The organism is Caballeronia sp. NCF2, from assembly GCF_023631205.1.
Classification (GTDB): Bacteria; Pseudomonadota; Gammaproteobacteria; order Burkholderiales; family Burkholderiaceae; genus Caballeronia; species Caballeronia zhejiangensis.
In genome coordinates this window covers 458,926-516,002 of the sequence record NZ_JALQDN010000064.1, presented here as the reverse complement: position 1 = coordinate 516,002, position 57,077 = coordinate 458,926, and the positions used below count along the sequence as shown (strand labels likewise).

The 57,077-nt window shown below is 61.9% G+C and carries 55 protein-coding genes (2 of these 55 only partly in view); 21 read left to right on the top strand and 34 right to left on the bottom strand.

From position 1 onward, the window contains the following. Positions 1 to 772, bottom strand: partial view of a helix-turn-helix domain-containing protein gene (locus tag NCS02_RS25435; protein ID WP_250503633.1) — the 5' portion only. It extends 122 nt beyond the left edge of the window; 772 of the gene's 894 nt are visible here — the first part of the coding sequence; the start codon lies at positions 770 to 772; the stop codon falls past the left edge of the window. Between the two features lie 136 nt (positions 773 to 908). Here NCS02_RS25435 and NCS02_RS25430 point away from each other — a divergent pair, with 136 nt between their 5' ends. The 4 genes from NCS02_RS25430 (at position 909) to NCS02_RS25415 (ending at position 5,322) form a co-directional block, all read left to right on the top strand. Then, entirely contained in the window at positions 909 to 1,748 is an 840-nt protein-coding gene (locus NCS02_RS25430) for an SDR family NAD(P)-dependent oxidoreductase (RefSeq protein ID WP_175980766.1), read from the top strand. A gap of 60 nt (positions 1,749 to 1,808) precedes the next feature. Next, complete coding sequence (locus NCS02_RS25425; protein ID WP_250503632.1) at positions 1,809 to 3,554, top strand: FAD-dependent oxidoreductase; 1,746 nt, start codon at positions 1,809 to 1,811, stop codon at positions 3,552 to 3,554. Continuing rightward, positions 3,551 to 3,886, top strand: coding sequence for an NIPSNAP family protein (locus NCS02_RS25420; RefSeq protein ID WP_250457266.1), 336 nt, complete (start codon positions 3,551 to 3,553; stop codon positions 3,884 to 3,886). Before NCS02_RS25425 ends, NCS02_RS25420 begins: the two co-directional genes overlap by 4 nt. Before the next feature lie 71 nt (positions 3,887 to 3,957). After that, entirely contained in the window at positions 3,958 to 5,322 is a 1,365-nt protein-coding gene (locus NCS02_RS25415; protein WP_250523327.1) for an MFS transporter, read from the top strand. On the opposite strand, the gene NCS02_RS25410 is transcribed toward NCS02_RS25415, so the two are convergent. The 6 genes from NCS02_RS25410 to NCS02_RS25385 all read right to left on the bottom strand — a co-directional run bounded on the left by NCS02_RS25410 (position 5,304) and on the right by NCS02_RS25385 (position 9,183). Continuing rightward, complete coding sequence (locus tag NCS02_RS25410) at positions 5,304 to 5,837, bottom strand: Ohr family peroxiredoxin (protein ID WP_250503630.1); 534 nt, start codon at positions 5,835 to 5,837, stop codon at positions 5,304 to 5,306. The two genes, NCS02_RS25415 and NCS02_RS25410, sit on opposite strands and share 19 nt — an antisense overlap. A 39-nt stretch (positions 5,838 to 5,876) precedes the next feature. Further along, a complete protein-coding gene (locus tag NCS02_RS25405; protein ID WP_250436482.1) occupies positions 5,877 to 6,050 on the bottom strand; it encodes an NAD-dependent epimerase/dehydratase family protein in 174 nt (57 codons plus the stop codon). Between the two features lie 118 nt (positions 6,051 to 6,168). After that, the gene (locus NCS02_RS25400; RefSeq protein WP_250482013.1) at positions 6,169 to 7,182 is read right to left on the bottom strand and encodes a LysR family transcriptional regulator; all 1,014 of its coding nucleotides are present in this window, start codon (positions 7,180 to 7,182) and stop codon (positions 6,169 to 6,171) included. A gap of 76 nt (positions 7,183 to 7,258) precedes the next feature. Further along, entirely contained in the window at positions 7,259 to 7,666 is a 408-nt protein-coding gene (locus NCS02_RS25395; RefSeq protein WP_250503629.1) for a cupin domain-containing protein, read from the bottom strand. A 38-nt stretch (positions 7,667 to 7,704) separates the two neighbouring features. Then, complete coding sequence (locus NCS02_RS25390) at positions 7,705 to 8,184, bottom strand: carboxymuconolactone decarboxylase family protein (RefSeq protein WP_175980753.1); 480 nt, start codon at positions 8,182 to 8,184, stop codon at positions 7,705 to 7,707. Positions 8,185 to 8,301: 117 nt separating this feature from the next. After that, a complete protein-coding gene (locus NCS02_RS25385) occupies positions 8,302 to 9,183 on the bottom strand; it encodes an RNA polymerase sigma-70 factor (protein WP_250503628.1) in 882 nt (293 codons plus the stop codon). A gap of 145 nt (positions 9,184 to 9,328) precedes the next feature. Here NCS02_RS25385 and NCS02_RS25380 point away from each other — a divergent pair, with 145 nt between their 5' ends. Then, positions 9,329 to 10,618 (top strand): MFS transporter, encoded by a 1,290-nt coding sequence (locus NCS02_RS25380; RefSeq protein ID WP_250503627.1) that lies wholly within the window; start codon positions 9,329 to 9,331, stop codon positions 10,616 to 10,618. Here the strand turns inward: NCS02_RS25380 and NCS02_RS25375 are convergent. Then, positions 10,569 to 11,621, bottom strand: a complete 1,053-nt coding sequence (locus NCS02_RS25375) for a helix-turn-helix transcriptional regulator (RefSeq protein WP_250503626.1) — start codon at positions 11,619 to 11,621, stop codon at positions 10,569 to 10,571. The two genes, NCS02_RS25380 and NCS02_RS25375, sit on opposite strands and share 50 nt — an antisense overlap. A 272-nt stretch (positions 11,622 to 11,893) precedes the next feature. Here NCS02_RS25375 and NCS02_RS25370 point away from each other — a divergent pair, with 272 nt between their 5' ends. Next, entirely contained in the window at positions 11,894 to 12,190 is a 297-nt protein-coding gene (locus tag NCS02_RS25370; RefSeq protein WP_008347927.1) for a hypothetical protein, read from the top strand. Positions 12,191 to 12,395: 205 nt separating this feature from the next. Here the strand turns inward: NCS02_RS25370 and NCS02_RS25365 are convergent, their stop codons facing one another. Continuing rightward, positions 12,396 to 13,502: an aldose epimerase family protein gene (locus NCS02_RS25365; RefSeq protein WP_250503625.1), complete on the bottom strand. Its 1,107-nt coding sequence runs from the start codon at positions 13,500 to 13,502 to the stop codon at positions 12,396 to 12,398. Positions 13,503 to 13,530: 28 nt separating this feature from the next. Between NCS02_RS25365 and NCS02_RS25360 the strand changes: the two genes are divergently transcribed. From NCS02_RS25360 to NCS02_RS25325, 8 genes are all read left to right on the top strand, one after another. Continuing rightward, on the top strand, positions 13,531 to 13,866 hold the full coding sequence (locus tag NCS02_RS25360) for a hypothetical protein (RefSeq protein WP_250523326.1): 336 nt from the start codon (positions 13,531 to 13,533) through the stop codon (positions 13,864 to 13,866). A 230-nt stretch (positions 13,867 to 14,096) separates the two neighbouring features. Then, positions 14,097 to 16,706, top strand: a complete 2,610-nt coding sequence (locus tag NCS02_RS25355) for a PAS domain-containing hybrid sensor histidine kinase/response regulator (protein ID WP_250523325.1) — start codon at positions 14,097 to 14,099, stop codon at positions 16,704 to 16,706. A gap of 48 nt (positions 16,707 to 16,754) precedes the next feature. Beyond that, on the top strand, positions 16,755 to 17,342 hold the full coding sequence (locus tag NCS02_RS25350; RefSeq protein ID WP_250503623.1) for a peroxidase-related enzyme: 588 nt from the start codon (positions 16,755 to 16,757) through the stop codon (positions 17,340 to 17,342). 6 nt (positions 17,343 to 17,348) lie between these two features. Continuing rightward, on the top strand, positions 17,349 to 18,242 hold the full coding sequence (locus tag NCS02_RS25345; RefSeq protein WP_175980739.1) for a LysR substrate-binding domain-containing protein: 894 nt from the start codon (positions 17,349 to 17,351) through the stop codon (positions 18,240 to 18,242). Positions 18,243 to 18,335: 93 nt separating this feature from the next. Continuing rightward, the gene (locus tag NCS02_RS25340; protein ID WP_008347913.1) at positions 18,336 to 19,085 is read left to right on the top strand and encodes an SDR family NAD(P)-dependent oxidoreductase; all 750 of its coding nucleotides are present in this window, start codon (positions 18,336 to 18,338) and stop codon (positions 19,083 to 19,085) included. Positions 19,086 to 19,140: 55 nt separating this feature from the next. Further along, positions 19,141 to 20,469, top strand: a complete 1,329-nt coding sequence (locus NCS02_RS25335) for an MFS transporter (protein ID WP_250436473.1) — start codon at positions 19,141 to 19,143, stop codon at positions 20,467 to 20,469. Positions 20,470 to 20,493: 24 nt separating this feature from the next. Next, the gene (locus tag NCS02_RS25330) at positions 20,494 to 21,336 is read left to right on the top strand and encodes a transketolase (RefSeq protein WP_008347910.1); all 843 of its coding nucleotides are present in this window, start codon (positions 20,494 to 20,496) and stop codon (positions 21,334 to 21,336) included. Further along, positions 21,333 to 22,316: a transketolase family protein gene (locus tag NCS02_RS25325; RefSeq protein WP_250503622.1), complete on the top strand. Its 984-nt coding sequence runs from the start codon at positions 21,333 to 21,335 to the stop codon at positions 22,314 to 22,316. The genes NCS02_RS25330 and NCS02_RS25325 overlap by 4 nt, the downstream gene beginning before the upstream one ends. Before the next feature lie 42 nt (positions 22,317 to 22,358). Here the strand turns inward: NCS02_RS25325 and NCS02_RS25320 are convergent, their stop codons facing one another. The 5 genes from NCS02_RS25320 to NCS02_RS25300 all read right to left on the bottom strand — a co-directional run bounded on the left by NCS02_RS25320 (position 22,359) and on the right by NCS02_RS25300 (position 27,713). After that, positions 22,359 to 22,940, bottom strand: a complete 582-nt coding sequence (locus NCS02_RS25320; protein WP_250436471.1) for a DUF2894 domain-containing protein — start codon at positions 22,938 to 22,940, stop codon at positions 22,359 to 22,361. Beyond that, positions 22,933 to 23,580 carry an OmpA family protein gene (locus tag NCS02_RS25315; RefSeq protein WP_008347904.1) on the bottom strand — a complete coding sequence of 216 codons (648 nt, stop codon included), beginning with the start codon at positions 23,578 to 23,580 and terminating at the stop codon, positions 22,933 to 22,935. Before NCS02_RS25315 ends, NCS02_RS25320 begins: the two co-directional genes overlap by 8 nt. Further along, positions 23,577 to 25,823, bottom strand: a complete 2,247-nt coding sequence (locus tag NCS02_RS25310) for a DUF802 domain-containing protein (RefSeq protein WP_250503620.1) — start codon at positions 25,821 to 25,823, stop codon at positions 23,577 to 23,579. Before NCS02_RS25310 ends, NCS02_RS25315 begins: the two co-directional genes overlap by 4 nt. Before the next feature lie 10 nt (positions 25,824 to 25,833). Continuing rightward, positions 25,834 to 26,520, bottom strand: coding sequence for a DUF3348 domain-containing protein (locus NCS02_RS25305; RefSeq protein ID WP_250436469.1), 687 nt, complete (start codon positions 26,518 to 26,520; stop codon positions 25,834 to 25,836). 107 nt (positions 26,521 to 26,627) lie between these two features. Beyond that, positions 26,628 to 27,713, bottom strand: a complete 1,086-nt coding sequence (locus NCS02_RS25300; protein ID WP_008347896.1) for a linear amide C-N hydrolase — start codon at positions 27,711 to 27,713, stop codon at positions 26,628 to 26,630. 245 nt (positions 27,714 to 27,958) lie between these two features. On the opposite strand from NCS02_RS25300, the gene NCS02_RS25295 reads away from it, so the two are divergent. Next, on the top strand, positions 27,959 to 28,477 hold the full coding sequence (locus NCS02_RS25295) for a GNAT family N-acetyltransferase (RefSeq protein ID WP_250503619.1): 519 nt from the start codon (positions 27,959 to 27,961) through the stop codon (positions 28,475 to 28,477). Positions 28,478 to 28,493: 16 nt separating this feature from the next. On the opposite strand, the gene NCS02_RS25290 is transcribed toward NCS02_RS25295, so the two are convergent. The 12 genes from NCS02_RS25290 to manD all read right to left on the bottom strand — a co-directional run bounded on the left by NCS02_RS25290 (position 28,494) and on the right by manD (position 41,302). After that, positions 28,494 to 29,963, bottom strand: coding sequence for an alkaline phosphatase family protein (locus NCS02_RS25290; protein ID WP_008347891.1), 1,470 nt, complete (start codon positions 29,961 to 29,963; stop codon positions 28,494 to 28,496). Positions 29,964 to 30,105: 142 nt separating this feature from the next. Next, positions 30,106 to 30,477 (bottom strand): GFA family protein, encoded by a 372-nt coding sequence (locus NCS02_RS25285; RefSeq protein WP_008347889.1) that lies wholly within the window; start codon positions 30,475 to 30,477, stop codon positions 30,106 to 30,108. A gap of 29 nt (positions 30,478 to 30,506) precedes the next feature. Further along, positions 30,507 to 30,899, bottom strand: coding sequence for a tautomerase family protein (locus NCS02_RS25280; RefSeq protein WP_008347888.1), 393 nt, complete (start codon positions 30,897 to 30,899; stop codon positions 30,507 to 30,509). Between the two features lie 103 nt (positions 30,900 to 31,002). After that, a complete protein-coding gene (locus NCS02_RS25275) occupies positions 31,003 to 32,169 on the bottom strand; it encodes an ABC transporter permease (RefSeq protein ID WP_250436463.1) in 1,167 nt (388 codons plus the stop codon). Between the two features lie 9 nt (positions 32,170 to 32,178). Then, on the bottom strand, positions 32,179 to 33,333 hold the full coding sequence (locus NCS02_RS25270; RefSeq protein ID WP_250520040.1) for an ABC transporter permease: 1,155 nt from the start codon (positions 33,331 to 33,333) through the stop codon (positions 32,179 to 32,181). Positions 33,334 to 33,339: 6 nt separating this feature from the next. Beyond that, positions 33,340 to 34,032, bottom strand: a complete 693-nt coding sequence (locus NCS02_RS25265; RefSeq protein WP_008347883.1) for an ABC transporter ATP-binding protein — start codon at positions 34,030 to 34,032, stop codon at positions 33,340 to 33,342. 1 nt (position 34,033) lies between these two features. Beyond that, on the bottom strand, positions 34,034 to 35,188 hold the full coding sequence (locus NCS02_RS25260; protein ID WP_239294906.1) for an efflux RND transporter periplasmic adaptor subunit: 1,155 nt from the start codon (positions 35,186 to 35,188) through the stop codon (positions 34,034 to 34,036). 132 nt (positions 35,189 to 35,320) lie between these two features. After that, entirely contained in the window at positions 35,321 to 36,127 is an 807-nt protein-coding gene (locus NCS02_RS25255; RefSeq protein ID WP_008347879.1) for a GntR family transcriptional regulator, read from the bottom strand. 65 nt (positions 36,128 to 36,192) lie between these two features. Beyond that, on the bottom strand, positions 36,193 to 37,491 hold the full coding sequence (locus NCS02_RS25250; protein ID WP_250503618.1) for an MFS transporter: 1,299 nt from the start codon (positions 37,489 to 37,491) through the stop codon (positions 36,193 to 36,195). 91 nt (positions 37,492 to 37,582) lie between these two features. Beyond that, entirely contained in the window at positions 37,583 to 38,620 is a 1,038-nt protein-coding gene (locus NCS02_RS25245) for an L-idonate 5-dehydrogenase (protein ID WP_250523324.1), read from the bottom strand. Between the two features lie 55 nt (positions 38,621 to 38,675). Next, a complete protein-coding gene (locus tag NCS02_RS25240) occupies positions 38,676 to 40,046 on the bottom strand; it encodes an MFS transporter (protein WP_033536187.1) in 1,371 nt (456 codons plus the stop codon). Positions 40,047 to 40,093: 47 nt separating this feature from the next. Continuing rightward, a complete protein-coding gene (gene manD, locus NCS02_RS25235; protein ID WP_008347871.1) occupies positions 40,094 to 41,302 on the bottom strand; it encodes a D-mannonate dehydratase ManD in 1,209 nt (402 codons plus the stop codon). 121 nt (positions 41,303 to 41,423) lie between these two features. Here manD and NCS02_RS25230 point away from each other — a divergent pair, with 121 nt between their 5' ends. Together NCS02_RS25230 and NCS02_RS25225 are read left to right on the top strand one after the other, a co-directional pair. After that, positions 41,424 to 42,890: a mannitol dehydrogenase family protein gene (locus tag NCS02_RS25230; RefSeq protein WP_250503617.1), complete on the top strand. Its 1,467-nt coding sequence runs from the start codon at positions 41,424 to 41,426 to the stop codon at positions 42,888 to 42,890. 94 nt (positions 42,891 to 42,984) lie between these two features. Continuing rightward, complete coding sequence (locus tag NCS02_RS25225; RefSeq protein ID WP_250503616.1) at positions 42,985 to 43,806, top strand: hypothetical protein; 822 nt, start codon at positions 42,985 to 42,987, stop codon at positions 43,804 to 43,806. A 24-nt stretch (positions 43,807 to 43,830) separates the two neighbouring features. On the opposite strand, the gene NCS02_RS25220 is transcribed toward NCS02_RS25225, so the two are convergent. The 7 genes from NCS02_RS25220 to NCS02_RS25190 form a co-directional block, all read right to left on the bottom strand. Then, positions 43,831 to 45,312, bottom strand: coding sequence for a M81 family metallopeptidase (locus tag NCS02_RS25220; protein WP_250503615.1), 1,482 nt, complete (start codon positions 45,310 to 45,312; stop codon positions 43,831 to 43,833). After that, positions 45,309 to 46,568: a Zn-dependent hydrolase gene (locus NCS02_RS25215; protein WP_008347863.1), complete on the bottom strand. Its 1,260-nt coding sequence runs from the start codon at positions 46,566 to 46,568 to the stop codon at positions 45,309 to 45,311. Before NCS02_RS25215 ends, NCS02_RS25220 begins: the two co-directional genes overlap by 4 nt. Positions 46,569 to 46,604: 36 nt before the next feature. Next, a complete protein-coding gene (locus NCS02_RS25210) occupies positions 46,605 to 47,306 on the bottom strand; it encodes an ABC transporter ATP-binding protein (protein ID WP_175980699.1) in 702 nt (233 codons plus the stop codon). After that, positions 47,303 to 48,070 (bottom strand): ABC transporter ATP-binding protein, encoded by a 768-nt coding sequence (locus NCS02_RS25205; protein ID WP_008347861.1) that lies wholly within the window; start codon positions 48,068 to 48,070, stop codon positions 47,303 to 47,305. Before NCS02_RS25205 ends, NCS02_RS25210 begins: the two co-directional genes overlap by 4 nt. Continuing rightward, a complete protein-coding gene (locus NCS02_RS25200; protein WP_250523336.1) occupies positions 48,067 to 49,056 on the bottom strand; it encodes a branched-chain amino acid ABC transporter permease in 990 nt (329 codons plus the stop codon). Before NCS02_RS25200 ends, NCS02_RS25205 begins: the two co-directional genes overlap by 4 nt. A 29-nt stretch (positions 49,057 to 49,085) precedes the next feature. Next, the gene (locus NCS02_RS25195) at positions 49,086 to 49,946 is read right to left on the bottom strand and encodes a branched-chain amino acid ABC transporter permease (protein ID WP_250436444.1); all 861 of its coding nucleotides are present in this window, start codon (positions 49,944 to 49,946) and stop codon (positions 49,086 to 49,088) included. 84 nt (positions 49,947 to 50,030) lie between these two features. After that, complete coding sequence (locus NCS02_RS25190) at positions 50,031 to 51,239, bottom strand: ABC transporter substrate-binding protein (protein WP_008347858.1); 1,209 nt, start codon at positions 51,237 to 51,239, stop codon at positions 50,031 to 50,033. A 213-nt stretch (positions 51,240 to 51,452) separates the two neighbouring features. Between NCS02_RS25190 and NCS02_RS25185 the strand changes: the two genes are divergently transcribed. From NCS02_RS25185 to NCS02_RS25175, 3 genes are all read left to right on the top strand, one after another. Next, the gene (locus NCS02_RS25185) at positions 51,453 to 52,289 is read left to right on the top strand and encodes a FadR/GntR family transcriptional regulator (RefSeq protein WP_008347857.1); all 837 of its coding nucleotides are present in this window, start codon (positions 51,453 to 51,455) and stop codon (positions 52,287 to 52,289) included. Positions 52,290 to 52,487: 198 nt separating this feature from the next. Next, positions 52,488 to 54,068, top strand: a complete 1,581-nt coding sequence (locus tag NCS02_RS25180; protein WP_250520039.1) for a sensor domain-containing diguanylate cyclase — start codon at positions 52,488 to 52,490, stop codon at positions 54,066 to 54,068. A 96-nt stretch (positions 54,069 to 54,164) separates the two neighbouring features. After that, positions 54,165 to 54,809 carry a LysE family translocator gene (locus NCS02_RS25175; RefSeq protein WP_250436438.1) on the top strand — a complete coding sequence of 215 codons (645 nt, stop codon included), beginning with the start codon at positions 54,165 to 54,167 and terminating at the stop codon, positions 54,807 to 54,809. Positions 54,810 to 54,950: 141 nt separating this feature from the next. Here the strand turns inward: NCS02_RS25175 and NCS02_RS25170 are convergent, their stop codons facing one another. Then, positions 54,951 to 55,145 carry a hypothetical protein gene (locus NCS02_RS25170; RefSeq protein ID WP_008347853.1) on the bottom strand — a complete coding sequence of 65 codons (195 nt, stop codon included), beginning with the start codon at positions 55,143 to 55,145 and terminating at the stop codon, positions 54,951 to 54,953. A gap of 352 nt (positions 55,146 to 55,497) precedes the next feature. On the opposite strand from NCS02_RS25170, the gene NCS02_RS25165 reads away from it, so the two are divergent. Further along, a protein-coding gene (locus NCS02_RS25165) for a sigma-54-dependent Fis family transcriptional regulator (protein ID WP_250503613.1) crosses the window boundary here: on the top strand, positions 55,498 to 57,077 show its 5' portion. 364 nt of this gene lie beyond the right edge of the window; the window shows 1,580 of its 1,944 coding nt (coding positions 1-1,580); the start codon lies at positions 55,498 to 55,500; the stop codon falls past the right edge of the window.

The following is a 57,077-nucleotide window of genomic DNA, read 5'->3' as shown; positions in this document are numbered from 1 at the left end:
GCTTGACCGACATGCTGGAATAAACGAGATCGCGCTGCGCCTCGCGCACAAGATGCTCGTTGATCATTGCGAGCGGCGAACTCGAGATCTCTTCGCGGCATATCCGCCCGAGTTGTGTGACCGTCATGCCGAGCTTCTGCGCATAGAACTCGACAGGTCGATGCTCGCGAAAATGCGCGGCCACCAGTTCCCTGAAGCGCTTGATCTGCTGCGCCCGCCTTTCGGTCGATGCGACACTCGGCGCAGATGCGCTTTCGCATAGGCGCACGACATGCACAAAGAGTGCAATCAATAGCGACATGCCCGCCGCCATGTGACCGCGATTCGTCGCGCGGAATTCCTTCTCGAGCAATTCGACGATCGGCAAGAATGCGCTTTCCTTCATGGAGTGGGCACTCATGCGCGAGACGCCTGCGCGTTGCAACACCGGAACGAGTCCCGGCGCCGCGATCGATGCCAGCGCCTCGATCGATCTTTGCGCGACGGTCACGACGAGACCATCCACGTTCGGCGCGAAGTTGAATCCATGAACCGTTTGCGCGGGCAGCATGATGACGCACGGCGGCACGAGATCGATCATGCTGTTCTCGATCAGCACTTGCCCGCCGCCGCCGCGAATGTACAGAAATTGCAAGAGCGCGTCGTGGCGATGCGCGTCGATATGCCAGTCGTTGGGCGCGCTGCGCTCGACGATCCATTCGAAGTTGAACGCGTCATACCACGGTGGACGCGCCGATTCCCCGTACAAGTTGTAGTTAGGGATTTTCCTCATATCCTGCGTCTCCTGATGCACAAATTGTCCTGTCGTCTGCGTCCTTTGTCCAATCTTTCGTGCATGGCCGTGAATATACTTTTTTCACAGGCAAGGCTATCGGCGCCTTTGCATCGAACGAACTCAGGAGACAAGGATGACTAATCAGGTCGCGCGGGATCACACCGCGCAGCATTGGCTCGGCCTCGAATCGAGCGTATGCGTAGTGACGGGTTCGGCCGGCGGAATCGGGCGCGCCATTGCATCGACATTCGCCGATGCGGGCGCAAGGCTCGCGCTACTCGATCGCGATGAAGCGGGCTGCAACGATGCGGCGCAAGCATTGCGCGCGACTGGCGTCGATGCTATCGCCATAACTTGCGATATCGGCGATGCAACGAGCGTGAACCGCGCACGCGATCAGGTTGCACGCAAGTTCGGTCAGGTCGATGTGCTCGTCAATAACGCAGGTCTGTTGCGCGCGGGCGGCATCGAAGATATCGGCCTCGATGCATGGAATGCGATGCTCGCCGTCAATCTCACCGGCTACATGTTATGTGCGCAGGCATTCGGGCGCGACATGCTCGCGCGCGGCGCCGGAAGCATCGTGCATATCGCATCGGTGGCGGCGCATCATCCGCAGACGTGGAGCGGCGCATATAGCCCGAGCAAGGCGGGCATCGCAATGTTATCCCGTCAGATCGCCGCCGAATGGGGCGGGCGCGGCGTGCGCAGCAATACGGTCTGCCCCGGCATGATCCGCACGCCGCTTTCGATGGCGTTCTATGAGCAAGGCGATGTCGAAGCGCGCCGCAGCGCAATGATCGCAAGCCGGCGCATCGGCGAACCGCGCGATATCGCCGAGGTGGTTGCATTCCTCGCAAGCCAGCGCGCGGCCTATGTGAACGGCGCGGAGCTTGCCGTCGACGGCGGCTTCGAATGCATGTTGATGGATCTCGTTCCACGTCCCGGCTTCGAAGCGCCGCGCAACGCCTGACACGCTGCTTCTCATCTCACGGGCGTGCGAAGCGCCCGGCTTCAATCAAAGGACTTCATCATGACTACCGTAACGCGGTCGTCCGATCTCGCTTGCGATGTGCTCGTGATCGGCTCGGGCGCCGGCGGCCTTTCCACGGCCATTACAGCGAAGAAGCAAGGGCTCGACGTGATCGTCGTCGAGAAGGAGGAATACTTCGGCGGCACGACCGCGTTCTCGGGCGGCGTCTTGTGGATACCGGGAAATCGCCACGCGAAAGAAGCGGGCGTGCAGGATACGCGCGAAGCCGCAGTTCGATACATGCGCAGCGAAACGGGCGCGATGTATGACGAAGCAGCCGTCGAAGCGTTCCTTGAAAGCGGCCCACGCATGATCGAATTCTTCGAGCGCGAGACCTCGGTCGAATTTCTGCCGACGCTCTACCCCGACTATCATCCCGATGCGCCGGGCGGTGTCGACGTGGGACGTTCCGTCGTTGCAAAACCGTTCGACGCACGCGCGCTTGGCAAGGACATCGTGCGCCTGCGCCCGCCGCTCAAGACGATAACTTTCATCGGCATGATGTTCAATTCGTCGAGCGCGGATCTCAAGCATTTCTTTAACGCGACGAAATCGATCGAATCCGCGTGGTATGTCGCGAAGCGACTCGCGAGCCATATCCGGGAACTCGCACAATACAAGCGCGGCGTGCAGATCACGAGCGGCAACGCACTCGCCGCGCGCCTCGCGAAATCCACGCTCGATCTCGGCATTCCGATTCACACGCGAACGGGCGCGAAAGAACTGATTACGGTGAAGGGCCGCGTGACCGGGGCGATCGTGATTGCGAACGGACATGAAACGCGCATCGTTGCGCGACGCGGTGTCGTGCTGGCGTGTGGCGGCTTCTCTCACGATGTCGCGCGCATCGCAAAGGCCTATCCGCATGTGCGGCGCGGCGGCGAACATGTATCGCCTGTGCCGGCAGGCAATACCGGCGATGGCGCGCGCATGGCCGAGCGCGTGGGCGGACGTGTCGATATTCGCTATCCGCAGCCCGCTGCGTGGATGCCGGTCTCGCGCGTGCCGCTAAAAGGCGGCAAATACGGCGTGTTCCCGCATCTGCTCGATCGCTACAAGCCGGGCTTGATCGGCGTGACACGCAGCGGCGTGCGCTTCACCAACGAATCGAATTCCTACCACGATGTCGGCGCAGCGATGATCGAAGCCTGTCGCGATGAAAGCGAAACAGCCATGTGGCTCATCTGCGATCACGCGACGATTCGCAAATACGGCCTCGGCTTTGTAAAGCCCGCGCCGCTACCGGTCGGTCCTCATCTGAAGAACGGTTATCTCGTCAAAGGCCGCACGCTCGCGGAACTGGCACGGCGGACAGGCATCGACGCCACAGCGCTCGAAGCGACGGTCCGCGACTATAACCGCGATGCCACGCAGGGCAAGGACACTGCTTTCGGCCGTGGCACGACATCTTTCAACCGCTATCTCGGCGATGCCGCTCACAAGCCGAATCCTTGCATCGCACCGATTGGCGACGGTCCGTACTACGCGCTCAAGGTCGTTATGGGCGATCTCGGCACCTTCGACGGAATCGCGACGAATCCGCATGGCCAGGTACTCAAGGGCAGCGAGCCGATACCAGGGCTCTATGCCGTCGGCAACGACCGCGCGAGCGTCATGGGCGGCAACTACCCCGGCGCGGGCATCACGCTCGGTCCAATCATGACGTTCGGTTATCTCACCGGATTGCATCTCGCGGGCAGCGTCGACGCGCACGCGAAGTCCAGCGAATTGAGGAGCGCAGCATGAGCAAGCCTTTCATCGATCACCGCATCTATACGATCAAGCCGCGCGGCATGTCGGAATTCATCGACGTATTCGAGCGTCTAGCGATGCCTATTCAGACCAGATATCTCGGCGCGCCCGTAGGTTTCTATATGAGCGATATCGGCGCGTTGAATCAGGTCGTGCATCTGTGGGGCTACGAGAGCATCGCGGATTACGACCAGCGGCGCACCGCGCGCGACAACGACCCCGAATGGCCCGCTTATCTGCATGCGTCGGCGCATCTCATCGTCGCCCAGGAAAGCCGCATCATCAGGCGCGTCGAGTTCAAGAGTCTATCGCCAGCGGTTCGATAAACGCGCGGCATAGCGGCACGACGAAGGCCGCGTTCTTCCGCTTGCACATGAATGAATGGAGACATAACGGCATGGAAAAGAACGTCGGGACCATCGAGGTCCAGAGCTTTATCGACGGCGAGCGCTTCTCGCCCTATCAATGGGTCATTCTGATCCTGTGCTTTCTCGTCGTCGCGGCCGACGGTTTCGATACCGCGGCAATCGGCTTTATCGCGCCGTCGTTGATCGGCGACTGGGGCATCACGCGCGCCGCGTTAGGCCCGGTGATGAGTGCGGCGCTCGTCGGTCTCGGCATCGGCGCGCTCGTGGCCGGGCCGGCCGCCGACCGTATCGGACGCAAGGCGGTGCTTGCCCTTTCCGTGTTCTTCTTTGGCGTATGGAGCCTCGCATCGGCACAAGCAAGCTCAGTCGAAACACTAACCGCGTGGCGCTTTCTCACCGGCCTGGGTCTCGGCGCGGCAATGCCCAACGCGGTCACGCTGATGTCCGAATACGCACCGGCGCGCGTTCGTGCTATCGCCGTCAATGCGATGTTCTGCGGCTTCTCCGTAGGACTATCGCTTGGCGGGCTCTGCGCCGCATGGCTCATACCGCATTTCGGCTGGCAAAGCGTGCTCGTCGCCGGCGGACTCGGTCCTATCGTGCTCACCGTGCTGTTGCTCGTTCTGTTGCCCGAGTCCGCACAGTTCATGGTCGTGAGACAACGCCCTACGCGAAAGATCGCGCGCATCCTGCGCCGCATCTCGAACGATCCGCGTCTCGCGGAAGGCGCGCGCGTCACGTTCACTTCTGCCGATACGCGCACGGCTGGCGCCGACAAATCTTCGCTCGGCATCATCGTCTCGCGTCCCTATCGCTTTGGCACGTCCATGTTATGGCTCGCCTATTTCATGGGGCTGATGATCTTCTATCTGCTGACGAACTGGCTTCCTACGCTTTTCAAGGATGCAGGCTTCTCCGCCGAGCGCGCTGCGCTCACGACATCGCTCTTTCCGCTCGGCGGCATTCTCGGCAACCTGTGCCTTGGCTGGGTGATGGGCAAGGCCAATCCGCGACGCGTGAACGCGTGCGCTCATGTGCTCGCAGCGGCGATGGTGCTGACAATCGGACGCGGCATCGCGGATCAGTTCTGGCTTGCTCTGCTGATCTTCCTGACCGGAACAGCGGTGACGAGCGCGGTTACATCGATGTCGGCGCTCGCCGCGTCGTTCTATCCGACGCGAAGCCGCGCGACCGGCGTCGCATGGATGCTTGGCATCGGCCGCATGGGCGCGGTCGCGGGCGCAATGACCGGCGGCGTGCTCATGAGCATGGGGCTGCAATTTGGCGCGGTCTTCACGCTGCTCGCGATTCCCGCAATCATCGCCGCGTTCGCGTTGGGCGCGTTGAGCCGGCGCGATAGAGCGAGTGAAGCCACTCAACGTTTGATGACTTGATGTGCTTTCGAGGCATCGTCGGTATTTGCAAGCGCAACTATGTTGACGATGCCTTGACGCGCCATCTTCGTATAAGGGCAAAAGCGTTCCGTGCTGCGCACGAGTTCCTCAGCTACGCTGCGTTCGATGCCGGGCATCTGCACGCGTGTGTGGGCGGTCAACACGAAGAGCCCGTCCATCGGATCGCGGCTGAATTCGACCGTGACGTACACGCTTGCAGCCTCGACAACGATGCCGGCGCGCGCCGCAAGCAGGACCATCGCGCCATGAAAACATGCAGCGTAGGCCGCGGCGAACAGTTGCTCGGGGTTCGTGCCGCCGCCGGGACCGCCGAGCGCCTCGGGCATACGCAGGTCAAGAGCGAGATTGCCGTCGTCGGATCGTGCCTCGCCCGTCGCGCGGCCATGTCCCGCATCGCCACCCGTCACCGCGACGGTCGTCGAATACAGGGGTTGCACGTCGCGTCCTTGATACCTGTCGAGCAGGCTGACGCGCGGCGGATCGATATGCTCCATGGCGGTCATCCATTCTTCGCGCGAACGTTGCACGATCGCTCAAGGCGCCGCGACCTCGCGCGCGTCCTGCAACCCTTCTTGCAGGCCCTTTCCTGTCATCGTGTCGACGCCTGATGCCGGCGATGCCGCGATTACTTCGTGCCCGCGCGCACGCAGACGCTCCACGACCTTGCTGCCGATGAGTCCGCTTCCGCCGATGACTACGGTGTTCATGATTTCCTCCTCGAAACGATGCGCGAATGCGCGAATGCGCGATGCGTGACGCATCGTAGGCGTGCAGGCGTGCATCCGGTAGCGCCTCGCACGGATGCGCAGTGTTGCCTTCGATGCATCAATCAGTTGAGACGAGCTGCTGCACGCCCGCACGTGGGTTCGTGATGAACGTCGTCAGGCAATGCAGATCAAGCGCCCGCGTCTGCTCGGTCATGTAATCGACGAATACACGCACGCGCGCGGGCAAATGCTTGCGGCTGAGATAGCAAAGATAGTGGCCGCCATCGTCGGGCGCGTATTGCGCGAGACAGGTGACGAGGCGCCCCGCCTTGAGCGAATCGCAGACGAGATACGCAGGCAGTTGTGCGATGCCCTGCCCGTCGAGCACTGCTTGCAGCATCAGGTCGATATCGTTGAAGGTTTGCCGGGCCGCAGGCGAGCGCTTTCGCGCAAGGCCGTCGACCTTGAATTCCCATTCAGCGATGCGCCCCGCCGGCGCGCGGAAATTGATGCAGCGATGGTCGTCGAGATCGTCGACATGACGCGGCAGGCCGTGCTCGCGCGCATACGCCGGCGATGCGCAGACGATCATCTGCATCGGAATCAATTGCTTTGCAACGACTTCGCTATCTTCCATGTGACCATCGCGAAACGCGACATCCACCCGATCTGCCGTGAAATCGCACGGACGATCGTTCAGCAGCAGTTCGAGTGCGATGTCCGGATAGCGTGCATTAAAGCCGGCTAGAAGCGGCGCGACGACCTTGCGGCCGAAGCCCGGCGCCGACGCGATGCGTAAGTGACCGCGTGGCGGCCCGTTGCGCAACTCGCGCATGTCCTCCAGCGCCTGCACGATGCGCTCCACGCCTGGCTGACAATTCTTGTAGAAGAGCTCGCCTTCGCGTGTGAGCGACGTGCTGCGCGTCGTGCGCAGGAAGAGACGCGCATCGAGCTGTGCTTCCAGCTTCTGTACGTTGCGGCTGACGGCGGAACGGCCGATGCCCAGGCGGTCGCTCGCTTTCGCGAAGCTGCCTTCGTTGGCGACGGCAAGAAAAGAAACGACGCCCGCATAACTCGCTACGAAGCTATACGCGAGAGAATCGTCGGAATGACACACAAGGTCTGATGGCATGGCGGCACGAAACGTAGTGGCTCTGTCCAACAAGACGTTTGCGCCACACGGTTTGTGACGCGCCATGCCGAATTTCTTATTTAACGGGCGTCAGAACGGGCTTGTCCTTGTCCTTGAGAAGCAGCACGATGAATTTCGCGCGCTTCGTGTTGCTCGCGTTGCGTCCCACAGTGTGAATGTCGTCAGGGCCTTCATAAAAGGTATCGCCGGCTTTGAGCGTCACGGCCTTGCCGCCGCGAACCTGCATGACGATCGTACCTTCCAGGACATATACGTAGGCATGAGCGTCGTGACGATGCACGGGATCGACCGCGCCCGGAGGATACTCCACGCTGATCATCAGCGCCTCCTTGCCGGGATATTCCGGAAGCGGCTTCGTCATGAGTTCCTTGACGCCGGCCTCCGGCGCCGCGTGCGCCGTGCTCGCCGCGAGCGCCGCGCATCCGAAGACGAGTGCAAGTCCCACGCGTTTGATGCTGTGCATGATCCGTTCTCCCATGATCGAACGACGGCGCGAACGCACTACGACAGGTTTGCCTTGTCTAGGCCGAAAGCTTTATCCGACGAACCCGGAACCGTCTGAAACGCGACATTCGCACGGTTCCACCCATTGATCTCGATGATGATATACGTCAGATCCGACAACTCCTTCTCCGAAAACTGCTCACGCACGCGTGCAAAGAGATCGTCGGACACGCCATGCTCGGGAATGCGCGTCAGCACTTCGGTCCACGCGAGCGCGGCACGTTCGCGCGGCGAAAACAGCGGCGATTCACGCCAGATCGCAACGTGATGCGTGCGCAGTTCGCGCTCGCCATGAATCTTCGCTTCCTTCACATGCATATCGACGCAAAACGCACAGCCATTCATTTGCGATGCGCGAAGCGTCACGAGATCGCGGGTCGTCTGCTCGATCGAGCATTCACGCACCGCCTGACTGAACTCATAGAACTTCCGGAAAAGCTCGGGAGATTGTTGAATGTAGTTGATTCGCTGCGTCATGATTACTCCATGTCTGGTTGAAGATGGATGTCATCCTAGGTTTGCGCGGCTTGTCGCGGTAGACATGCGAACGTGCCCACGCTGTTGCCTCGCATGCATCAATCGAATCGCGAGCGTTCATGCATTGCCATGGCGAGCCGCAATGCGTTCGAGCTTATCCGGATTGCGCTGCACCTGTATGCGTACGATGCGTTCATCTTCGATATCGAAAGTCTGCGCGGATTCGAGCTTGCCGTCGATGAAACGCAGCAGCGCCCATTGCTCATTCAGCATGACGAGTTCGAGACACACGCCGTTTCCATACCGCAGAAAGGCCGCATAAAAAAGCTGCGCGATGCGTTTGCCGCCCAAAAGCGGTTTGGGGAAACTCTGCACGCGCCCGCCGCCATCGCCGATCAGCATGGCGTCCTCCGCGAGCATCGCGTGAATCGCTGCGAAATCGCCGAGCTCCATCGCGTGCGCGAATGCATGCAGCAAGCGCCTTTGAATCTCTCGCGACACCGAACGTCGCGGACGCTCTTCGCGTAGTTGTGCCTTGGCTCGGCTCACGAGCTGGCGGCATGCGGCCTCCGTCTTGCCGATGATGTTCGCGACCTCCGCATAGTCGGCGTCGAAGACCTCGCGCAACAGAAACGCCGCGCGCGCTTCGGGTGTGAGGCGTTCGAGCAGCATGAGGAACGCGACGGATACGTCGTCCGCGCGCTCGGTGACTTCCTCCGGCGTTGCCGGCGGCTCGGTGATCTGCGGCTCGGGCAGCCAGATGCCGGTGTAGTGTTCGCGCTGCAACTTCGCGGCGCGCAACCGGTCGATCGAATGGCGCGTCGTCACTGCGACGAGCCACGCCTCGGCATTCCCGATCGCTTCGTGAGCCGCCGCATGCCAGCGCAGCCATACGTCCTGCACGATATCCTCGGCTTCGGCGACCGACCCGAGCATGCGATACGCAATGCCCTGCAGACGAGGGCGCAAGCGGTCGAATTCGCGCGTGGCGTCATCCATGAAGGCGATTCCTCGTTACTGAACGTCTGTGAAGTCATCGGCTTGAAAGGAGATCGTATATTACGCGTGCGCGATATTCCTTTAAAGATATGAATAACACGGCCGTTAATATCGATGGCCAGAATCGAACGCGCCAATCTCATTCATGACTGAAATCGAACGTCCACAAGCGCCCGCGAATCTGACCCGCATCATCGTAGCGACGGTGATCAGCAACGGCTTCGTCGCATACGACTTCACTGTGTACGGCTTCTCCGCGGCGATCATCGGGCGGCTGTTCTTTCCCGCGCATGATCCCGCCTCGTCTCTGCTGCTATCGCTCGCGACATTCGGCGCCGGCTTCGTGATGCGTCCGCTCGGCGCAGTGCTCATCGGACGATACGCGGATCGATGCGGACGCGAAGCCGGCATGCGGCTGTCGATCGCCGTGATGGCGCTGGGTACGTGGCTGATCGCATGCTTGCCGACGCACGCGGCGATCGGCGCGAGCGCGACCGTGCTGATCGTGGTCGCGCGGCTTTTGCAAGGACTCGCGGCGGGCGGCGAGATCGGACCGGCATCGGCGCTGCTGATGGAATCCGTGCCTTATGAACGGCGCTGCTTCATCGTCAGCTGGCGTGGTGCGAGTCAGGGCGCGGCCGCGTGCGTGGCGGCGCTCGTCGGCGCGTGCACATCGGCGCTTCTGTCGCCGGAGCAACTCTTGCAATGGGGATGGCGCGCGCCCTTCTTCATCGGCGGACTGATCGCGCCGCTCGGATGGTTTCTGCGCCGCATGCCGGGCGACGCATCCACGTCGAAGCCCCGACCCGCGCGCACGCCGCTCGCAACTGTACTGCGCGAGCACGCGCGCCCGCTCGCATGCGGCATCCTGATGATGGCCGCGCCATCGTCGAGCATCTACATCGCCGTGCTGTACATGCCGAGCTATCTGACGCATACGCTGCAGCGGCCGCCTGTCATCAGCTTTCTGATCGCGTCGCTCTCCGGCCTCGTTATTCTGATCGTCACGCCGCTCGTCGCGCTTGCGGCCGATCGGCTGATGAGCCGCAAGACGCTGCAATATGCCTCGCTCTTCGCCGCGCTCGCGACGGCTTATCCCGCGTTTTATGCGCTCACGCGAGGCGCACCGGATGGGCTCGCGCTCGTCATCATCCTGCTCTATGTCGCAGTCGCGCTGAACAACGCGGGCGCCGCTTCGGTGCTCATGCTCGAAGCCTTCCCGAAGCATCGGCGCGCGGCGAGCCTCGCCGTGATCTATACCTTCGGCGTCGTCATCTTCGGGGGATTCTCGCCGTTGACGGTCGCATGGCTCGTCGGCGCGACGGGCAACGTAATGACGCCCGCGTGGTATCTGCTCGCCGCGAACTGCCTGACGCTTCTTGCGCTCAGCCGCTTTCCGGAAGGCCGCGCGAGTGCGCGGCGCGCATCCGCATGACGGGATCGCCACTCGTCGCGCGCAACAGTTCGAGCGCGCGCAGGCGCATCTCGAGCGGACTGACGTCGAACGCGCGGCGAAACGCGCGCGTGAAATCCGATGCGCTCTTGAAGCCGAGACCGAATGCGATATCCGCTATCTGCAGATTGGGAAACAGCGCGAGTTCGTCGGCCGCTTCGCGCAAGCGGCGAAGTCGAATATATGCGGCGAGCCCGCCCTCCTGCTCGAACCACCGATAGACTGTCGCGCGCTTGAGCCCGAGTGCCTCGACGATCGCGGTCGGCGTGAGATCGGCCTCATGCAGGCGCGTTTCGATGTAACGCTTCACCTGGCTCTTCACGGCCGTTTGCAGTGCGGCGCGTGAATCGCTCGCGGCATTCGGCTTGTCGGCGAATGCCGCGAGCAGGAGCCGCGCGCCGGCATCGAGCGCGTCAGCGGCGTCGGGCCGGTCGAGCACGGGCAATTCTCGCGCGGTGGCCTCGAAATGTTCGAACACGAAATGCACGAGCGGCGCTTGGTCGGGCAGCACGCGACCGTGCAACGCGTCGCAGTCGCCGATATGCGCGGCGACGATTGCACGCGGTACGAACATCGTCAGCACGCGGCACGCCGGACGTTCGACGCGAAAGCGCTGATTCAGATCGAGTGCGATGATGCCGCGCACAGAGCCAGGCGCGCTGCGCTTGACGCTCAGCCCGCTGACGTGACCGGTCTCGCCTTCCACATAGACGTGAAATGCGAAATCGCGACGCGTGTCAGTGGAGACGCGCGCGATAGATCGCTCGAGCACGAGCGCGTCGGTGCGCGCTTCCGTGAACACGAGGCCGCCCGCCGCATGCAAATCGATGCTGCCCGAGAAGCCGCGTGCAATCTGATCCTTGTCCGGCACGACATCGACCACATGCCCGACCCGATCGCGCCATGCGAGCAATTGACGCTCACGCGGACAGGCGCGCGTCGAAAAGTGCGTGGAAATCTTCGGCGGATCGGAATCTGCGGGCATATGCGGCAGTCGATGTTGTCGGGTCGTCCTTCGCGCTGTGGCGCGCACGATACGCGCCAGCAAATGAGACGCATGGTAAAGCGTATTTTGAATGCCGGTATATCGTGCTGGACGAGGAGCAGCGTGTGCGGCGTCGTGGGCGGCCAGGTCGGCGATTCCTTGCCTTCATCCCGCCGTCACATTGCTGACTCCCCATCCTAGGGTTTACGGCTAGTCAAGATAAAAAATTCAGCCGCACATAAAGAGAGAAAAGACGTTTCGGGGCGTCACACATGGAAAAGTCGAAAATTGTGCAAGTCGGGCGCGCCGCGCAGGCCACGCGAGCGATGCTCAAGCCCGCGCGTCTCGCGGACACCCAGCTCGATCATCTCGAGCACATGATCCGTTCGCTCGCGCTATCGGGAAATTCAAAGGCGGTCGACCAGTTCGATCATGCCTACTGGAAAAGGCGGCTCGCCGCGGTCGGCGACGAAAGCGATCTCGTCTCGACGCAACGCGCCCGCGTGCTGCGGCTCCTCGATCTTCTCGAACAGAACCGGGCAGCAGACTCCGACAAGGCGGCCGCCTAGCGCTCCGCCAGCAGCGCATGCGAAATGCAAAGCAGGACAAGGCATTTCGAATGCAAAACGCAAAATTCCGTTTGCGCCGAACGAATTCCGAGGGCCAGCCTGAGAGAGAGCACTCGACGCGGGGGCCGATTCCGACCACCGCGTCGAAAAGTGCCTCTACGTGTGGCTTCGCGTCCCGGGGTGCGATTCGCACCCGACACATGCGCTAACGCACACCGATCTTCCAGACGGTGACTTCGTGATACTCGTCGCCGGGCTTGAGTTCGGTCGATGGGAACGTGGGGCGGTTCGGCGAGTCCGGGAAATGCTGGGTTTCTAGCGCGAAGCCATCCGTTTGTCGATACGCCACGCCCGACGTGCCGATCGCGCTGCCATCGAGACCGTTGCCCGTGTAGAGCTGCAAGCCGGGCTGCGTCGTATAGACATCGAGCACGCGGCCGCTCGACGGATCGTAGGCGCGCGCGGCAAAGCCGGGTTCTCCAGTGCGCTGGCCGTTCTTGTTGAGCTTCCAGTTGTGGTCGTAGCCGCGCGCATAACGCATCTGCTGATTCGACGAACGCAAACGCGCGCCGATCGGCGTCAGCGCTCGCAGATCCAGCGGTGTGTTCTCGACGCTCGCCATCTCGCCGGTCGGAATCGAATCGGCGCGCGTCGGCGTATAGCTCGATCCCGCGATCATGATGAGCTGCCCTTCGACATTGCCGCTGCCCTCGCCCGCGAGGTTGAAGTAGCTATGGTTCGTGAGGTTCAGGACGGTCGGCTTGTCCGTCTTCGCACGATAGTCGATACGCACTTCGTTATCGTCGGTGAGCGTGTAGGTTACGTCGACAGTAAGCGTGCCGGGAAAGCCGTTCTCGCCATCGGGACTCACATAGCGAAGCTGCACGCCCGCGCCTTGCGCGCCCTGAAACGTCTTCACCACGGTCCAGACTTTCTCGTCGAATCCATGCGGACCGCCATGCAGTGTATTCGGTGGCTCGTTGACGGGCAGCTTGTAGTCGCGGCCATCAAGTTCGAACTTTCCATCGGCGATGCGATTCGCATAACGCCCGATCAGACCGCCGAAATGGATCTTGCCGTTGTACTTCTCATAGTCGTTGAGCGAGCCAAAGCCGAGCACGATATCCGCGCGACGCCCGCGCCGGTCCGGCACATCGAGACGCGTGACGATGCCGCCATACGTGATGCACTTCATCGACACGCCGCGCGCATTGGACAACGTGAATTGCGTGACCGCCTGGCCTTGTTGGGTCGCGCCATAGGGCGCGGAGGCAATCGAAGCAGCGAAGCCGCGCGGCGATAACAAAATCATGCATGCGATAGCGGCAAAACGAATGAGCGTGTTTTTCGCGAACTGCATAAGAGCAATGAGAGAAGAACGTTCGATCGATACATCGGAGTGTGAATTGAGCATCGGCTGTACCCGGTACGGCGGGCACGTCGGATGCGAGATCTTCATGTCATCCGACGAACACGACAAGGAGCCGCTCATGAATCAGCAAACCGATCGACCGACGCCGCCCATCCAAACGCCAGAAGACCCGAACATGGCCGACCGCCGCTTGTCCGACGAGCAAAAGCGCACGATGAGAAATGAGCCCGAGCCGCCGAAGCGCACCGATGAAAGCAAGGAAGAAAAGCTGCCGAATCCGAAAGACGTAGGTGAAGCCGGCTGATCTTGCGTGCTTGTTATCGTCCAATGAGTCAATAAGGCGACGCGCTGATTCATAAGACGAAACATTCTTTGATACGTATAAATTACATATAACCTTTCGGAGCGATGATGGCTGCATCGCCGTATCGCGATGAAGCCCATCGCTTTTGTTGTATGGTATCCCTAAGCTATCAAAGCCTTGGATGGCGTGCGCGGCGACGCTTTTCGCCGGAGTAAGGAAGCAAGGACGCCATGCACGATCCTGCTCATTTCCTGCCGTCGTTTGTGTGGCGCGCGGCACGAGACGGGGTAATCCAGTACGCCAATCCGTGGGCTTGCCGGTATCTCGGCATTCCGTTTCCCGAACTCGTCGGGCAGCATTGGAAAGCTTTTGTTCACCCCGACGACATCCCGCCGGTTCTCGAAGCACTGCGTCAGATGCGCGACGGCACGCTGCTTCGCAACGTCGATGTGCGCCTGTTACGCAACGATGCCGCGTTCCGCTGGCATACGCTCCATCTTCAGGCGCGGCGCGATGAGGAAGGGCAGATCGGCGAGACGGTCGGTGTGGCCATCGACATTCATGAGTGTCGTCACGCATGGGCAATGTATGAAGCCAGCGAGCGGCGCTTGCAGGCCGCTTTCGCGGGCGCACGCATGGGCGCGTGGGAATGGGACATGAAGACGCGCGTCGTACGCATGACCGCACAGCTCGCCGCGCTCTATTCTTTTCCGCCCGGAACCGAAGCGGTTCTTCTTTCGGAAGTGTGGGACCGCGTCGCGCCCGAACATCGCGAGCCGTTTCAGCGCAAGTTGACCGAAGCATTGCGCGATGGCGGACCATTCGAATTCGACTTCGTTCTCGAAAGCGAACAAGGACAACGTCGATGGCTGCGCATGCGCGGGCATCCCGAGTTCGACCGTCATGGCGTGCTCACGCGCGTCTATGGCGTGAGCTTCGATATCAGCACGCAACGCGCCGATGAAGATCGCCTGAGCCTTTCCGAACGACGCTATCGGGCGCTCGTCGAAACGACGGGCGCGCTCGTCTGGTCCGCCGATGCAAACGGCGAAATCCGTCCTTCTGGCGGCGAATGGGAACAGTTCACGGGCACATCACCGGACGTGTTGTCCGGGTGGGGCTGGCTCGATTACATCCATCCCGACGATCGCGAGCGCACGCATCAGGCGTGGCTCGATGCATTGCGCGACGGCGTCGCTTGCACGCTCACCTTTCGCATGTACCGTCGCGACGGCGTTTATCGCATGGTGCAGGCGCACGCCGCGCCACTCTACGACGACAAGGGCAGCTTGCAGGAATGGTTCGGCACGACGACCGACGTCACGCCGCGCTTCGAAGCGCAAGCCGCAATCGAGGCGCGCAGCTTGCGCCTCACGGTGGCGATGCAGGCCGCGAACATTCATATCGCGTCGCTGGAACTCGCGACGTGGACGTTGTCGCTCGAAACCGGCGGCGAGCGTCAGACCACCGAAACGCTCAGCTATGAGGCAGCGCTCGCACGCGTGCATCCCGATGACAGCGCCATGCTCGATCGCTATGTGCGCAGCATCGCGGCCGGTGAAGACGCCGAGGGACATGTCGAGTTTCGCGTGCGCAACATGCACGGAGAACAGTGGATGCAAGGCAGCGCCCTGCTCCAGCGCAGCAAGGACGGCGAGCCGCTGCGCATCATCGGCAGCGTGATAGACATCACCGAACGCAAGCATATGGAGCTGATGTTGCGCGAAGCGGGACGACGCAAGGATGAGTTCCTCGCGATGCTCGCGCATGAACTGCGCAATCCGCTTGCGCCGCTGCGAACGGCCATCGCGCTCCTGCAAAAGGATCAGGATGGCGACACGCATCCGCGCGATCTTATCGATCTCATGCGCCGGCAAGTGGAGCACATGACGCGCATCGTCGACGACTTGCTGGAGGTTTCGCGCATTACGCAGGGACGCATCGCCTTGCAACTCGAACCGATTCTCGTCGGCACGGCGGTATATCACGCAGTCGAAGCCATTGCGGGCATGGTCGAGTCGCGTTCGCAAAACATTCAAGTCGATGTTTCCGATGCGACGACATGGGTCTGCGGCGATCCCACGCGTCTCTCGCAGATCCTTGTCAACGTGCTGAACAATGCGAGCAAGTACACACCGGAGCAAGGCCGTATCAGCGTGAGTGTGCAGGCTGCCGACGATTCGGTGTCTATCGTCATCGCCGATACGGGCACGGGCATTTCCGCCGACCTTCTGCCGAAAGTATTCGAGCTATTCTCGCAAGGCGAGCGCACGCTCGACCGCTCGAACGGCGGCCTCGGCATCGGGCTTTCTCTCGTGAAGAAGCTCGTGGAAATGCATAAAGGCACGATCACCGTGCAAAGCCCGGGACCGGGCCTCGGCACGACGGTGACCGTGCGGCTGCCGCGTTTGCATCATCACGAAAGGCATTCCGCGCTCGCACTTTCGGAGACGAGCATGCGCGAGACGCGCACGGCGCTGCGCATTCTCGTCGTGGACGATAACCGCGATGCCGCCGATTCGCTCGCGATGCTGTGCGAGTCGGAGGAACATGTCGCGCGCGTCGCGTATTCATCGGCGGAAGCGCTGGAAGCCGCGCCGCTCTTGCAGCCCGATGTGGCGCTGCTCGATATCGGCCTGCCAGATATCGACGGCTACGAACTCGCGCGTCGTTTGCGTCGCAAGGGAGACACGACGCCTTTGCTGATCGCGATCACGGGTTATGGCCAGGCCGAAGACCGATTGCGCGCGCAATCGGCAGGCTTCGACTATCACTTCGTGAAGCCCGTGAATGTCGAGAGCCTCTTGAAGCTATTGTCGTCGCTCACAGTCACGCGTTGACGAACTCTCGCTCTACAATGGGCGTTCGATCAAGCCTTCGAGGACGTCATGACGCCAAAGCCCATCAGCCGCTATCCCGTTCCCGATCCGAAAGAATGGCCCGACGATATCCGCGCACGCATTCTCGAAGTGCAGGACAAGGCGGGGTTCGTGCCGAACGTGTTTCTCACGCTTGCGCACCGGCCCGATGAATTCCGCGCGTTCTTCGCTTATCACGATGCGCTGATGCTCAAGGAAGGCGGCCTGAGCAAGGGCGAGCGCGAGATGATCGTCGTCGCGACGAGCGCGGTGAACGATTGCCTTTATTGCGTCGTCGCGCACGGAGCGATTCTGCGCATCTATGAAAAGAACGCGCTCGTGGCGGATCAGGTGGCGGTGAATCATCGCAAGGCGGATATCACGCCGCGTCAGAAGGCGATGCTCGATTTTGCGCTTAAGGTATGCCGCGCATCGGGCACGGTGGATGATGCCGATTTCGCGGCATTGCACGCGCATGACTTCAGCGATGAAGATATCTGGGATATCGCCGCGATCACCGCATTTTTCGGGTTATCGAATCGCATGGCGAATGTCATTTCAATGCGGCCCAACGACGAGTTCTTTTTGATGGGGCGCGTGCCGAAGGAGCCGAAGTAAGCTTCCATGCGCCTTCCTCCGCTCAAATCCATCATCGCGTTCGAGAGCGTCGCGCGCACGAAGAGCGTCAACCGCGCCGCCGACGAACTCGGCCTCACGCCTTCGGCCGTCAGTCATCAACTGGCGAATCTGGAGAGCATCGTCGGGCGGCCGTTGTTCACGCGGTTCGGCCGCGGTCTCGTCCTCACGCCGACCGGCACGCAATATCTTGCCGACGTCACCGGCGCGCTCGCCGAATTGAATCGCGCGACGGAACGCGCATCGAGCGAAACATCCGTCGAGATACTGCGCATTCATTCGAGTCCGAGCTTCGGCCTGATGTGGCTATTGCCGCGTCTCGCCGCGTTTCAGGAAGCCAATGGCGATATTCAAATGAACCTCGCGTGTTCGTATGAAGACGTGTCGTTCACATCGGGTTACTACGATATCGCCGTGCGTCATGGCTATGCTCATTGGACCGATGTCGAAGTGAAGACGCTGCGGCATGAAAGCATTGCGCCGCTCGCTTCGCGCGCCTATCTCGAACGCTTTCCAGTCGCTACGCCCGATGATCTGCTCGACCGTCGTCTGATTCTCTCCGAATCGCCGCTCGTTCAATGGCAGCAGTGGTTCGGCAAGTTCGGCGTCGCGGTGAAGCGCAAGGCATTCGACTTTTCATTCGACCGCTCGTACATGTCGCTCGAAGCGGCCGCGCTCGGTCACGGCATCGCGCTCGAAAGCACGATGCTCGCGTCCGGGCATCTGGAACGCGGTTCGCTCGTGCCTGTATTCGGCAAGGAATACGCGGTCGAAGTCGGCGCGCATCATCTCGTTTACCCGAGTCAAAACGCCGGATTGCCGCGCGTCGCAAAGTTTCTGGCGTGGATGGATCAGCAAATCGAGCGTCGCGGCGATACCTGAAAATTTCTCAGCAATAGTTGAGCCAAACTGCGTTGATCGTCAGGTCGAAGGCGGAGAAACTGCGCCTACACCAGACAACCAACGGAGACAACGATGTTGCTCGAGAACCAGGTAGTGATCGTCACGGGCGCGGCTTCGGCGCGCGGTATCGGCAAGGCAACGGCGAAGGCGCTTGCGGCGCAAGGCGCGCGCATCGTCGTGCTGGATCTGAAGGAAGCAGACGCGCAAAGCGCCGCGAACGATCTGGGCGATGGCCATCTCGGTCTCGCTTGCGACGTCACCGATAAGAACGCGTGCATCGCGGCCGCCAATGCCACCATCGATAAGTACGGACGCATCGACGCGCTCATCAACAACGCGGGCATCACGCAGCCGATCAAGACGCTGGAGATAGGCGCGGATAACTTCGATGCCGTCATCGACGTCAATCTGCGCGGCACGCTGTATATGTCGCAAGCCGTTATTCCGCAGATGAAAAAGCAGAAGAGCGGCAGCATCGTATGCATGTCGTCAGTGTCGGCGCAACGTGGCGGCGGCATCTTCGGCGGGCCGCATTACAGCGCGGCGAAGGCCGGCGTGCTGGGCCTCGCGAAGGCAATGGCGCGTGAATTCGGCGCCGACGGCATTCGCGTGAATTCGATCACGCCGGGCCTCATTCAAACCGACATCACCGGTGACAAGCTCACGCCCGAAATGCGCGCGGACATCATCAAGAGCATTCCGCTCGCGCGTCTCGGCGATGCAGCGGATATCGCCAACGCGTGCCTGTATCTCGCGAGCGATCTTTCTTCCTATCTCACCGGTGTCACACTCGATGTCAACGGCGGCATGCTGATTCATTGATTGCACGTACGGGCGCACCTGGAAACCAGGGCGCCGAACATGGATGGAGACACACATGAAACCAAAGTTATCCGCGGCGGCGGTAAGCGCTGAGTTCACATCGTCCGACGATGCCGCCAGCTTCGAAGCAAAGACCTATGCCAAGGTCGGACGCCGCCTGATTCCCTTTCTGATGCTGTGCTATCTCGGCGCGTATCTGGATCGCGTGAACGTCGGCTTCGCCAAGCTGCAGATGCTCAACGATTTGCGCTTCTCCGAAACCATCTACGGCATCGGCGCGGGCATCTTCTTTCTCGGCTACTTCCTGTTCGAAGTGCCCAGTAACGTCATCCTGCATAAAGTGGGCGCGCGCAACTGGCTCGCACGCATCATGCTGACGTGGGCCGTGATATCCGCGAGCTTCGTGTTCGTGAAGTCACCGACAGTCTTCTATGTCCTGCGATTTTTGCTGGGCGTCGCAGAAGCGGGTTTCGCGCCGGGCGTCATTCTCTATCTGACGTACTGGTTTCCCGCCGCGCGCCGCGCCAAAGCGCTCTCGCTGTTCTTCATGGCGATTCCGCTCGCGGGCATCGTCGGCGGACCGCTCTCGGGCTACATCATGCATGCGTTCCAGGGCGTGCAGGGGCTCGCCGGATGGAAGTGGCTCTTCATGCTCGAAGCGCTGCCTTCGCTCTTCCTGGGTGTCGCGATCCTGTTCTACCTCGACAACGGCATCGCCGGCGCGAAGTGGCTCAGCGACGAAGAGAAAGCATTGCTTCGGCGCAATGTCGAGAAGGACAACGCGCAGACGGTGAAGCACGTATCGATCCGCGCATTCATCGGCGATCGTCGTCTTTGGCTGATGGCCGCGATCTACTTCTGCGTCGTGATGGGTCAATACGGACTCACGTTCTGGCTGCCGACCATCGTGCGCCGCACCGGCGTAGCGGACCCGCTGTGGGTCGGCATTCTCACCGCGATTCCGTATCTTTGCGCCATCGTCGCGCTGCCGCTGATCGGTGCAAGTGCCGACAAGCGTCGCGAACGCCGCCTGCATCTCGCGATTCCGATGCTTGTGTCCGCAGCCGGCTTCGCCACCTTGCCGATGCTCGGCAGCGTGGGCGCATCGATCGTCTGCGTGAGCATCGCGGCAGCAGGCATCCTCGCGTCATCGTCGCAATTCTGGTCCTTGCCTACGGCTGTGCTGGGCGGCATGTCGGCGGCGGCGGGCATTGCCGCGGTCAACTGCTTCGCCAATCTCGCGGGCTTCTTCTCGCCTGCCATCGTCGGATGGCTCAACGACTTCACCGGCAAATCGACCGCGGGCCTGATCTTCATTTCCATAGCCATCGTGATCGGCGCGGCGCTCGTGTTCTTCGTGCCCGCGAAAACGGTCAATCGCTAATTTTATTAATCAAGGAGACAACGCATGAATGCTCCCGTTATCGAAGAGGTGACGCTCGCCGAGCGCGCCTATCGTATCCGCCGCAATGCCCTTCTGATGGGCGAAGTGCAAGGTCAAGGTTATATCGGCCAGGCGCTCGATATCGCCGATGTGCTGGCCGTCGCCTACTTCGGCGCGATGAACTACCGCCCCGACGATCCCGAATGGGAAGGCCGCGACCGCTTCCTGCTGTCGAACGGTCACTATGCAATTGCGCTGTATGCCGCGCTCTTCGAAGCAGGCATCCTGCCGCAAGAGGAACTCGAAACGTATGGCAGCGACGATAGCCGTCTGCCGATGTCCGGCATGGCAAGCTACACGCCCGGCATGGAAATGTCCGGCGGGTCGCTCGGGCAAGGTCTCACGATCGCTGTGGGCCGTTGCCTCGGTCTGAAGCGCAAGGGCTCGAAGTCTTTCGTGTACACGCTCTTCTCCGATGGCGAGCTCGATGAAGGCTCGATCTGGGAAGGTTTGATGTCGGCGGCGCACTGGAAGCTCGACAATCTCATCGCAATGGTCGATGTGAACAATCAGCAGGCGGATGGCCCGTCGACGCAGATCATGTCGTTCGAGCCGCTCGTCGACAAGCTCGAAGCATTCGGCTGGTACGTGCAGCGCGTGAACGGCAACGACATCGATGCGGTGAAGAACGCTTTCGACAACGCGCGCAATCTTGAGGACGCGAAGCCGCGCATCATCGTATGCGATACGCAGATGGGCCGTGGCGTGCCCTTTCTCGAACAACGCGAGAAAAACCACTTCATCCGCGTCGATGCCCATGAATGGCAACTGGCGCTGCAAGCACTCGAAGCAGGGAGACAAGCATGAGCACTCGTTTGAAGACATCCGCGATGATCGCGTCGATCGCAAGCGAAGGACAGGTCACGCGTTCGGCGCCCTTCGGCCATGCGCTCGTGGAAGAAGCGCGCACGAAGACGAATATCATCGGCATGACGGCCGATCTCGGCAAGTACACGGACCTGCATATCTTCGCGAAGGCATTCCCCGAGCGTTACTACCAGATGGGTATGGCCGAGCAATTGCTGATGGGCGCGGCTGCGGGCTTCGCACACGAAGGCGCGCAGCCGTTCGTGACGACGTACGCGGTATTCGCGACGCGCCGTGCGTATGACTTCATCCATCAAACGATCGCGGAAGACAATCTCGATGTAAAGATCGTCGCCGCGCTGCCGGGACTCACGACGGGTTACGGCCCGAGCCATCAAGCCGCGGAGGACCTCGCACTGATGCGCGCGATGCCGAACATGACCGTGATCGATCCGTGCGATGCGCTCGATATCGAACAGATGGTGCCCGCGATCGCCGCGCACAAAGGTCCGGTGTATGCGCGTCTCTTGCGCGGCAACGTGCCCGCCGTGCTCGACGAATACGACTATCGCTTTGAACTCGGCAAGGCGAAGCTGCTGCGCGATGGCCGGGACGTGCTCATCATTTCGTCGGGCATTCTGACGATGCGCGCGCTCGAAACCGCGAAGGCATTGCAAGCCGATAACGTCGATGTCGCCGTGCTGCATGTGCCGACGATCAAGCCGCTCGACACGGAGACGATCGTCCGCGAAGCGAAGCGCTCGGGACGTCTCGTCGTGGTGGCGGAAAACCATACGGTGATCGGCGGGCTCGGCGAAGCGGTGGCAACCGCACTGCTGACGGCGGGGGGCGCGCCGGCTTATCGTCAGATCGCATTGCCCGATGCGTTCCTCGATGCAGGCGCGTTGCCTACGCTGCACGATCGCTACGGCATTTCGACGAACGTGATGTCGAGCACGATCAAAGGCTGGCTCGCGTAACAGGCTGCATGCCGCGCGATCGATGAATCGCGCGGCGCTTCATCACTTCTTCTTGCGTCCGCCCTTCTTCGCACCCGACGCTTCTTTCGCGACGGTCACAGTCGGCCCGTTCAACTCTTCCATCCACGAAAGCGCATCGACGTAGGCAAGAAATTGCTGGAGATAACCCGGCGATACTTCGCGCATCAGCGACAACGAACGATGCACGAGACTGCTCGAATTGAGCGGTCCTGCGTTTCGGGGCACCTGTGCGAGCGAATCGCGCAACTGCTTTTCCGCACTGACTTTCGACCATACCGCGCGAAAGTAATCGAGCAACTCCGCATGAGATGTTCCATGCATCGAAGATGCTTTGGCGATGTCAGCGATCAGCGTTGCCAGCGGACCGCGCACATCGGCATCGCTTATCGGTGCATCCGAAGATGCAGCACGTTCCATATCGCTTCGATACGCATCGAGCAATTGCGCGACACGTTCATCGAGCAGGCGACGCGCCTCGCCTTCATACGCGGCCGCGCGCTTGTCCAGCGCATCGATCAGATGGAAGCGCACGGGATTCGCGCGATCGTCGCCATTCGCGCGCCATGCTTCGAGTATCGCGCGTGCAGAGGCCACGTTACTCATGCGCCTTCACCGCGCCATCCGACGAACGCGGCACAGCTGAAATCTCCACGCGACGATTCTTCGCGCGCCCGCTTTCATCGGCATTGGAACTCACCGGCTGTTCCGAGCCGAACGCCGCCGCGAACACCGACGACGAAGGCACGCCCGCATCGATCAACGCGCGCATGACCGTCAGTGCGCGTTTCGCTGAAAGCTCCCAGTTGTCCGCGAATCGGCGGTTGCCTTCGTGGACTTGCTGATCGTCGGCGAAACCGCTCACCATGAGAATCTCTTCATGCGCACGCAGATACGTCGAAAGCGGCGCTGCGAGACTCTTCAGCACATCGCGGCCCTGCGGCTGCAATTGATCGGAATTGAGCGCGAAAAGCACGCTGCCGCTGATGCCGATGCGACCGTTCACGAGCGTCACGCGTCCCGATGCGAGCGGTCCCGCGAGCGCCTGTTCCAGCGTCTTGCGGCGCTGCGTCTCTTCCTGACGATGCTTCACCTCTTCGTCGAGCTTGTTCTCCAGCTGCAACTGCACGCCGATCACGCCGACGAGTATCAGCACGAACGCGCCCAGCAGCACCGACATCAGATCGGCGAACGCGGCCCAGATCGGCGCGGCGTGTTCCGCGCCGCCGTCGATTTCCTCGTTCATGCGGCGCGCGCTCCGGCCACGCGTTGCCCGGCGATATGCTGCAAGTCCTCGACGATCTGCTTCTGCGACATCATGCTCAGATCGATCACTTCCTTCGCCTGCGCAACGTAATACGCGAGCTGTTCATCGCTGCGCGCAAGCGATTTGTCGAGCGCGCTTTCGATGCGTTCGAGATGCGCGACGAGCTTGTCGTTCGATTCGCCGAAAGACTGCACGGCCGCGCCGAACGCATCCGAGAGGCTCGCCATTTCGACGGCGCTCGTCGTCACTTGCGCGGCCATCGAAACGAGTTTGCCGGCCTCGGCTTCGACCGTGCCGGTGAACTGCGCGCCGACGCGTTCGAGCAGCGTCGCCGATGTGTCGACGAGCGCATCGATCGCGGCGCGTTGCTCGTTCGATGCGAGGTTCACCGCGCCGAGCAATGTCTCGACGGTGGCGAGCAAGCGGCTGCGTTCATCGAGCATCGCGGTATCGCGGACCATCGAATCGGACAGCTTCTGACGCATTTCGGCGACGACTTCGGCGGCTGCCTTCGGTGCTTCCGATGCAGCCTGCACGAGCCGCTCGATCTCCGCGATGGTCGCGCTCGCGTGTGTCTGCGATTGCGCGGACATGTCGCGCGCGGTTTGCGCGAGGGCATCGCAGATGTCCTTCTGACGATTCGCCGCGACGTCGCTCGTTTGCTGCCATTGCTCGCGCAACGAGCCGGTCATCGAGTCGAGCGCGCTGCTCCATGTGGCGAGGCGCTCTTCCCCGCTTTGCGCGAGTTCGGCGCGTAAATCCGCATGCGAACGATCGACCGATTGCACGAGCGCCGCTGCATGTTGCTCGAAGCTGGCCGCCGCGGTCGTCAACGCGTTCTGGTTCTGCGCGGCTGCCTGCTCGCTCGCGCGCGCGTGCTGTGCGAGCGCATCGGTCCACGCTTGCGACATGTTGCCCGTCGCGGTTTCGAGGCGCGCGGACACATCGTCGATCAAGCCGGACGAACGCGTATCGAAAGTCTGTGCGAAGCGTTCCAGCGATGCATCCATGCGTGCGACGAGCGCATCGCGCGATTGGTCGTGCTTCGCAACCGACGACGCCAGCGCGCCCGACACGCGATCCATTTGCGCGGACACGCCATCGACGAGATGCGTCGAACGTTGCTCGAATGCTTGCGCGAAGCGATCGAGCGACGCGCTCATCTCGCCGACGAGCGTTGCGTTCGACTGCGCGTGCTTCGCGAGCGATGCGTTCCAGATGTCCGCGACCTTCGCCGACGATGCCTCGAAGCCGCTCGACAAGCCTTCCAGTTGACGCGCCACCGCCTGCTCGACATTGCCGTGCAACGCGGTGACTTCGCGCGCGATGCCGTCCATCGCCGCCTGCATGACGGGCTGCAACGCGGCGCTCGCGGCGCGCGCGCTATCGGCAACGCTTTGCTTCAACGACAGTTCGACCGATGTTGCGAGCCGCCGATACGACGTCTCCGCTTTCGCATGAAACGCATCCTGACTCGCGATCTGACGCTCGCTCGCGGCGAGGCTTTGCTGTTCGATTGCGATCGTCATCGACTGAAGACGATCGACGAGCTTCGGCATCAGTTCGGTCTGAAGCTGCAGCAGCTTGAACGTTTCGTCGCGTTGATGCGCCTGCGTGAAGACGCGAAGTGTCGTCGCGATCTTCACGTCGAGTTGCTGCGTGACATGAAGACGCTCGCGACGGCACAGCGCCGACAGCAGGCCGAGCATCGCGGATGTCGCGACACCCGCGATCGACGTGCCGAACGCGAAGCCCAGCCCCGTCACGGGCGCGGAAAGCGATGCGCGGATCGCCGTCAGATCGGATGCGCTTTGCAGCGCCGTGCCGGTGCCGCGCAAGGTCGCGACCATGCCGAGCAGCGTACCGAGCATGCCGAGCAACACGAGCAGACCGACGAGATACGGCGCGAGCACCGGACCGGGCAACGGCGCGCGCTCGCCTTCGACACGCAGACGCACCGCATTGCGCAGGCTCGGATCGAGGCTGTCGAGCCACACGGCGAGGCTGCGCGGCGCGGTCGAGAGTTGTGCGACGGCCTGTTCGAGCGAGCCGGTGATCTGTTGATAGCGGCGCAATTCCGCCGCGCCCGCGAGATAGCATGCGGCGATCACGAGCGTGACGGCGAACGCGATCGCATTCGACGTGACGTATGCAATGCCGATGCCGAGCACCGCGGCGAGGCCAATCGAAAATACAGCGATGTTCAAAAGATTTCGGGGCATAGCGAGCCAGTTAGCGGGGCCGAAGAGCCGCGAGCAAGCCTTCGATCGGTTGAAAACGAACATCCAGTTCGGCGAGCAGCACGCTCTGCAGATCCTTGCGAAACACGTCGAGCCATGCATTCGGCGCCGATGTCTCGACAGCGGCTTGAGCGCGCTTCAGACGCTCGAAATGCTTGCCGAGCAGCGCGGGCACGTTGCCGAGCAGACTGCGTTCGCGCGCGCTCAACGCCTGTTCCATCACGGCATCGACGACGGCGAGACGCGCCATGTCCGGCGATTTCGTCGCGAGCGTCGATCGCAGACGCGTGCGCAGCGCACCGATGTCGGATTCCATCGCTTGCTGCAAGGACACATAGCGCTGACGAAAGTCCGCGTAGTCGATGGGCGCATCGTCGGACGACGGCTTCACCGGCGTACGATTCCTGCGGCGCGCGGCCGCTTCCTCGCGTGCGAATGCGCCTGCGAGCGAATTGCGCACGCGCGCGCACTCTTCTTCCACCTCGCGCGCAACGGATCGCGCGCCCGACGCGGCGGGCGGATCGGATGCGAGCGCAGTGGACAGCGCAATCGCATCGGTCCAGCCGAGCCATTGGCTCAGGCGGTCCGCGAGCGATTGAGCGGGTTCGTGAACGTCGAGATCGGCAAAATGTGCCAGCAGGCGAACGAGCGCCGGGCCGCTGAATGCCGTGCGCTTCATGCCTTGCACAGGATCACCGGGGGCAAAAGGACACTATTTTACCTGCGCGGGCGAAATCGATGCCCCGTTTCGTGCGGAGCCGCGACAACGTCGAGGCAAATGCTGGCTCATGGCGCCTTCGCGGGCATGAACGCGAAAGGCTGCGTCGCGACGAAGCTGCCCGCCGTCTCGCCGGAGAAGACCTGTCCCGAATCGATCGTCAGCTTCATCACCGGCGCGCCTGGATTCAGGTTGAGCTTCTTGAGCGACACCCAGAACGTATCGGGCCGCGTCGCTGAATCGAAGTAATAGATCAGGTTCTGCTGATCCGAGACCGTGCGCCATATCGTCGACGACAGATTCGGCTGCTCCGGCGTGCTGATGCCGAGCGGCACGCTCACCGAACGCATGAGACTCATCACACTCGCGACGGCCTGGAACGCGTACGACTGCTGCGGCACGCCCGCCATGTAATTCGCATCGGCCTGCTTCGGAATCGCATCGAGCAGAAACGACGCGCGCACGAAGCGGTCCGCCGCGCGATTCGTGCCCGGCAAGAAGCCCATGCCGCCGACGCTTCTCCAGTAAGTATCGATAGCAAGCTGTTCATCGTAGATCGGCGAGTTGGTCATCACCTTGTACTTCTTGCCTTGATGAATGATGAGCTTGCCGTTGATGTACTCGAAGATCGCAGAGTCGCCGCGCGCATCGGAAAGAGAAAGATGGATCGTCAGCGGCTTGCCGTTGGGCAGGGGCGGCGCGATGATCTGGAACGGTTCGCGCGACATCACATACACGGCTTGCCCGACGGTCGCGAAGTTATCGAGCGCATATTGCGCCCACAGACTGATAGACATCGGATCGCGCTTCGGGTCGGGCTTGCCGTAATCGGTCTCCGCGAGATAGAGCGCATTGGCGACGAGCCCGCGCTCGTTCATGCCGTCCACCGTGCCAATTTCATAACCCGACACCACCACGCTGCCGTACTTCGATTTCCATTTGATCGAGCGCGGCCCCGCGTTGCCATCGCGTTCGATGCCCGCGGGCATCACCCAGAGATTGGAACGCATGTCCTCGGACCAGTCCATCGAACGGCCGGTGATAACGAGGCCCTTGTCGCCGACATAGAGCGTGCGCGTGCAGGCAAGCGCGAGCGACGTGGAGAGCAATGCCAGCGCGAAGAGGAAAGCGAACGTTCGAATCAGACGGGTCATGGCCGTGTTCCCTTTTCGTTGGTTCGTGAAGCCGCCTTCAGAAATATTGGATTCGCCCTGCTTTGTAAAGCGCACCGGTGGCAACAAGGGCGTCGTCTTTATGATTACCCGATGGTGACAATTACCTGAAGACATTCGATCGGCGCATGGGCTAAGGATTTATTTCCGATTCGTCCGTCTGCGAAGAGGAGATGTGAGGCGCCCGGCTATCATGGATGTCCGCCCATTTGTTCATTGCATGCGTTATGCAGAATGCCATCATCCCGCCGATCAGACGCCTGACGTCCGCCGACGCACAAGCGTTCCGCGATATTCGTCTCGAAGGCCTGCAGCGTTATCCAACGTCGTTCGGCGCTTCGTATGACGACGAGCGCATGCAGACGCCCGACTGGTTCGGCGCGCGCATCGCGGATCACGCGGTGTTCGGTGGCGACGGCCGCGATGGCATGTTAGCCGGGGTAGCCGGGCTGCTCGTGCCGACGGGCGCAAAGCTCCGGCACAAAGGCGTTCTCTGGGGCATGTACGTGCGCGAGAGTGCGCGCGGCACGGGACTTGCCGCTGCGCTCGTCGATGCCGTGCTTGCGTACGCGCGGGGCATCGTCGACGAAATCAAGCTCGAAGTCGCGCCGGAGAATCTCGCTGCAATGAGGCTGTATCGCGCGGCGGGATTCGTCGAATACGCGCGCGAGCCGCGTGCGCTGAAGATCGACGGCACGTATCACGATTCGGTCCTCATGACGCTCGACTTCGCGCGCGGTGCATAGCGCGTCGATCAGGAAATCACGAAGAAGGGAATCCCAGCGCAGTTGCCTTGGCGCGCAAGTCGGCGAAGCGCCCGCCGGGCGTCGGCGTCTGCGATGCGCCCTCCGCTGCTTTCGCCGTCCGCGACTTGTCGATGGTCTCGAGACCCGATCCTGTCGACGCCGTGTTCGAGCATTCGAGTCCGAACGGCCCTTGCGCCACCGTAATCGCGGGCGCATCGGTGCGTGGCGCATCGCTCAGATCGAGCGCGTAAGCCATGTTGAACGTGGTCGGATCGCTCGCGCGCACGCCCAGCGGATCGAGCCCGAAGCGCCAGGCAAGCAGTTGATGGATCGAACTCGGATCGAACGGATAGCGCGCCACGTTGTTCGCGCGCACGCGCGGTCCGAGCAATACGCATGGCACACGAAAACCCAAGCGGCCGTCGTTGCCGAGCTTCTGTTCCGCCTCCGACAGCGACTTGACCGGCGGCGCGACATGCTCGAAGAATCCGCCCCACTCGTCGTAGACGACGATCATGAGCGTCTTGCTCCAGTTCGGGCTCGTGCGCAGCGCTTCGTAGATTTGCGCGAGCAGGACCTGGCCGTTGCGGACATCGGCATGAGGATGATCGTCGTTGGACGTGCCGTTCGCCTCGCCGGCAAAGCTCGGATCGACCATGCAGAACGACGGCAGATTGCCGCCCGCCGCATCGGACAGGAAATCGGAAAAGAGCTTCGAGCGGCCGACGTAACGCGTGCCGTAAAGTGCCGTGAACGGCACGTCATGAAAGTAATACTTCGACGACACGTTCTTCGCATCGAGCCGGTCCCAGATCGTCGATAGCGACGATGTATCGAGCGTATCGCTCAAGCGATCAGTTTCGCCGCTATGCAGATAGACGCGGTTCGGAAACGTGTCGGCGAGAATGCCGCTCATGTAGTAATCGCAGACGGTGTATTGCGTCGCCGCCTGTCGATAGAACTCGAGATCGCTGCCGGTGAAGTAACCGATCGGCAGCAGATCGCCGCGCGTCTTGTTCGTATCCGGCGTGAGCAGGAAGCCGTTCATCGCGCCGTTCGCGAGATGCGTGCGGCCTGCGTCGTAGGCGTGATCGGGATCGGCAAACTGGCAGCCTTGATAACCAAACGCAGCGTTGGCGGACAGCGCGAATGTCGATTGCACCGTGCCGAACGCATCGGTGAACTGCTTGCCCGCCTGCACGCCCTCCGCGCCCGGCACCCAGCCGAGCATGTGATCGAAGGAGCGGTTTTCCATCGTCACGAGCACGATATGATCGATGCCCGAAGTCTCCGGCGCGGGCAACGCCGGACGCGGCAGATTCGCGCGATCGGACGGAATCGTGCCGATAGGACTCGTCGGCGTGACGGTGCCCGAGTCATCGTCGCTGCCGCCGCCACCGCAGGCCGACAGCATCGCCGTGCTGGCGAACGCGGCAAGCAGACGCCGGCGTACCGCGTCGGGTTCGTTGGAAGGCTTGTGTGCCATGACGGCGCTCCATGTGAGTGTTGTTATCGAACGCCGTTCTCGGAAACGCGGTTGCGCCTTGAACATCGAACGCGAACGGCTTGTGGGTGCCGGGTTGTAGCACGCCGCGTTCCCGGCACCCTTCACTCACATGGCGACGCTGCTATGCGCGCCCCACTACCGAACTGCTCGCGCCGTCCTTGACGGGTGCATCGAGCGAATACGCATCCACGCCATCGACACAGCCGAGGTTCACGCGCCATTCAGCAGGATTCGAACGCGTTTGATGGAACGTGTAAATTCCACAGCGCTTGCAAAAGTAATGCTTCGCGACCTGCGTGTTGAATTGATAAAGCGTGAGTTCGTCCTCGCCCGACAGGATGCGCAACTTCTCTTTGACAAAGGGCGGCGACATGACCGCGCCGCGCCTTCGGCAGAAACTGCAATTGCAGCGCGCGGCGGGTTCCGGCGAAGTTTCGACTTCGAAGGTGATCGCGCCGCAGTGACACGCGCCTTTCAGGGTCGTCGGGTTCATCGTGGATACGGCTCCTTTGCGGTTTTCGGTCAGGCCGCGTCCTCCACGTACTGCGCGAGTCCGCGTCCGAACGACCAGTCTTCGCGGCGATTCGGCGCGAGCGCGATCATCACGTCGTCGGGCCGCAGTCCGGGCGATGCCGCGAGCTTCGCCACCAGTGTCTTGTAGAACGCTTTCTTCGTCGCCGTGTCGCGCCAGTCGCTCGCGGTGATGTGGATGAACACGACGTCGTCGCTGCGTTCGACACCGAGATAACCGGGATCGTAAATGAAGTGGTCGCGCTCGTGTTCGTCGATCAATTGAAAGCGGTCGTCGGCGGGGACCTTGAACGCTTCGACGAGCGCTTCGTGCACGCCGTTCGAGATCGCGCGGATATGCTCGCGCGGCTTGCCTTTCATGAGCGATATTCTGACGAGCGGCATGATGAAACTCCTTCGAGATCGAGTTCGGGTGATCTCGACTCTACGCCGCACAACGCATGTTGAATATTGAATACTTTCGGAGCGACCGTTCGACTAAACGGGATCATCGCGCGCGCAGCGCGTCCACGATATTCATCCGCGACGCCCGCATCGCCGGCAGGAATCCGCCGACGAGTCCCATCGCGAGCGAGAACCCGAGTGTCTTTGCGATCACCGAAGGCGTCAGGATGAAGCGGAACGACAAGTCCGCGAAGGTCTGAAAATTGGTCGTGGAAAACGAAGCGAATTGCATCAGCGCGGCGCACGAAAGTCCGGCCACGCCGCCGACCAGCCCGAGCAACAACGCTTCGAGCAGGAACGCCCCGAGCACGTCGAAGCGCTTGAAGCCGAGCGCGCGCAACGTTCCGATCTCCGCGACACGATTGGCCACCGACGCGTACATCGTGATCATCGCCCCGATCATCGCCGCGATCGAAAAGATGATCGACAGCGTGAAGCCGAGGATATTGATGAACGTCGACAGCGCCTTCGACTGATCGCCGTAGAACACCTGTTCGCGCTTCGCTTCGTCGGCGAGGCGCGGGTCCACGTCGATATCGCCGCGAAAGCGCTCGAATGCATCGCTGCGGGCGAGCCGCACGACCATCGACGAATAACTCGTGCGCCGGAACGATTGCATCAACTGATCGACGTCGCCCCATATTTCCGAATCGAAGCCGCTGCCGCCCGCATCGAAATGGCCGACGACGGTCCAGTCGCGCTGCGCGAAACGCAGCGAGTCGCCGATGCGCGTGCCGCCGAACCCCTTCGCGATGCTGCTGCCCACGATGATCTCCGACGAGCCGCGCCTGAACATGCGCCCCGCCGTGAGCTTCACTTGCGGACGCAATTGCACGCCCATCGGCGAGACGCCGCGAATCACGACGTTGGCGGGCGTGTTGGTGCCGAGCTTGGTGAGCGAGATCAGCACGACGGTTTCCTTCGATGCGAGCGGCTCGCCGTCGCCGTTCATCGCGACCGACGGATGCATCTCCATCGCGTTCGCCTGATTGCGGTCGATCGCGCTTTGTATCTCCGTCTCCGCGCCCTTTCGGATCACGACGACGTTGTCCGCTTCGCCCGTCGATACGAGCGTTTTCTTCAGTCCCGCGTCGAGCATCAGCACGGTCGCGAACACGAACACCACGAGCGCGAGACCGCCTGCCGTCAGCATCGTCGTGAGACGGCGCGCCCAGAGATTGCGTGCGACGTAGGAAACGGGAATGGCCATCGCGCGTCCTCAGCCGATCGCCCGCAGGCCTTCGACGATGCGCACGCGGCTCGCCTGCACCGCCGGCACGATCGCCGCTGCCATCGCGACGGCGAACGCGCATGCCGCCTGCAGAAGCATCGTCTCGTGCGACACCATGAAGACCGGGAACACGCCGCCTGTGGCGTGCTTGAAGACTTCGGCCATCGGCGGCGTCGCCAGGATGCCGATGCCACCGCCGATCGCGCAGATTGCAATCGATTCGCCGAACACGAGCACCGATAGAAATGCGGAGCCGAAGCCGAGCGCCTTCAATGTCGCGTATTCGGTGATGCGCTCGCGCGCGCTCATTGCCATCGCGTTCGCCATCACCGCCATGATGATCAGGATCACTACATATGACACGACGCGTATCGCCGCGATGATCTGATTCGACATTGCGACGAAGCCGAGCTGAAACGCCTGCTCCGTTTCCGTCAGCGTTTCGGCGAGCGAGTTCTTGAAGACATTGTCGATCTTGCGCGACACGACAGCCGCTTCGTCCGGATCCTTGATGCCGACCACGTACACGCCGACCTGATCGACATTGCGCTTGGTCGTCTTGCGGATCGTCTCGTTCAGATAGTCGTAGTGAAAAATCAGTTGCCGCGTAATGGTCGATTCGTCGCGCCCTTCCATGATGCCGCGCACGACGAAGTCCCATGTTCCCGGATAGATCGTGCCCTTGAGCGGAATGACGTCGCCGACCTTGAAGCCGTATTGATCCGCGAGCTGTCGGCCGATGAGCGCGCCTTTGCGATCGCGTCGATAATCGGCGCGTTGCTGCTCGGGCACGATGAACTCGGGATAGAGATCGAGATAGTTGTCGGACACGGCGAACTGCGCGAAGAAGTTCTTCGGATCGCGATACACGCCGCCGAACCAGTTCGAGCGCGCAACGAGCGTCACGCCCTCGACGCCGCGTATGCGGTTCTCATAGGCGAGCGGCAACGGAAACACGAGCGAGATTGCATTGCGCGTGACGAGCCGCGCGTTCGATGCAGCCGCGGCGCCTGCATACCACGCATCGACGACGGTATGCAAAAGACCATATGCGAGCACCGCGATGGTCAGCCCGAGCACCGTCAGCGTGGTGCGCAGCTTGTGCCGCAGCGCGTTGCGCAGGATCAGCTTGAACACGAACATGATGGCTTAGCCCACGGTTCCATCGATCAGCTCGCCTTTCTCCAGATGCACGAGCGCCTTCGCCGCGCCGGCCGCGTGCGCGTCATGCGTCACCATGATGATGGTCTTGCCGAGCTTGTCGTTGAGACGTTGCAGCATCGCGAGGACATCGGCGGCGGAGCTGCGGTCGAGATCGCCGGTCGGTTCGTCGGCGACGATCAGCTTCGGGTCCGTGATCAGCGCACGCGCGATCGCGACGCGCTGCTGCTGCCCGCCCGACAGCTCCGACGGATAGTGACTCATGCGATCGGCCATGTTGACCATGTCGAGCACCATCGCGACGCGTTCCTTGCGCTCGTGGCGCGTGAGGCGCGTGAGCATCAGCGGCAACTCGACGTTCTCAAACGCGGACAGCACCGGCATCAGGTTATAGAACTGGAAGATGAAGCCGACGTTCGCCGCGCGCCAGTCGGCAAGCGCGGCTTCGGGCAGGCGCGTGATATCGAGTCCGCCGACGAGCAACTCGCCGCTATCGGGCCGGTCGATGCCCGCGATCAGGTTGAGCAGCGTGCTCTTGCCCGAACCCGACGGCCCCATCAACGCGACGAAATTGCCTTCCGCGATGGACAACGTGATGTCGGTGAGCACCGGCACGGTCTGCACACCGCGCCGATACGACTTCGCGACGTGGCTGATCTGAACGAGAGGCGTCGTGCTCACGTTATTTCTTCGCCAGCGTGACTTTGGCACCGTCCTTGATCTTGTCGCCGGGCGCGAGCACGAGCACGTCGCCGGGCTTCACGCCCTGCACGGCTAGCAGATCGCCGATGCGCTCGCCCGTCGTCACCGGCACTTCGCGCGCGGCGTCGTGATCGACCACGTAGACCACTTTCCTGCCATCGCGCGTGACGACCGCCGATGGCTGCACGGCGACAACCGCCTTCTTCTCCTCGGGCGGCACCGGCTTCGACAGGAACGCGACTTTCGCGGACATATCGGGCAGCACGCGCGAATCGCGTTCGACGAAACGCACTTTCACGAGCACGGTGGCTTTGGATCGATCGACCGTCGGCACGATGCGCGACACGCGGCCCGCAAAGCGCGCGTCGGGCAGCGCATCGAGTTGAATCTCGCACGGCTGATCGACAGCGATGCGCGCGATGTTCGACTCGGCGACATCGGCTTCGACTTCGAGCGTCTTCATGTCAGCGATGGTGACAACCGCGCCCTTGCTGTCCGACGCCGATGAGAACGGCGTGATGTTGTCGCCGACATTCGCGTGCTTCTCGATCACGACGCCGTCGAAGGGCGCGCGAATCACGGTTTGATCGACGGCTACTTGCGCTGCCTGCGCGTTGGCTTGCGCGGAGACGATCGCGGCTTCGTCGCTGTTGATCGACGCCTTGGCCTTGTCGAAGCGGGCGAGCGCGGCATCGTACTGTGTCGCCGGAATCGCGCCTTGCGGTGCGAGGATCTTGTAGCGCTTGAGATCGACTTCCGCGTTCTTCAGTTCGGCGCGCTGCAGCTCGAGATTCGCCCGCGCGACCTTGACCTGCGCCTGGGCCTGCGCGAGCGACGCAGCCACGTCATTGCTCTCCAGCCGCGCGATGATCTGCCCTTCCTTCACCGGCGTGCCTTCGAGCACGCCGAGCCATTCGACGCGCCCTTGTCCTTTCGATGCGACTGCGGCCTTGCGTTGCGGCACGACATAGCCCGTGGCGTTCAGAAGCGTATAGCTCTGCGACGGATACACCGACGTGACCGTGGCGGTTTCGACGGCCTGCGGGCCGGTGAGACGAAACGCCACGCCGATGAGCGCGAGCAGAATCGCAACGATGATGGCGTAACGAAGCCAGTTGCGCCGGCGCCGCGGCATCGCGGCAGACGGACCCCGGTCGATCTTGAGTTTTTCTAAGTTGTGTTCAGCCAATTTTGGACGTGCGCCGCGGAATGGGCCCGCGGATCGGCATGCGGTGAAAGGATGGTCAGTATAGCGCTGTCCTTTCAATCAGCTTCCCAAGGCCACCCGCTCCGGCTCGTCGGGCTCGAACCAATCGGGATTGCGTTCCGCGATCGGATGCAACGACACCAGAATCTCGCGCAGATGCGCGCGCATCGCTTCCTCGGCGCCATCGGGATCATGCGCCTTCAACGCGCTAACGATGCGCGCATGCTGCTTGATGAGCAGATCGAGCGGCGATACATCCGGCAAGCTCAGATAACGCACGCGATCCATCTGCGCCTTGATGTCCTGGATCGTGTCCCATGCAGCGACGCAGTCGATCGATTGCGCGATCTGCATGTGGAACTGTTCATCGAGTGCGAGAAAGGCAGTGGTGTCGTTCACTTTCGATGCGCTCTTCTGCTCGCGAAGATTCGCGGCGAGATCGTCGAGTTGCGAATCGGTGATGGCGACCGCGGCCTTGCGCGCGACCGCCGTTTCGATCGCCTCGCGAATGAAACGCCCTTCGCGCACCTGACGCGGCGAGATCTTTTTCACGAAGGTGCCGCGCTGAGGCAGCACTTGCAGCACGCCCGCCTCGACGAGCTTGATGAAGGTCTCGCGCACCGGCTGCCGCGAAACCTGGAACATCTCCGCGACTTCCTTTTCGGAAAGCGGCGTGCCGGGCACGAGTTGTCCCGCGAAGATAGCCTGACGCAGCGCCCGAAAAATCTGCTTGCCGATGGGCTCATGCGAGTCGTGCGATATCGCCGAAGTCAGATCGGGCAATTCGAACTTCTGCGATGCGAGCGGCCTGCGTACGCGCGCACGCCGCACTGCAGCCGAGCCATTCGACACGATACCGTCTTGCATGATTGAACCTGAACGCTAATGAGGAGAAAGCGAGCCACGTTCGCGCGCCTCGCTTCCCGATACTATCACGCAGCACTCGCCGCGCTTTCACGCTTCGCGCGCGCTTTCGGCTCGCGAATCCATACGAGCGAACACAGCGCGCCGAGCACGGCGATCGCGCCCGCCAGAACGAAGGCGCTGCCATACGCCCCGTGCGTCGCCTCGACGATGAAGCCCGTCACCGCCGGTCCGATCACGCCCGCGAGATTCGCGAGCAGATGCACGAAACCGCCCACGCCGCCGACGTTCTCGCGCCGCACCGTGTCCTGAATCACGGCCCAGTACACGGACCCGGTTACATAGAGGAAGAAGATCGTCACGGACATCAACGCCACCGCGCCCTGCGTGCTCTCCACACGCCCCGCGAACGCGACGCACAGCGCCGCCATGCCGAGGCACACGGTCAGCACGACGCGGCGCGACATGAGCGGCTTGCCTGTGATACGCAGAATCGCATCGGTGATGAAGCCGCCCGCCGCGAGCCCGATGCTGCCGAGCAGCCACGGAATCACCGTCGCAAAGCTCATGTCGCGCAGCGACATGTGATGCGCTTCGGTCAGATACGTCGGGAACCACGAGAGAAAGAAGAACAGCACGTAGTTGTATGCAAAAAACGCGAATGCCGTGGCGAGGATGATCGGCTGACGCAGATAAAAGCCGAGATTCGCCTGCTTGCCGTGCGTGCCGTGCTCCATCGACGCGGCGTCCTGCTGGCCCGCGACGATCAGATCGAGTTCGGCCTGCGTGACGCGCTTGTTCTGTTGCGGATGCTCGGTCGTCGAAAGCGCCCAAAGCACGAGCCACGCGAAGCCGATCATCATGATGATGACGAACGCCCAGCGCCAGCCGAACTGGATCGCCATGTAACCGACGACCGGGCCGGCGAGCGCGCCGCCCAGCGGCGTCCCCGAACTGATGACCCCGATCGCGCTCGCCACTTCACGACGCGGAAACCAGTTGTTCACCATCTTGCTGTTCGACGAGCTGAACGGTCCCTCTCCCATGCCGAAGAGCACGCGAAGCACGATCAGCGACACGAGACTGCTCGCCAGCGCAGTCGCACCGCAAAACAGCGACCAGATGCCCATTGCGCCGCCGAAGACTTTCTTCGCGCCGATCCTGTCCGACAGCACGCCGCCGACAAAATTGAATAATGCATACCCGATGAAAAAGCTGCTGAACACGATGCCCATCTGCGCATGCGTGAAATGCAGGTCTTTCTGGATGAGCGGAGCGGCGATGGAAAGCGCCGCGCGGTCGAGATAGTTGACGACGCCCGCGAGGAACAGCAGGCCGACGACGAACCACCGCTGACTTTTGATCATGTCGAGTCTCCGATGCACCGCTTCTTGTGGCCTTCCGGTCCGGCGGTTTCATGAATGATGAATTTTGAATGCCAATGCCAAGTGGCGCCCGTCAGTCGAACTGGAGATGCACCTTCATCGATTGAGAGCGATCCAGCGCGACTTCGAATGCACGATTCGCTTCGGCGAGCGGAAATGCGTGCGTCATCAGCAGACGAAGGTCGATGCGCTGCGAGGCGATTTCATCCGCGGCGATCGCGTATTCATCGGTGAAGCGGAACGAGCCCTGATAACGCAGCTCTTTCGCCATCACGAGGTTCGCCGCGACCGGCGACTGACCGGCCGGCAGATTTCCGAGCTGGATCACCGTGCCGCCCGCACGCACCGAGCGCAACGCGGTGTCGAGACCGGCGGGGCTGCCCGATGCCTCGATCACGACGTCGAAGGTGCCGCGTTCGCGCGACCAGGCATCGATGCGCGCCTGATCGTTCGCGAGCACGGTCTCGTCGGCGCCGAGCGACGCCGCCATCGCGAGCGCCTTGTCAGCAAGATCGAGCGCGACGATGCGATGCGCGCCCGCGCGCCGCGCGGCGGCCAACACGATGCAGCCGATCGGCCCGCAACCCACGAGCAGCATCTTCGCGCCGACGAGCGGGCCGGCGAGCTTCAACGCGTGCAGCGCGACAGCAAGCGGCTCGGCCATCGACGCCTGCCCGAAATCGAGGGTATCCGGCACCGGAACGCATTGCCGCGCGGCTGCCGTGATGTATTGCCGGAACATGCCCTGCATATGCGGGAACGTCGACGCGCTGCCCATGAAGCGCATCTTCAGGCAATGGTTCGGCATGCCTTTCACGCAAAAGCGGCACGTTCCGCAATTCAGGCCCGGATTCACCGCGACCCGCTGGCCGACTGCAAGGCCCGTCACGCCCTCGCCCAGCGCGGCAATCTCGCCCGCGACTTCGTGACCGAGCACGAACGGCTCGCGCACGGCGAAGTCGCCGCTTTTGCCCTTGAAGTAATACGAAAGATCCGACCCGCAGATGCCGCCCGCGCGCACGCGAATCTGCACCTGTCCGGGTTCTGGTTCGGGCGTGTCGATCTCGTCGATGACGAGCTTCTTCGGTTCGTGTAGAACGGCTGCGAGCATGATCTATGTCCTGGAATCTGCAGTTTGCACTTTGTATAAAGCGTTTCGCATGCAATCAACGGCGGGCGGCGAGCGCCGGTTCTGCGTTCGATCCGGCGATCGCGGCATCGTGTTGCGGCGCGCCCCAGTCGTGCAGATCACGGCCGACGCGCGCCGGCGCGGTCTCGGGCAGAAGCAGAAGCGAGATCGTCGAGACGATGCCGAGCGCGGCAACGTACACGATGAGACCGATCGAGCTTCCGCCCGTCGCCTGAATCAGCTTCACCGCGACGAGACCTAGCGCGCCGCTGCCGATCAGCGAACCGATCTGCCAGATGAGCGCAATGCCGCTGCATCGCACGCGTGCCGGAAAGAGCTCGGGAAAGAGCGATGCTTGCGGCGCATAACAAAGGCTGTGGCCGACGGTGATCGCGAGAATCATCACGGTCTGGATCGCGAGGCGGCTGCCGCTATCGATAGCGTGAAAGAGCGGCATGACGAGCAGCACATGCAGCACTGCGCCCGCGATGAATGTCGCGCGCCGACCGATGCGATCCGACAGTGCGCCAGCGAGCGGGATCGCAATCAGTTCGAGCACGACCGCGACGATGATCGTCTGCAGAAGCAGCGAGTCGGCGATGCCGTGCGCGCGGCCGTAGGCGAGCACGATCATCGTGTACATCGCGAACGTGCAAGCCTCGATCAGCTTCGCGCCGACACCCTTCACGATCGTCGCGCCGTGCTGCTTCACCACTTCCACGACGGGCCGCGATTCGACCGCCTTGGTCTCGCGGATCGCCGCGAACACCGGCGATTCCTCGGTGCGCAGTCGAATATAAAGCCCGACGACGACAAGCACGATGCTGCCGAGAAATGGCAGACGCCAGCCCCAGTCCATCAGTTGTTCGTGCGTGAGCATCGCGGTCAGAACGGCGAAGATGCCCGATGGGATCAGAAAGCCCGCGGGCGCGCCGAGCTGCACGAGGCTCGCGAAGAAGCCGCGTTCGCGCGGCGGCGCATATTCGGCGGTGAGCAAGACCGCGCCGGCCTGCTCGCCGCCGACGCCGAAGCCTTGCAGCACGCGGATCAGCACAAGCGCCGCCGGCGCCCAGATGCCGATCTGCGAGTAATCCGGCAACAAGCCGATGGCGAACGTGCCCAGACCCACGATCAGAATGGTGACAATCAGCGCTTTCTTGCGGCCGATCTTGTCGCCGAAATGCCCGAACACGATACCGCCCACAGGCCGCGCGACGAACCCGACCGCATACGTGGCGAACGCGGCCAGCGTGCCGATCAGCGGATCGTGGCTCGGAAAGAATTTTGCGCCGAACACGAGCACCGCTGCCGTGCCGTACACGAAGAAGTCGTAATACTCCGCCGCCGTGCCGATGGTCGATGCCGCTGCCACCCGGCGCAGCATCGCGCTGGTTTCCCTGTGTGCCATGTCTGTCTCCGGTATCTTGTGTTTTGAATGCCTTAAACCAAACGCGATTACCAGTTCCAGAGCGTGCCGTCTTCGAGGCGCGCCACCGGCAAGTACGCCGGATCGTACGGATACCTTGCGGCGAGCTTTTCGTCGATGTCTACACCGTGCCCCGGCGCTTCGCCCGGGTGCATCATCCCGCGATCGAACGACCATGCATGCGGGAACACATCGAGCGCTTCCTTCGGAAAGCCCATGTACTCTTGCACGCCGAAGTTGGGCACCCACAAGTCGAAGTGCAGCGCTGCGCCCATGCAGACCGGCGACAGATCCGAAGGACCGTGGCAGCCCGTGCGGACCTGATACAGCGATGCGAAATCGGCGATGCGCTTCAGATGCGTGATGCCGCCCGCATGCGTGAGCGTCGCGCGGATGTAGTCGATCAGTTGCTCTTCGATCAGCTGCTTGCAGTCCCAGATGCTGTTGAACACCTCGCCCACCGCAATCGGGGTCACGGTGTGCTCGCGGATCAGACGGAAGCCGGCCTGATTCTCGGCGGGCGTCGGATCCTCCATCCAGAACAGGCGATACGGCTCGACCGATTTGCCGAACCGCGCCGCTTCGATCGGCGTAAGCCGGTGATGCACATCGTGCAGCAGATGCGTGTCGAAACCGAACTTGTCGCGCACGGCTTCGAAGAGTTTCGGCACGAAATCCAGGTACTTTTCGGAGGACCAGCTCTGCTCCTCGACCGCACCCTTCGTCGCCGGCTCATACATGCCGTCGCCCTTCGCGACGCCATAAACCGAACGCATGTTCGGCACGCCGCACTGGATGCGAATCGCCCTGTAGCCCTCTTCGATATGCTCCGCGTAGCGGTCGAGCGCTTCGGGGATGTCGCGGCCGGTTGCGTGTCCGTAGACCATCACGCCGTCGCGCGACGCACCGCCGAGCAGCTTGTAGAGCGGCATGTTCGCGGCCTTGCCGAGGATGTCCCAGAGCGCCATGTCGACGGCGGCGATTGCGGTCATCGTGACGGGGCCGCGTCGCCAGTACGCGCCCTTGTAGAGAAACTGCCAGGTGTCTTCGATGCGGCCCGCTTCGCGCCCGATCAACAGCGGACATACGTGATCCTTCAGATACGACGCGACAGCGAGTTCGCGGCCATTGAGCGTCGCATCGCCGATACCGTAGATGCCCTCGTCCGTTTCCACCTTCAGCGTGACGAAGTTGCGGCCGGGGCAAGTCACGATCACGTCGGCGCGGATGATCTTCATAGGTATTTCCTTGAATGGGCATTCGATGTGGCGGATACTACCATACCAGTATGTTACGACGTCAATAACGGGTTTTCCCGATTCCTAATTCAAAATGCCATCGAAAATGCCTGAGAAATCAATGCTCTCCCGTACATCGCTCACTGCACTCGAAGGCCATTGCCTGTCGCGCGAGTGGCACGAGCCAGCTATCGGCATCGTGCATCTGGGCATCGGCAACTTTCATCGCGCGCATGAAGCGCTCTATACCGAAGAGGCGATGCTCGCCGAGCCGGGCGATTGGGGCATTTGCGGCGTCACGCTGCAGGGCGACGTCACCAAGCGCGATGCGTTGATGGCACAGGACGGCCTCTACAGCGTCGTGGAACGCGGGCCGGACGGCGTGCGCGTGACGGTCGTGCGTGCATTGCGCGAAGTGCTGGCGATGCCCTTCGATCGCGCACGTCTCGTCGAGCTTTTCGCCGACGAACGCGTCCGCATCGTGTCGCTGACGGTTACGGAAAAAGGCTACTGTCGCGATCCGCGAACCGGCGATGCCGACTTTGCGCACGCGGGCGTCGCGCACGATCTCGCGCATCCGGACGAGCCGTCCACCGTGCCGGGCATACTCTGCGCCGCGTTGCGAGCGCGACGCGACGCGGACGCCACGCCCTTCACCGTGCTTTCCTGCGACAACCTCTCGCACAACGGCGATGCATTGCGTCAGGCGGTGTGTTCGTTCGCACGCAGGCTGGACCCGGCGCTCGCGACGTGGATCGAGACGCGCGTCGCGTTTCCGTCGACGATGGTCGATCGCATCGTCCCCGCCACGACCGACGCGGATCGCGAAGCCGCCCAAGCGGCGCTGGGCGTGGGCGATGAAGTGCCCGTGCCGTGCGAGCCGTTCAGGCAATGGGTCATCGAAGATCGCTTCCCCGCCGGGCGTCCTGCGTGGGAAACGGCAGGCGCCCAACTTGTCGACGACGTCGCGCCCTTCGAGATCGCGAAACTGCGCATGCTCAACGCGACACACTCGACGCTCGCGTATCTGTCCATGCTCGCCGGTTTCGACACGATCAGCGACGCCGTCGGCCACCCGCCGCTGAAGTCACTGATCCACGCGATGATGACGCGCGAGATAGCGCCGACTCTCGCGGTACCGGCATCGTTCGATCTCGCCGCATACCGCGACGCGCTCCTCGACCGCTACGCGAATCCCGCGCTGAAACACCGTTGCAGCCAGATTGCGATGGACGGTAGCCAGAAGATGCCGCCGCGAATTTTGTCGACCATTCAGGCAAGGCTCGACGCGGGTCAGCCGTTCGAACGGCTCGCGCTTGCGGTGGCGGCATGGTTCACGTTTCTGCGCGGACGAGCGGACGACGGCACCCGTTACGCGATCAGCGATCCGCTGGCCGAACGTCTCACGAAAGCGGCGGAGGATGCGACCACGCCGGCAGGCCTCGTCGATGCGCTCGTCGGCGCAAGCGATGTTTTCCCCGCATCGCTGGCACGCAATCCGGTTCTCCGGGAAGCGCTTCTGCGCGCCGCGACAAGGCTCGGGAACGGCGCGCTCACGGCGATCGACGAATATGTGCGGTTGGATTGAATTCATTATCACGCATGCAAAATGCCGAACGGTCCGCTTCGTTTTAAGATAGCCACTTCCATCATGAGCGGCCCTGACGCGCCAGGAGTGGCAGGTGTATTTATCGAAACGTGGATGTAGCTCTGCTCTGTGCATCGCATGCGCGCTGTCGTGGGTATCGGTATCCGCTCTGGCGGCCGCGCCGCAGCCTGGCCGTGCAGCGAGCGCTGCCGACATCGCGAGCGGCGCCAAGGCGCAAGGCATCATGTCGGCCGACGCGCTTGCACCGAACTTTACCGGCGACGATCCGGAACACGTCCGCGATGCGCTGGCAGGTCATTCCGCACCGGGACAGCCTGCATCGATAACCGGCCGCGTACGGGCGTTTCTTTCGCGGCCCTTCACCAAGGCGCAGCATGCCGCGAGCCAACCCGGCGCGCAGACAGATCGCACGTTCACGTTCGTCATTCCGGTTTCATACGGCGTGCGCTATCTGTCGAAGAAGAAAGTGCTGACGGTGAACGTCTCCCTGGCGGCGTCTCACGATCCGGATGCCATCCTGCTGAAGGAAACGGTAAAGGGGCAAAGCGGCCGCAAGCTCGTTGTTGCGCCTGAAGCCAAGGAAAAGGGTTTCGTTCAGACCTTCGACAGCATTGAACTGAAGCAGGAAGGCAGCGCGAGAACCACGGTCAGAGGCAGCATCGTGCTTCCGAACTTCGACCGCGCGCATGGCAGCGATGACTTCGCGATCGTGCTCATCTGCACGCTCGCGCCACCCTACCTGACGGACGACATCGAGCATAACGCGCCCACCGATGAAGAACCCACGGATATCACGCGCAGAACATCGATATTGATGGGCCATGTCGATGCAGCGTGGCTCATCGATCGCAAGGAAGGCACGATCATTACGAAGCGGCTGCGCCTCGTGAAGTGAAAGGCGCGCCGCTTTCCTGCTCGATCAATATTCGACGTTCGGATCCAGCGGATAGACGGGCCGCTTCAGGTTCTCGAATGCGAAGAGTCCATAGTCCGAACTCGTGACGCCGCGGCTATCGCATTCGACGAGGCCACCCGATATCGGCACGAAGACGGGGCGGCAGTACATGCGGGACTTGAGAATCAGAAAGCGCGCGCCGCGTGGGTCGATGCCGACACTCTCGAACACGCCCAGGTCCCACGGCTCGTGCGTGCGTTCCGTCACAAGGATGCGCGCCGCGGCGGTCTCGATCACGGCCGCGCGGCCCATGAACGCACGCTGTCCCGTATACGTCGGTCCGCTGATGATGTATTCGCCATCGGTCAACGCCCGCACTATGCCGGTAACCTCGAGCGGCGGCTTTGCTCGCGACGCCACGCTCGCTAGCTTGTTGCCGACGCCGATCGTGACCGTTGCGCCCTCGCCGGCTGCGAAGAGTTGCGCGACAGCTTCGGGATCGCATAAAGGTCCCACGACGATGCCATCGAGTCCTTGCTTCAACGCTTCTTCGAATGCGTCGGTCGTGTCGCACGTTCCGCCCGACATGCAGTTGTCGCCGTGGTCGAGCAGCAGTACGGGCTTGTCCGTTTCGCGTGCGAGCGCAGCGCCCTCGCTGATCGATTGCGCGAGCGGCACGCTGCGATAAACGAACGCGTCACGCTCGTTCCAGATTTGCCGCGCGATGCGGTCCGCCACGCACTGCGCCTTCGCGCGCTCGCCATCCGCCACCACGACCACGCTGATGCAAGGCGCGGCGATATCCGCCAGCGAGAAACCGGATAGCACCGACACGGCCAGCACGCCATCTTCAGCTTCGGCTGCGCGCGCGGCATCGACTGCACGTTTCATTGCACCGTCCGCTGTCGAACTCCTCAGCGTATGCGTGAGCAGCGGCGGCTGCGCCCAAGCGATCACGGGCTTCGCCTTGTCATGAATCAGATCGAGCAGCAGTCGCGCCGCATGCTCACCGCTCTCGTACATATCGACGTGAGGATAGGTCTTGAAGCTCGTGATCACGTCCGCGTTGTCGATCATCTTCTGCGTGACGTTCGCATGCAGATCGAGCGATACGGCAATAGGCGCATGTGGCAGCGCGCGTCGCACGCGTTCCAGCAAATCGCCTTCGCCATCGGGCGAATTCTCCGCGACCATCGCGCCGTGGAGGTCGAGCATCACGGCATCGCAGCCTTCTGTTGCATCGACGATCGACTGGCAGATCGCGTCATAAGCGGCGGCAGCGACGCGACCGCTCGGATTTGCCGAAGCGGATATCGGCGTCACGATGTCCGCATGTTCGCGCTTCGCAGCATCGATGAATGCGGACATCGCCGTACGCATGCCGGCATTCTCGTTATACGCTTCGGCGCCATGACACGGACCGTCGCGCCCGAATGCTTCGAGCGGCGTCGCAACGGGCGAGAACGTGTTGGTCTCGTGGTTCATGCGGGCGATGAGTATCTTCATGCTGCGTCTCCTTCGGACGCGTTGGCTGCGCGCAGCATCGCTTGCAGAAGCACATTGCAGCCTGCTTCGAGATGATCGGCGCGCGCATCCTCGATCTCGTTGTGGCTGATGCCGTCCTTGCACGGCACGAAGATCATCGCTGCCGGCGCCACGCGTGCGAGATAGACGGCGTCATGACCCGCGCCGCTCACGACATCCATCGACGTGAAGCCGAGCGCATCGGCGCTCTCGCGCACCGACGCAACCAGCGATGCGTCGAACGGTTGCGGCGCGAAGTAGACAACTTCGTCTACCTTGACCGGCAGATCCGCTTGCTCGCATGCGTCGCGCATTGCACGGTCCATTGCGAGAAGCGTCGCGTCGTCTGGCGCGCGCAGATCAACGGTCAGCTTGACGCGCCCCGGAATGACATTGCGCGAGTTCGGATGCACGTCGACCCAGCCGACCGTTCCGCGTCCATGCGGCGCATGATCGATCGCGATGCGATTGACGGCGCGAATGAGATCTGCCGCGACGAGCAAGGCGTCGCGGCGCAGTTCCATCGGCGTCGGACCCGCGTGCGCTTCCATGCCTTCGATCGTCACGTCGTACCAGCGTTGACCGAGCGCGCCTTGCACGACGCCGATCACCTTGTCCTTCGCCTCCAGCACCGGACCCTGCTCGATGTGCGCTTCGAAATACGCACCCACGTCATGCGCCTCGACGCGATCTCCCGCATAACCTATCGATGCCAGCGCGTCCCGCACGGACACGCCGTCGCGATCCTTCTGCGCGAGTGCATGATCCAGCGTGAACGCGCCCGCGAATACACCGGAACCCATCATCACCGGCACGAAGCGCGAGCCTTCCTCGTTAGTCCAGACGGCAACTTCGAGCGGCGCAACCGTACGCACGTTATTGTCATTCAGCGTGCGCAACACTTCGAGGCCCGCCAGCACGCCATAGTTGCCATCGAACTTGCCGCCCGTCGGTTGCGTATCGATATGGCTGCCCGTCATCACAGGCGGAAGATCGTCACGCGTGCCCGCACGGCGCGCGAAAATGTTGCCGATCGCATCCACGCGCACGGTGCAGCCGATTTCCTTTGCCCACGCGATAAAAAGATCGCGGCCTTGCTTGTCGAGTTGCGTCAATGCGAGACGGCACACGCCGCCCTTCTCCGTCGCGCCGATGCGCGCGAGTTCCATCAGACTATTCCAGAGACGCGCACCGTCGATGCGCAGAGCGGCCTGCGCTGGCATATCATGAGCTTGCATTCGAGGTTCCTGAGCTGAGTGATGCAGATATGAGGTTCAGACGACGCCCACGCCGAGATAGCGATCCTTGATCGATTCATCGGCGATGAACGCATCGTTCGTTCCTTCGTACACGATGCGCCCTTGCTCAATGATGTAATGGCGGTCGGCGAGTTGCGTGCAGACTTCCAGATTCTGTTCGACGAGCAGAATCGTCACGCCCGCTTGGCGAATCAGCTTCAGTTGCGCGACGATTTCCTCGACGATCACAGGCGCGAGTCCTTCCACCGGTTCATCGAGCATCAGCAAGCGCGGATGATTCATCAATGCGCGGCCGATCGCGAGCATCTGCTGCTCGCCGCCCGAGAGTTGGCCACCGCCGTTCGTCCGGCGCTCCTTGAGACGCGGAAAGATGCGATAGATATCCGCGAGTTGCCATGGAGAATCTTTGCGCGCGCCGAGCCGCAGATTCTCTTCGACGGACAAGAGCTTGAAGATACCGCGATGTTCCGGCACGAAGCACACGCCGCGCGCAGCGATCTTGTGCGGCGGCATCTTCGCGAGCTCGACGCCCTTGAACTTCACGCTGCCGCGCTGCGGCGCCACGACGCCGGCGATGCTTTTCAGCGTGGTCGATTTTCCCGCGCCGTTACGGCCGAGCAGCGTGACGGTTTCGCCTTCGCCCATCGTGAGCGAGACGCCTTGAAGAATATGGCTCTTGCCGTAATAGCCGTGAATGTTATCGACATCGAGCATCATGCGCGTCCTCCGGTGATCATGTTGCCGAGATAGGCGCTGCGCACACGTTCGTCCCCGCGGATATCGGCGGGCTTGCCTTCGACAAGCACGCGGCCTTGCTGCATCACCGTGATGATGTCGGAGATGTCCATCACGATATCCATGTTGTGCTCGATCAGCACGACCGTGTAGTCATCGCGCAGACTGCGGATCAGATGTTTCATGTCGTCGAGATCGTCGATGCCCATACCCGAGGTCGGCTCGTCGAGAAAGATCGCCTTGGGCCGGGCGGCGAGCGCCATGCCCACTTCGAGACGCCGCTGCTGGCCATGCGATAACGCGCTCGCCTGCGTCGACGCCAGGCGTTGCAGCGCGAGACGCTCGAGAATGCCATCGACCGTATCGCGATGTTCCAGCGCGCCGCGCGGCGGCGTCCATGCGTTGAGTGCGCGCTTCGAGTCCACGCCTTGCGCGGCGAGCCGCAGATTCTCACGCACCGACAGATTCGTGAAGAGGCTCGTCACCTGAAACGATCGTGCGATGCCACGCTTCACACGACGATGATCGGGTTCCTGTGTCACGTCGTGACCATCGAACACGATATTGCCCGCGGTGATCGGCACGGTCCCGGTCAACACATGAAACAGTGTGGTCTTGCCCGCACCGTTCGGTCCGATCACGGAATGCACCGTGTTCCTTGCGATGCGCAGATTCACATCGGTTAGCGCGGCGAACTTGCCATAGCGCTTCACGACGCCCTTTGCTTCCAGTATCGACGCGCTCATGCCGGCTCTCCTCGATCGCGCTTCATCGCGCGCCAGATGCGTTCACCCAGACCCCACAAACCGCGCTGCATGAAGAGACTTACCGCGATCAGCACGAGCCCGAGCAACAGCAGCCAGCGCGGCCATAGCGTTGAAAGCCAGTCGGCGAATAGCACATAGAACGCTGCGCCCAGTACGGAAGAAAAGAGATTGCCCGTACCGCCGATAACGGTCATCACGAGAATCATCTCGCTCGTGTGGTAGTCGATGTTCGACAACGGCGCGATGCCCGTCATCATCGCGTGCAATGCCCCGGCCAGGCCAGTGACCGCACCCGATACGACGAACGCGGACAGCTTGAAACGCTTTACGTCATAACCTACGGCAGCGGCGCGCGCCTCGTTATCGCGGATTGCGAGCAGCGTGCGGCCGAAGACCGAATGCGACACGCGCAACATGAACCAGAATGCGATCAAGAACAATAACGCGACGAACGCGTAGTACTGCCACGGCGACACGAGCGAAACGAGTGGCTGCCCGAAGAATGACAACGCGGGCCGCGGAATATCGAGCAAGCCGTTGTCGCCGCCGGTGAGATCGGGTGTCGTATAGGCAAGGAAGTAGAACATCTGCCCGAATGCGAGCGTGAGCATCACGAAGTACGCGCCGCGCTGACGAATGGAGAACCATCCGACGAGAGCCGCGGCGAGCGCACCCGCGATGATGGCGCCGAGCAATGCCGCAGGAATCTGAAGCCCTGACTTCGTGAGGATCAGACCCGCGGCATAGCTTCCTAGACCGAAGAATATGCCTTGTCCGAACGACAGCAGGCCCGTATGCCCGAGCAGCAGATTACAGCCGAGCGCGGCGAGCGCATAGACGAGCACTTCGGTTGCGAGCGATCCGGAGCGAATCGTCAGCGGAAGAACGCAGACGACGATGGCCGCGAGCAACAGAAAGCGATAGCGATGAAGCGACTGCCTGAGGGATCGCGGTGGCGCGCTCATGTCCAGTGTCTTCGAATCCAGTTTGGAATTCACGCGGTCCTCCCGAGTAATCCGTTCGGACGCAGCAGCAGCACCGCGGCCATCGCCACATAGATCATGAGACGCGCGCCTTCCGGCCACAGCGTACTCATCACGCTCTGCACGATGCCGACGAGCAGTCCGCCGACGAGCGCACCCAGAAAATTGCCCATGCCGCCCACGACCACGACGACGAATGCGACGCCGAGTGCTTCGATCCCCATGAACGGATCGACGCCGCGTATCGGCGCGGCAAGCACGCCCGCGAGTGCCGCTGTTCCCGCACCGAGCGCGAATACAAGACTGAAGATGCGCGTCACGTTGATGCCGAGCAGCGATACCATCTCGCTCGATTCGCTGCCCGCTCGCACAGCGCTGCCGAGCCGCGTGCCTTCGAGCACCCACCATAGAATGCCCGCCAGCACCGCCGTGAACGCGATGACGAAGAGACGGTACTTCGGGTAGATGAAGCTGCCCCACATCACAACGCCGTTGAGAACGTCCGGCACCGGGACGTTATCGCCGAGCGGTCCCCACGCGATGATCGCGCACTCCTGAATCACGAGCGCAAGGCCGACTGTCGCGAGAATATGAAACTCGTGTTGCTGTGCATAGACGTGGCGCAGCACGACTTTCTCGACGATCCATGCGATCACGCCGACGACGATGGGCACGACGGCGAGCGCACTCCAGAAGTTCATCGACCACTGCATCGCCTGATAACAGAAGTACGCGCCCAGCAGATAGAAAGCGCCGTGCGCGAAGTTCACGAAGCGCAGCAACCCGAACACGATCGACAACCCGACCGCGAGCAGAAAATACAGCATGCCCACGCCGATGCCGTTCACGACCTGCAACAGATAAACGTTCATGGCCTTGCATCAGAAGAGTGGCAACGCGAATGCAGAACTCGCCCGCATTCGCATGAAAACAACGCGCGTCACAAGATCAGGCGATCACGCAAGCTTGCATTGCGTCTTGTCGAGCGGCAGGAACGACTGGCCCGAACTCACGATGTCGGCGTAATCGTCTTTATCCTTCATCTTGCTCTTGGGCTTGCCTTTGAGAAGATAGTAGTTCTTCAACACCTGATGATCGCCCGCGCGAATTTCCTCCGGCCCGGTCAGGCCCGCGTACTTCATGCCTTGCAGCGCAGCGACGACTTTTTTCGGGTCGGCGGTGCCCGCTTTTACGATGCCGTCGAGCAAAATCTTCGTGCAGATGTACGAACCGGCGAGGCTATAGTTAGGGTTCGACTTATAAGCCGCATTCACGCGCTTGACGAGGTCCTGATTGAGCGGCGTATCGACCGCATGCCAGTATTGCGCGCCGAAATAGACGCCCTCGCAGATTTCCGGTCCGAGTGCTTCGAATTGCTCCAGCCCCGACGCCCATGCCATCAGGATCGTGCAGTTGTTCTTCATGCCAAAGCTCACGGCCTGACGCAACGTGTCCGATGATTGCGAGCCGAAGTTGAGGATAAGAAGAACATCGGGCTTCGCCGCGACAGCATTCGTCAAATAACCGCTGAACTCTTTTTCATTGAGCGAGTGATAGCTGTTGCCCACATGCTCGATACCCTTCTCTTTGAAGATGTTCTTCGCCGCCGATAAAAGCCCGTCTCCGAACACGTATTGCGGCGTGATCGTGTACCAGCGCTTTGCATTGGGCATCGACTGAATGAGCGGCCGCACCGTTTGCTCGATCGCGCCGAAAGTGGGCACTGACCAGCGAAACGTCGCGCTGTTGCAATCCTTGCCGGTGAGTTCGTCGGCGCCCGCAGTCGTGATGAAGATGCCGCCGGCCTTCTCCGCTTCCTTGCCCATCGCGAGTGCTTCCGACGAAAGAATGCCGCCCGCGAAATAACGTGCGTTCTTCTGCTGCGCGATTTCCTGCACGCGGCGCACGGCCGTTGCGGGTTTTCCCTCGGTGTCGAGCGTCGCATAGGCGAGCGGTTGACCCAGCACCTTGCCGTATTGTTCGATAGCCAGCTTCATGCCGAGATCGGCGTACTTGCCATTGGCCGCGAACGGACCGGACATCGGCACAGGGCATGCGAACTGGATCGGCGAGCCCTGCGCAAAGGCGCTTCTTGCGACGAGCGCTTCGAACGATCCTGGAATGGCCGACAGCGCGGCCAGCTTCAACATGTTTCGGCGATTCAAAATTGACGCTCCTTGAGAAGATGACCCGCGCAGCCGCCCCGCTTTTTTTTCGTGGTAGGTTCAAACCTCGGCTCGCTTCATTCTATTTATCATGATAAATAGAATGAACCCGATGCTAGGAACAATAAATTCGGGTGTCAATAAGGCAATATTCCAGTCTGCGAATTCGCGACACGCACGCGTATAAAGCAGACAAAGACAGGGAGCATCGACATGGTGATGGAGCGTGCAAAACGCACCGGGGCGGCAATCGAAATCGCGCAGCAGCCGATCAAACAGCCCAAGCGCGCGGATCTCGTCGCCGAAGAGATCAAGCGGCTGATCACGGAAAAGAACCTGAAGCCCGGCGACAAGCTGCCGCGTGAAGTGGAATTGCAGCAGCTCTTTTCCGTCAGCAAGAGCACGACGCGCGAGGCGCTCAAATCGCTGGAAGTGCAAGGGCTGATCAAAGTGACGACGGGACCTTCGGGTGGCGGCACGATCGTCGAGGTGCCGCTCGATCGCACCTTGCAACTTTTGCAGAACTATCTGTTCTTCAAGGACGTGACCATCGACGATATCTATACGGTGCGTCAGTTGCTCGAACCGGAGCTCGCGGCGGGCGCAGTGCCGCATCTCACCGACGATGACTTCAACGCGCTGGAAGCGAACATCGCTTGTTGCGACGAGCCGGCCTCGGCGCACGCGAATCGCGACATCGTCCGGCAACGACAGGAAGACGTGAACTTCCACGATATTCTGGCCGCTGCGAATCCCAATCCGTTTTTGCGCTTCACCTGCGAGTTGATCAACGAAATGATCCGGCAACTCATCGAGTTCAGGAACGACACGCCGCAAGCCGAACATGAACGCTTCGGCCGCGCGAACGTGAAGATTCACAAGGCGATCACCGAAGCGGCGCGCGCGCGGGACGCGGACAAGGTTCGAGAACTGATGGTGATTCACATGACCGAGGCGCCGCGCTATGTGAAGCGCATGAAGGGCAAGTTGCGCGGGCGGCTCATTCTCGACTCGGAGATTCGCAAGCGCATGGGCGGGCGCGGCGGGTGATTAGAGCATGGCCGTGCAGAAAGGATTGAGCCTGAGCGACTACAATCGGGGTGCAAATACGCGCGGCGCTGTTCACCACATGGCGCATAAGATGCAAACCAATCCATAAGATACGGAGTTTTTCGACGCATAGCGCAGTCGCGCCGCACATCATGTCGTGCCCGGATGTGCGGAAATCGCGCCGCGCGGAGAACCTGAATGCCCGCCAGATTAAAAGCCGTTCGTAAGACCGGACGCATGGTCAGTCGCCGGTTGATGCGACGCAACAGCACCGCCGCAATCCGTTTCGCCGAAGTGTTTTCGCACTTTCCGGCGCTCGCTGGTCTTATCGGCACCGCCATCGCCATTTGTATGGCCGTGTTGTCGTTTGCCGCGCTGTGGCAGGGACGCGCGCAAGCGCTGCAAAACGCGCATCAGGCTGCGGCCAATCTCGTCGCCACCTTGAGCGCCGATATCGCGCGCAATATCGAATCGAGCGACCTGTCGCTGCGCACCATCGCCAATGGCGTTAGAAACCCTGCCGTAATGGGGCTTCCGCCTGATCTGCGCAAGCTTGTTCTATTCGATGGCGCCACCGGCATGAACTCCGTCGGCGGCGCATTCGTGATGAATCGCGAGGGACGCATCGTCATCGAACGCGATCCTTCCGATCATGCCGACTTGCTCTTCAACGATCGCGACTACTTCAAGGTCCACGCCGAGCACCCCGACGCCGGTCTCTACATTTCCGGACCCTATGCGTCGCGATTGCGCAAGGGCGCGGCTTCGCTCGCATTGAGCCGGCGCATCGATGCATCGGATGGCTCGTTTGCGGGCGTCGCCGTGATCGCCTTGAACGTCTCCTACTTCAAGGACCTGCTGTCGCGCGTGAAGCTCGGCACTTCGGGCGCGGTGTTCATCGTGCAGCAGGATGGCGTGATGATCGCGCGCAAGCCTGCGCTGCCAGGCGATAGCGACGGCTACGTCGCGAAGTCACCGACCTTCTCCGCGATGCGCGACGCGGCTTCAGGCTCATATATCTCACGGTCTCCGCTCGATGGCGTCAGGCGGCTCTATACATTCCAGCATGTACCCGGCACCCGATTGATCGCGGCGGTCGCGCCGGCCGAGGATGACGTCCTCGCGGCGTGGCGCGAACGCAGCCTCGTCATCGGCGGATTGACGATGGCGTTCGGAGGCGGCTTCATCGTCATCTCATGGCTGCTCGCAATTTCACTGCGCTCGCGAGCAATCGCGCAAGAGAAGCTGCAACGGCTCGCGGGTACCGATGCGCTCACCGGACTATGCAACCGCCGCGCGCTGGACCGGCAGCTCGACGAAGAATGGCGGCGAGCGCGCCGCGTCGATCAGCCCCTGTCCGCGCTATTCATCGACGTGGACCACTTCAAGCTCTATAACGACACCTACGGTCACGCGATGGGCGACGACGCGCTCATCGCCGTGGCCGACTGTATACAAAATGCCGCGAAGCGCCCCGGCGACATCGTCGCGCGCTATGGCGGCGAAGAATTCGTCGTGGTTTTGCCGGGCGCCGCGGCGAGCGGCGCGCTCACATTTGCCGAGCGTCTGCGCGAGAACGTGGAACAACTCGCCATTCCTCACAGCGCGGCGCCAAGGAGCGTGCTGACGATCAGCATCGGCATTGCCACGGCCTCGCCACGCCATAACGACGACGCGCTCAAGTTGCTGAACAATGCCGACGCCGCGCTCTATCTCGCCAAACGCAGCGGGCGCAATCGCGCCATTCACGAAGACAGCGTCGCCGGCAGCGGCGCCTGACGCGATGCACGTGAAGTCGGACGTATCATGCGTCGTGAATGCAATCCGGCGTTTTGCATGCCGCATTCAAACTGCACATCCGAAGGAGTTATTCCGATGACCGCTTCGACCGCCGTACTCGCGATTCTCTTTTCACTGTTGCTGGGCGCGATGATTCCGGGCCCGAGCTTCGTAATCGTGGCGCGCAATGCCATCGGCATATCACGCGCCGATGGCCTCGCGACCGCGCTCGGCATGGGCGTGGGCGGCATCTTCTTCGGCGGCGTCGCCCTCGCGGGACTGTACACGCTGCTCGTTGCCGTCGAGTGGCTCTATCTCGCGCTGAAGGTCGCCGGTGGCCTGTATCTGATTTATGTGGCGTCGAAGATTTGGCGGGGCGCCGCGCAGCCGATGGAGATGCCGGCAACGGACGGCGCGTCCCGGCTCACCGGGCGCGCTCGAAAGTCCTTTTGGCTTGGCCTCTCGACGCAACTGAGCAATCCCAAGACAGCCATCTGGTACGGCAGCATTTTCGCGGCGCTCTTGCCGCAGCATCCTCCGCTGTGGTGCTACTTCGTATTGCCGCCTATGGTCTTCGTGATCGAGACGGGCTGGTACACCATCGTCGCGCTTGGCTTCTCAAGCAAGCGTCCGCGCGAGATGTATCTGCGGGCGAGGAAGTGGATCGACCGTTTCGCAGCGAGCGTCATCGCGATGCTCGGCCTGCGCCTCGTGCTGACGGCGGGTCGAACCGGCCTTTGATTTCGCATGCAAAACGCGTAACTCAAAAAGCCTTCGGAAACTCTGAATGCAAAAGGCAAAAGACAAAAGGCAAAAGATAAAAGGCCGGCCGCGCCGCGAGGCTCGTCCGGCCTTCCTGCAAGCAGCATCGATGTGCGCGAATCACAGCGGATGCAGCTTGCCGTCAAGATCCATCGTCCACTTCGAGCCGTCCTTGAACGTCAGCACGCCGCTCTGAGCGTCGATATGGATGGGTCTGCCGGCTGGCTCCTTTTTGTCTCCGCCGATGATGCGCTTCATCTCGGAAGCGGAAAGCTCCTGACTATGTTGCAGATCGTCGAGCTTCAGGTTCGTCATGGTGTTTCTCCTTACGGTGCATGAGCAAGCGTTCGTTTGAGTCGAATCGAGCGTGTGTCGGCGCTCGCCTGGTCTTTTGCATTGGATATGCCAACGCGCGGGCGCAACGCTCGAATGCCCGCAGCGCCTTGCGCGGCGCGCTCGCAGGGTGCAGACACACGTGCTCCGTCAGCGCGTCGAGTCATACGCAGCCCAACACAACGTCCGCGGAGCTGTCGGCGTCACGATGACATCCCGCATCCTTTCGATTAGCCAACAACAGCCGTCGACGGCGCTCATTGGCGCATGACTTGCTTTTCTCCCCGCTCAAATATCCGGCGACATGACCGGCACTTGCACAACGGAGGAGACGATGCAAGACGACATCCACGAGATCGCGGCTACCCACGATGAACGACAGAGCGCCTGGCTGATTCCCGCGATACGCAAGGCGCACGAACGCTCCGAGACATTCGGTCTGAACGCCTCGACACGACCCGACTACGACGTGCTTACCGAAGGCGAGTTGCTCCTCAAGCTCGAGCAGAACCGCGTGCTATGCGCGCACGCGACGCCGGTGATGGAAACGCTGCGTGAACAGATCGTCAACACGCAAAGCATGATCGTACTGACCGACGCACACGGGCTCATCCTCCACTCCACAGGCGATGACGACTTCCTCGCACGCGCAGAAAAGGTCGCGCTCAGGGCGGGGGCGAACTGGGCCGAGGAACGGCAAGGGACCAACGCCATCGGCACGGCCATCGCAGAGCGCTCGCCGACGGTCGTGCACGGCGATCAACACTATCTTGCGGCCAATCGTTTTCTGACCTGCTCCAGCGTGCCGATTCTCGATCCGTACGGCGATCTGATCGGCGTGCTCGACGTCACCGGCGATCATCGCAGCTACCATCGACACACGATGGCCCTCGCGCGCATGTCCGTCCAGATGATCGAAAACCACCTGTTTTCCAGCACTTTTCAGGGGATGTTGCAGATCGCATTTCACAGCCGCCCCGAGTTTCTCGGCACGCTGATGGAAGGGATCATGGCCTTCACCTGCGATGGACGTTTTCTCTCTGCCAATCGCAGCGCGCAGTTTCAGTTCGGCTTGCCGCTCTCGGCGCTGCGCGCGCATACGCTGTCGTCGCTCTTCGGACTGACGAGCGCGCAACTGATCGATCGTTCGCAAGCGAGCCGCGCGCCGCACATGTCGCTCGATCTCAACAATGGCGCAGTCGTATGCGCCCGCGTGCGCCTCAACCGCGCGCCTTTCGTCGAAACGGCGTCCACGTCCTTGCCGATGACATCCGCGCCGCGCGCATCGGCTGCGATCGATTCATCGTCGAAGCTCGCATCGCTCGACACGGGCGACCCGAAAGTGGCCGCGGTCATCGGAAAGGTACGCAAGGTCATCGGCAAGGACATACCGATACTCATCACCGGCGAGACCGGCACCGGCAAGGAACTGCTCGCACAAGCCATTCACAGCGATTCGCCGCGTCGCGCGGGGCCGTTCGTCGCGGTGAACTGCGCATCGATCCCGGAGAACCTGATCGAATCGGAACTCTTCGGTTATGAGGAAGGCGCGTTCACGGGCGCACGGCGCAAGGGCGCGGCGGGCAAGCTGCTACAGGCCAATGGCGGCACGCTCTTTCTCGATGAAATCGGCGACATGCCCTACCCGCTGCAAGTGCGCCTCTTGCGCGTGCTGCAAGAGCGCGTCGTCGATCCGCTCGGCTCCAGCAAGTCGATTCCTGTCGATGTCGCCATCATCTGCGCGACGCACCGTAACCTGCGCGAGATGATCGAGCAGAGTCGCTTCCGTGAGGACTTGTACTACCGTCTGAACGGGCTCGTCGTCAAACTACCGCCATTGCGCGAACGCACCGATCTCGCAGCCGTGATCACGAAGATGCTCCACGCCGTAAGCGCCGATGATGGGAGCGGCAT

Bases quoted from the DNA above. Each gene is read 5' to 3' on its own strand.
- manD (WP_008347871.1), bottom strand. From the start codon at position 41,302: ATGAAGATCATCCGCGCCGACGTGATCGTGACTTGCCCCGGCCGCAAC.
- NCS02_RS25205 (WP_008347861.1), bottom strand. From the start codon at position 48,070: ATGAGCGCGTCGATACTGGAAGCAAAGGGCGTCGTGAAGCGCTATGGC.
- NCS02_RS25335 (WP_250436473.1), top strand. From the start codon at position 19,141: ATGAAACCAAAGTTATCCGCGGCGGCGGTAAGCGCTGAGTTCACATCG.
- NCS02_RS25290 (WP_008347891.1), bottom strand. From the start codon at position 29,963: ATGGCACACAAGCCTTCCAACGAACCCGACGCGGTACGCCGGCGTCTG.
- NCS02_RS25425 (WP_250503632.1), top strand. From the start codon at position 1,809: ATGACTACCGTAACGCGGTCGTCCGATCTCGCTTGCGATGTGCTCGTG.
- NCS02_RS25215 (WP_008347863.1), bottom strand. From the start codon at position 46,568: ATGCAAGCTCATGATATGCCAGCGCAGGCCGCTCTGCGCATCGACGGT.
- NCS02_RS25230 (WP_250503617.1), top strand. From the start codon at position 41,424: ATGCTCTCCCGTACATCGCTCACTGCACTCGAAGGCCATTGCCTGTCG.
- NCS02_RS25240 (WP_033536187.1), bottom strand. From the start codon at position 40,046: ATGGCACACAGGGAAACCAGCGCGATGCTGCGCCGGGTGGCAGCGGCA.
- NCS02_RS25410 (WP_250503630.1), bottom strand. From the start codon at position 5,837: ATGGAGCATATCGATCCGCCGCGCGTCAGCCTGCTCGACAGGTATCAA.
- NCS02_RS25270 (WP_250520040.1), bottom strand. From the start codon at position 33,333: ATGTTCGTGTTCAAGCTGATCCTGCGCAACGCGCTGCGGCACAAGCTG.
- NCS02_RS25395 (WP_250503629.1), bottom strand. From the start codon at position 7,666: ATGCACAGCATCAAACGCGTGGGACTTGCACTCGTCTTCGGATGCGCG.
- NCS02_RS25185 (WP_008347857.1), top strand. From the start codon at position 51,453: ATGGTGATGGAGCGTGCAAAACGCACCGGGGCGGCAATCGAAATCGCG.
- NCS02_RS25320 (WP_250436471.1), bottom strand. From the start codon at position 22,940: ATGAGTAACGTGGCCTCTGCACGCGCGATACTCGAAGCATGGCGCGCG.
- NCS02_RS25325 (WP_250503622.1), top strand. From the start codon at position 21,333: ATGAGCACTCGTTTGAAGACATCCGCGATGATCGCGTCGATCGCAAGC.
- NCS02_RS25250 (WP_250503618.1), bottom strand. From the start codon at position 37,491: ATGATCAAAAGTCAGCGGTGGTTCGTCGTCGGCCTGCTGTTCCTCGCG.
- NCS02_RS25310 (WP_250503620.1), bottom strand. From the start codon at position 25,823: ATGCCCCGAAATCTTTTGAACATCGCTGTATTTTCGATTGGCCTCGCC.
- NCS02_RS25195 (WP_250436444.1), bottom strand. From the start codon at position 49,946: ATGAACGTTTATCTGTTGCAGGTCGTGAACGGCATCGGCGTGGGCATG.
- NCS02_RS25380 (WP_250503627.1), top strand. From the start codon at position 9,329: ATGACTGAAATCGAACGTCCACAAGCGCCCGCGAATCTGACCCGCATC.
- NCS02_RS25200 (WP_250523336.1), bottom strand. From the start codon at position 49,056: ATGAGCGCGCCACCGCGATCCCTCAGGCAGTCGCTTCATCGCTATCGC.
- NCS02_RS25385 (WP_250503628.1), bottom strand. From the start codon at position 9,183: ATGGATGACGCCACGCGCGAATTCGACCGCTTGCGCCCTCGTCTGCAG.
- NCS02_RS25275 (WP_250436463.1), bottom strand. From the start codon at position 32,169: ATGGCCATTCCCGTTTCCTACGTCGCACGCAATCTCTGGGCGCGCCGT.
- NCS02_RS25280 (WP_008347888.1), bottom strand. From the start codon at position 30,899: ATGCCGCTCGTCAGAATATCGCTCATGAAAGGCAAGCCGCGCGAGCAT.
- NCS02_RS25415 (WP_250523327.1), top strand. From the start codon at position 3,958: ATGGAAAAGAACGTCGGGACCATCGAGGTCCAGAGCTTTATCGACGGC.
- NCS02_RS25175 (WP_250436438.1), top strand. From the start codon at position 54,165: ATGACCGCTTCGACCGCCGTACTCGCGATTCTCTTTTCACTGTTGCTG.
- NCS02_RS25430 (WP_175980766.1), top strand. From the start codon at position 909: ATGACTAATCAGGTCGCGCGGGATCACACCGCGCAGCATTGGCTCGGC.
- NCS02_RS25170 (WP_008347853.1), bottom strand. From the start codon at position 55,145: ATGACGAACCTGAAGCTCGACGATCTGCAACATAGTCAGGAGCTTTCC.
- NCS02_RS25340 (WP_008347913.1), top strand. From the start codon at position 18,336: ATGTTGCTCGAGAACCAGGTAGTGATCGTCACGGGCGCGGCTTCGGCG.
- NCS02_RS25370 (WP_008347927.1), top strand. From the start codon at position 11,894: ATGGAAAAGTCGAAAATTGTGCAAGTCGGGCGCGCCGCGCAGGCCACG.
- NCS02_RS25330 (WP_008347910.1), top strand. From the start codon at position 20,494: ATGAATGCTCCCGTTATCGAAGAGGTGACGCTCGCCGAGCGCGCCTAT.
- NCS02_RS25295 (WP_250503619.1), top strand. From the start codon at position 27,959: ATGCAGAATGCCATCATCCCGCCGATCAGACGCCTGACGTCCGCCGAC.
- NCS02_RS25345 (WP_175980739.1), top strand. From the start codon at position 17,349: ATGCGCCTTCCTCCGCTCAAATCCATCATCGCGTTCGAGAGCGTCGCG.
- NCS02_RS25365 (WP_250503625.1), bottom strand. From the start codon at position 13,502: ATGATTTTGTTATCGCCGCGCGGCTTCGCTGCTTCGATTGCCTCCGCG.
- NCS02_RS25210 (WP_175980699.1), bottom strand. From the start codon at position 47,306: ATGATGCTCGATGTCGATAACATTCACGGCTATTACGGCAAGAGCCAT.
- NCS02_RS25285 (WP_008347889.1), bottom strand. From the start codon at position 30,477: ATGAACCCGACGACCCTGAAAGGCGCGTGTCACTGCGGCGCGATCACC.
- NCS02_RS25255 (WP_008347879.1), bottom strand. From the start codon at position 36,127: ATGCAAGACGGTATCGTGTCGAATGGCTCGGCTGCAGTGCGGCGTGCG.
- NCS02_RS25420 (WP_250457266.1), top strand. From the start codon at position 3,551: ATGAGCAAGCCTTTCATCGATCACCGCATCTATACGATCAAGCCGCGC.
- NCS02_RS25355 (WP_250523325.1), top strand. From the start codon at position 14,097: ATGCACGATCCTGCTCATTTCCTGCCGTCGTTTGTGTGGCGCGCGGCA.
- NCS02_RS25405 (WP_250436482.1), bottom strand. From the start codon at position 6,050: ATGAACACCGTAGTCATCGGCGGAAGCGGACTCATCGGCAGCAAGGTC.
- NCS02_RS25300 (WP_008347896.1), bottom strand. From the start codon at position 27,713: ATGACCCGTCTGATTCGAACGTTCGCTTTCCTCTTCGCGCTGGCATTG.
- NCS02_RS25350 (WP_250503623.1), top strand. From the start codon at position 16,755: ATGACGCCAAAGCCCATCAGCCGCTATCCCGTTCCCGATCCGAAAGAA.
- NCS02_RS25245 (WP_250523324.1), bottom strand. From the start codon at position 38,620: ATGCTCGCAGCCGTTCTACACGAACCGAAGAAGCTCGTCATCGACGAG.
- NCS02_RS25220 (WP_250503615.1), bottom strand. From the start codon at position 45,312: ATGAAGATACTCATCGCCCGCATGAACCACGAGACCAACACGTTCTCG.
- NCS02_RS25400 (WP_250482013.1), bottom strand. From the start codon at position 7,182: ATGCCATCAGACCTTGTGTGTCATTCCGACGATTCTCTCGCGTATAGC.
- NCS02_RS25375 (WP_250503626.1), bottom strand. From the start codon at position 11,621: ATGCCCGCAGATTCCGATCCGCCGAAGATTTCCACGCACTTTTCGACG.
- NCS02_RS25180 (WP_250520039.1), top strand. From the start codon at position 52,488: ATGCCCGCCAGATTAAAAGCCGTTCGTAAGACCGGACGCATGGTCAGT.
- NCS02_RS25390 (WP_175980753.1), bottom strand. From the start codon at position 8,184: ATGACGCAGCGAATCAACTACATTCAACAATCTCCCGAGCTTTTCCGG.
- NCS02_RS25305 (WP_250436469.1), bottom strand. From the start codon at position 26,520: ATGAAGCGCACGGCATTCAGCGGCCCGGCGCTCGTTCGCCTGCTGGCA.
- NCS02_RS25315 (WP_008347904.1), bottom strand. From the start codon at position 23,580: ATGAACGAGGAAATCGACGGCGGCGCGGAACACGCCGCGCCGATCTGG.
- NCS02_RS25260 (WP_239294906.1), bottom strand. From the start codon at position 35,188: ATGCCGCGGCGCCGGCGCAACTGGCTTCGTTACGCCATCATCGTTGCG.